The sequence below is a fragment of the Nesterenkonia sp. AN1 genome, from assembly GCF_000582475.1.
GTDB classification, from domain to species: domain Bacteria; phylum Actinomycetota; class Actinomycetes; order Actinomycetales; family Micrococcaceae; genus Nesterenkonia; species Nesterenkonia aurantiaca.
This window is the reverse complement of record NZ_JEMO01000023.1, coordinates 1-56469: the sequence shown is the minus strand read 5'-3', so window position 1 is coordinate 56469 and position 56469 is coordinate 1. Positions and strand designations below refer to the sequence as shown.

At 66.2% G+C, this 56469-nt stretch carries 51 protein-coding genes and 3 pseudogenes (1 of these 54 only partly in view); 28 read left to right on the top strand and 26 right to left on the bottom strand.

All coding sequences use genetic code 11. The features are described 5' to 3' along the window. Position 1, bottom strand: a 1-nt sliver of a protein-coding gene (gene betT / locus BG28_RS11990) for a choline BCCT transporter BetT (RefSeq protein WP_084479697.1). 2144 nt of this gene lie to the left of the window's left edge; only 1 of the gene's 2145 nt is visible here; its start codon straddles the left edge of the window (only 1 of its three bases is visible, at position 1); the stop codon falls past the left edge of the window. 254 nt (positions 2-255) lie between these two features. Between betT and ychF the strand changes: the two genes are divergently transcribed. The 4 genes from ychF (at position 256) to BG28_RS11970 (ending at position 5171) form a co-directional block, all read left to right on the top strand. Next, positions 256-1365 carry a redox-regulated ATPase YchF gene (gene ychF / locus BG28_RS11985; RefSeq protein ID WP_036477380.1) on the top strand — a complete coding sequence of 370 codons (1110 nt, stop codon included), beginning with the start codon at positions 256-258 and terminating at the stop codon, positions 1363-1365. 49 nt (positions 1366-1414) lie between these two features. Further along, entirely contained in the window at positions 1415-2323 is a 909-nt protein-coding gene (locus BG28_RS11980; protein WP_036477193.1) for a hypothetical protein, read from the top strand. Between the two features lie 234 nt (positions 2324-2557). Further along, positions 2558-4246: a DUF262 domain-containing protein gene (locus tag BG28_RS11975; RefSeq protein WP_036477189.1), complete on the top strand. Its 1689-nt coding sequence runs from the start codon at positions 2558-2560 to the stop codon at positions 4244-4246. 118 nt (positions 4247-4364) lie between these two features. Continuing rightward, positions 4365-5171: a hypothetical protein gene (locus BG28_RS11970; RefSeq protein ID WP_152539287.1), complete on the top strand. Its 807-nt coding sequence runs from the start codon at positions 4365-4367 to the stop codon at positions 5169-5171. Between the two features lie 112 nt (positions 5172-5283). Here BG28_RS11970 and BG28_RS11965 read toward each other — a convergent pair whose 3' ends face one another. The 3 genes from BG28_RS11965 to BG28_RS16340 all read right to left on the bottom strand — a co-directional run bounded on the left by BG28_RS11965 (position 5284) and on the right by BG28_RS16340 (position 8939). Further along, positions 5284-6516, bottom strand: a complete 1233-nt coding sequence (locus BG28_RS11965) for a trans-acting enoyl reductase family protein (RefSeq protein ID WP_036477184.1) — start codon at positions 6514-6516, stop codon at positions 5284-5286. Positions 6517-6672: 156 nt separating this feature from the next. Continuing rightward, positions 6673-8112 (bottom strand): NAD(P)/FAD-dependent oxidoreductase, encoded by a 1440-nt coding sequence (locus BG28_RS11960; RefSeq protein WP_036477182.1) that lies wholly within the window; start codon positions 8110-8112, stop codon positions 6673-6675. After that, positions 8109-8939, bottom strand: a complete 831-nt coding sequence (locus BG28_RS16340) for a UbiA family prenyltransferase (RefSeq protein ID WP_051501397.1) — start codon at positions 8937-8939, stop codon at positions 8109-8111. Before BG28_RS16340 ends, BG28_RS11960 begins: the two co-directional genes overlap by 4 nt. A 294-nt stretch (positions 8940-9233) precedes the next feature. Here BG28_RS16340 and BG28_RS11950 point away from each other — a divergent pair, with 294 nt between their 5' ends. Then, positions 9234-9887: an SDR family oxidoreductase gene (locus tag BG28_RS11950; RefSeq protein ID WP_036477178.1), complete on the top strand. Its 654-nt coding sequence runs from the start codon at positions 9234-9236 to the stop codon at positions 9885-9887. Between the two features lie 42 nt (positions 9888-9929). Here the strand turns inward: BG28_RS11950 and BG28_RS11945 are convergent, their stop codons facing one another. The 3 genes and pseudogenes from BG28_RS11945 to BG28_RS11935 form a co-directional block, all read right to left on the bottom strand. After that, a complete protein-coding gene (locus tag BG28_RS11945) occupies positions 9930-10697 on the bottom strand; it encodes an SCO1664 family protein (RefSeq protein WP_036477176.1) in 768 nt (255 codons plus the stop codon). Further along, a pseudogene (locus BG28_RS15080) lies at positions 10697-11250 on the bottom strand (DUF3090 domain-containing protein). The gene BG28_RS11945 and the pseudogene BG28_RS15080 overlap by 1 nt, the downstream one beginning before the upstream one ends. 24 nt (positions 11251-11274) lie before the next feature. Continuing rightward, positions 11275-11967 carry a histidine phosphatase family protein gene (locus BG28_RS11935; RefSeq protein ID WP_036477171.1) on the bottom strand — a complete coding sequence of 231 codons (693 nt, stop codon included), beginning with the start codon at positions 11965-11967 and terminating at the stop codon, positions 11275-11277. Positions 11968-12222: 255 nt separating this feature from the next. On the opposite strand from BG28_RS11935, the gene BG28_RS11930 reads away from it, so the two are divergent. Beyond that, positions 12223-12576, top strand: a complete 354-nt coding sequence (locus BG28_RS11930) for a DUF1801 domain-containing protein (protein WP_036477168.1) — start codon at positions 12223-12225, stop codon at positions 12574-12576. Between the two features lie 222 nt (positions 12577-12798). After that, complete coding sequence (locus tag BG28_RS14545; RefSeq protein WP_051501395.1) at positions 12799-13500, top strand: GNAT family N-acetyltransferase; 702 nt, start codon at positions 12799-12801, stop codon at positions 13498-13500. 330 nt (positions 13501-13830) lie between these two features. Here BG28_RS14545 and BG28_RS11920 read toward each other — a convergent pair whose 3' ends face one another. Continuing rightward, positions 13831-15009: a M14 family zinc carboxypeptidase gene (locus tag BG28_RS11920; protein WP_036477164.1), complete on the bottom strand. Its 1179-nt coding sequence runs from the start codon at positions 15007-15009 to the stop codon at positions 13831-13833. A gap of 293 nt (positions 15010-15302) precedes the next feature. Between BG28_RS11920 and BG28_RS16855 the strand changes: the two genes are divergently transcribed. After that, complete coding sequence (locus BG28_RS16855; RefSeq protein WP_084479695.1) at positions 15303-15488, top strand: monooxygenase family protein; 186 nt, start codon at positions 15303-15305, stop codon at positions 15486-15488. 212 nt (positions 15489-15700) lie between these two features. Here BG28_RS16855 and BG28_RS11915 read toward each other — a convergent pair whose 3' ends face one another. Continuing rightward, positions 15701-18121, bottom strand: coding sequence for a pyruvate dehydrogenase (locus tag BG28_RS11915; RefSeq protein WP_051501394.1), 2421 nt, complete (start codon positions 18119-18121; stop codon positions 15701-15703). Positions 18122-18134: 13 nt separating this feature from the next. Continuing rightward, positions 18135-18611, bottom strand: a pseudogene (locus tag BG28_RS11910) (pyridoxal-phosphate dependent enzyme); the annotation flags it as partial. Between the two features lie 782 nt (positions 18612-19393). Between BG28_RS11910 and BG28_RS11905 the strand changes: the two are divergent. Continuing rightward, positions 19394-20590, top strand: a complete 1197-nt coding sequence (locus tag BG28_RS11905) for a heparan-alpha-glucosaminide N-acetyltransferase domain-containing protein (RefSeq protein WP_235181095.1) — start codon at positions 19394-19396, stop codon at positions 20588-20590. A 133-nt stretch (positions 20591-20723) separates the two neighbouring features. On the opposite strand, the gene BG28_RS11900 is transcribed toward BG28_RS11905, so the two are convergent. Together BG28_RS11900 and BG28_RS11895 are read right to left on the bottom strand one after the other, a co-directional pair. After that, positions 20724-21860 (bottom strand): cell wall metabolism sensor histidine kinase WalK, encoded by a 1137-nt coding sequence (locus tag BG28_RS11900; RefSeq protein ID WP_051501392.1) that lies wholly within the window; start codon positions 21858-21860, stop codon positions 20724-20726. Beyond that, positions 21857-22579 carry a response regulator transcription factor gene (locus BG28_RS11895; protein WP_036477161.1) on the bottom strand — a complete coding sequence of 241 codons (723 nt, stop codon included), beginning with the start codon at positions 22577-22579 and terminating at the stop codon, positions 21857-21859. Before BG28_RS11895 ends, BG28_RS11900 begins: the two co-directional genes overlap by 4 nt. A 551-nt stretch (positions 22580-23130) precedes the next feature. Between BG28_RS11895 and BG28_RS15070 the strand changes: the two genes are divergently transcribed. Then, a complete protein-coding gene (locus BG28_RS15070) occupies positions 23131-23529 on the top strand; it encodes a Fur family transcriptional regulator (RefSeq protein WP_084479693.1) in 399 nt (132 codons plus the stop codon). 240 nt (positions 23530-23769) lie between these two features. On the opposite strand, the gene BG28_RS11890 is transcribed toward BG28_RS15070, so the two are convergent. Next, positions 23770-24888, bottom strand: a complete 1119-nt coding sequence (locus BG28_RS11890) for a metal ABC transporter solute-binding protein, Zn/Mn family (RefSeq protein WP_161634838.1) — start codon at positions 24886-24888, stop codon at positions 23770-23772. Positions 24889-25665: 777 nt separating this feature from the next. Between BG28_RS11890 and BG28_RS11885 the strand changes: the two genes are divergently transcribed. Next, a complete protein-coding gene (locus tag BG28_RS11885) occupies positions 25666-26481 on the top strand; it encodes a MerR family transcriptional regulator (protein WP_036477156.1) in 816 nt (271 codons plus the stop codon). A gap of 57 nt (positions 26482-26538) precedes the next feature. On the opposite strand, the gene BG28_RS11880 is transcribed toward BG28_RS11885, so the two are convergent. The 5 genes from BG28_RS11880 to BG28_RS11860 all read right to left on the bottom strand — a co-directional run bounded on the left by BG28_RS11880 (position 26539) and on the right by BG28_RS11860 (position 30990). Beyond that, a complete protein-coding gene (locus tag BG28_RS11880; protein ID WP_036477154.1) occupies positions 26539-27042 on the bottom strand; it encodes an SRPBCC family protein in 504 nt (167 codons plus the stop codon). A gap of 31 nt (positions 27043-27073) precedes the next feature. After that, a complete protein-coding gene (locus BG28_RS11875) occupies positions 27074-28282 on the bottom strand; it encodes a N(5)-(carboxyethyl)ornithine synthase (protein WP_084479691.1) in 1209 nt (402 codons plus the stop codon). 85 nt (positions 28283-28367) lie between these two features. Beyond that, positions 28368-28808: an alternative ribosome rescue aminoacyl-tRNA hydrolase ArfB gene (gene arfB, locus BG28_RS11870; RefSeq protein ID WP_036477152.1), complete on the bottom strand. Its 441-nt coding sequence runs from the start codon at positions 28806-28808 to the stop codon at positions 28368-28370. A 118-nt stretch (positions 28809-28926) separates the two neighbouring features. Further along, entirely contained in the window at positions 28927-30123 is a 1197-nt protein-coding gene (locus tag BG28_RS11865; RefSeq protein WP_051501390.1) for a glycosyltransferase, read from the bottom strand. A 93-nt stretch (positions 30124-30216) separates the two neighbouring features. Then, positions 30217-30990, bottom strand: a complete 774-nt coding sequence (locus tag BG28_RS11860) for a YqjF family protein (RefSeq protein WP_036477150.1) — start codon at positions 30988-30990, stop codon at positions 30217-30219. A 179-nt stretch (positions 30991-31169) separates the two neighbouring features. On the opposite strand from BG28_RS11860, the gene BG28_RS11855 reads away from it, so the two are divergent. Genes BG28_RS11855 through BG28_RS11835 form a run of 5 tightly spaced genes read left to right on the top strand, consistent with a single transcriptional unit; the run spans position 31170 to position 36411 of the window. Next, the gene (locus BG28_RS11855; protein ID WP_036477148.1) at positions 31170-31976 is read left to right on the top strand and encodes a glycosyltransferase family A protein; all 807 of its coding nucleotides are present in this window, start codon (positions 31170-31172) and stop codon (positions 31974-31976) included. Continuing rightward, entirely contained in the window at positions 31973-32914 is a 942-nt protein-coding gene (locus BG28_RS11850; RefSeq protein WP_235181094.1) for an endonuclease/exonuclease/phosphatase family protein, read from the top strand. Before BG28_RS11855 ends, BG28_RS11850 begins: the two co-directional genes overlap by 4 nt. Continuing rightward, complete coding sequence (locus tag BG28_RS11845) at positions 32911-33564, top strand: DUF2238 domain-containing protein (protein WP_152539286.1); 654 nt, start codon at positions 32911-32913, stop codon at positions 33562-33564. Before BG28_RS11850 ends, BG28_RS11845 begins: the two co-directional genes overlap by 4 nt. Continuing rightward, entirely contained in the window at positions 33546-34802 is a 1257-nt protein-coding gene (locus BG28_RS11840) for an NAD(P)/FAD-dependent oxidoreductase (RefSeq protein WP_036477146.1), read from the top strand. The genes BG28_RS11845 and BG28_RS11840 overlap by 19 nt, the downstream gene beginning before the upstream one ends. A gap of 4 nt (positions 34803-34806) precedes the next feature. After that, on the top strand, positions 34807-36411 hold the full coding sequence (locus tag BG28_RS11835; RefSeq protein WP_036477144.1) for a cryptochrome/photolyase family protein: 1605 nt from the start codon (positions 34807-34809) through the stop codon (positions 36409-36411). A 7-nt stretch (positions 36412-36418) separates the two neighbouring features. Here BG28_RS11835 and BG28_RS11830 read toward each other — a convergent pair whose 3' ends face one another. Next, complete coding sequence (locus tag BG28_RS11830; protein WP_036477142.1) at positions 36419-37075, bottom strand: hypothetical protein; 657 nt, start codon at positions 37073-37075, stop codon at positions 36419-36421. 92 nt (positions 37076-37167) lie between these two features. On the opposite strand from BG28_RS11830, the gene BG28_RS11825 reads away from it, so the two are divergent. The 4 genes from BG28_RS11825 to BG28_RS14540 all read left to right on the top strand — a co-directional run bounded on the left by BG28_RS11825 (position 37168) and on the right by BG28_RS14540 (position 39688). Further along, the gene (locus BG28_RS11825; protein WP_036477139.1) at positions 37168-37962 is read left to right on the top strand and encodes a sulfite exporter TauE/SafE family protein; all 795 of its coding nucleotides are present in this window, start codon (positions 37168-37170) and stop codon (positions 37960-37962) included. 80 nt (positions 37963-38042) lie between these two features. After that, positions 38043-38261, top strand: coding sequence for a hypothetical protein (locus BG28_RS11820; RefSeq protein ID WP_133726563.1), 219 nt, complete (start codon positions 38043-38045; stop codon positions 38259-38261). Between the two features lie 14 nt (positions 38262-38275). Then, complete coding sequence (locus tag BG28_RS11815) at positions 38276-39235, top strand: aldo/keto reductase (protein WP_036477134.1); 960 nt, start codon at positions 38276-38278, stop codon at positions 39233-39235. A gap of 3 nt (positions 39236-39238) precedes the next feature. Then, the gene (locus tag BG28_RS14540; RefSeq protein WP_051501389.1) at positions 39239-39688 is read left to right on the top strand and encodes an N-acetylmuramoyl-L-alanine amidase; all 450 of its coding nucleotides are present in this window, start codon (positions 39239-39241) and stop codon (positions 39686-39688) included. Between the two features lie 14 nt (positions 39689-39702). On the opposite strand, the gene BG28_RS11805 is transcribed toward BG28_RS14540, so the two are convergent. Beyond that, entirely contained in the window at positions 39703-40512 is an 810-nt protein-coding gene (locus tag BG28_RS11805; RefSeq protein ID WP_036477131.1) for an aldo/keto reductase, read from the bottom strand. Between the two features lie 117 nt (positions 40513-40629). Between BG28_RS11805 and BG28_RS11800 the strand changes: the two genes are divergently transcribed. Continuing rightward, entirely contained in the window at positions 40630-41556 is a 927-nt protein-coding gene (locus BG28_RS11800) for an NADP-dependent oxidoreductase (protein ID WP_369797234.1), read from the top strand. Positions 41557-41706: 150 nt separating this feature from the next. Further along, on the top strand, positions 41707-43914 hold the full coding sequence (locus tag BG28_RS11795) for a catalase (RefSeq protein ID WP_036477128.1): 2208 nt from the start codon (positions 41707-41709) through the stop codon (positions 43912-43914). 35 nt (positions 43915-43949) lie between these two features. On the opposite strand, the gene BG28_RS11790 is transcribed toward BG28_RS11795, so the two are convergent. Genes BG28_RS11790 through BG28_RS11780 form a run of 3 tightly spaced genes read right to left on the bottom strand, consistent with a single transcriptional unit; the run spans position 43950 to position 46772 of the window. After that, positions 43950-45179 (bottom strand): aromatic ring-hydroxylating dioxygenase subunit alpha, encoded by a 1230-nt coding sequence (locus BG28_RS11790; RefSeq protein WP_051501388.1) that lies wholly within the window; start codon positions 45177-45179, stop codon positions 43950-43952. Between the two features lie 37 nt (positions 45180-45216). Next, the gene (locus BG28_RS11785; protein WP_036477125.1) at positions 45217-46428 is read right to left on the bottom strand and encodes an NAD(P)/FAD-dependent oxidoreductase; all 1212 of its coding nucleotides are present in this window, start codon (positions 46426-46428) and stop codon (positions 45217-45219) included. Further along, complete coding sequence (locus BG28_RS11780) at positions 46425-46772, bottom strand: bifunctional 3-phenylpropionate/cinnamic acid dioxygenase ferredoxin subunit (RefSeq protein WP_036477121.1); 348 nt, start codon at positions 46770-46772, stop codon at positions 46425-46427. The genes BG28_RS11785 and BG28_RS11780 overlap by 4 nt, the downstream gene beginning before the upstream one ends. Positions 46773-46927: 155 nt before the next feature. Between BG28_RS11780 and BG28_RS11775 the strand changes: the two genes are divergently transcribed. The 4 genes and pseudogenes from BG28_RS11775 (at position 46928) to BG28_RS11760 (ending at position 52607) form a co-directional block, all read left to right on the top strand. Beyond that, complete coding sequence (locus BG28_RS11775) at positions 46928-47704, top strand: IclR family transcriptional regulator (protein WP_036477118.1); 777 nt, start codon at positions 46928-46930, stop codon at positions 47702-47704. A gap of 160 nt (positions 47705-47864) precedes the next feature. Further along, complete coding sequence (locus tag BG28_RS11770) at positions 47865-50516, top strand: FAD-dependent oxidoreductase (RefSeq protein ID WP_036477116.1); 2652 nt, start codon at positions 47865-47867, stop codon at positions 50514-50516. Beyond that, positions 50513-51682, top strand: a complete 1170-nt coding sequence (solA, locus tag BG28_RS11765; RefSeq protein WP_036477113.1) for an N-methyl-L-tryptophan oxidase — start codon at positions 50513-50515, stop codon at positions 51680-51682. The genes BG28_RS11770 and solA overlap by 4 nt, the downstream gene beginning before the upstream one ends. Next, a pseudogene (locus BG28_RS11760) lies at positions 51679-52607 on the top strand (aldo/keto reductase family oxidoreductase). The gene solA and the pseudogene BG28_RS11760 overlap by 4 nt, the downstream one beginning before the upstream one ends. 63 nt (positions 52608-52670) lie before the next feature. Here BG28_RS11760 and BG28_RS11755 read toward each other — a convergent pair. Next, on the bottom strand, positions 52671-53303 hold the full coding sequence (locus BG28_RS11755; RefSeq protein ID WP_036477110.1) for a YitT family protein: 633 nt from the start codon (positions 53301-53303) through the stop codon (positions 52671-52673). Between the two features lie 170 nt (positions 53304-53473). Between BG28_RS11755 and BG28_RS11750 the strand changes: the two genes are divergently transcribed. Both BG28_RS11750 and BG28_RS11745 read left to right on the top strand, forming a co-directional pair. Beyond that, positions 53474-53995: a polyketide cyclase gene (locus BG28_RS11750; RefSeq protein WP_235181093.1), complete on the top strand. Its 522-nt coding sequence runs from the start codon at positions 53474-53476 to the stop codon at positions 53993-53995. An 11-nt stretch (positions 53996-54006) separates the two neighbouring features. Beyond that, the gene (locus BG28_RS11745; RefSeq protein ID WP_235181092.1) at positions 54007-54486 is read left to right on the top strand and encodes a (deoxy)nucleoside triphosphate pyrophosphohydrolase; all 480 of its coding nucleotides are present in this window, start codon (positions 54007-54009) and stop codon (positions 54484-54486) included. Between the two features lie 256 nt (positions 54487-54742). Here BG28_RS11745 and BG28_RS11740 read toward each other — a convergent pair whose 3' ends face one another. Both BG28_RS11740 and BG28_RS11735 read right to left on the bottom strand, forming a co-directional pair. Continuing rightward, a complete protein-coding gene (locus tag BG28_RS11740) occupies positions 54743-55714 on the bottom strand; it encodes a lysylphosphatidylglycerol synthase transmembrane domain-containing protein (RefSeq protein WP_036477107.1) in 972 nt (323 codons plus the stop codon). Between the two features lie 13 nt (positions 55715-55727). Beyond that, positions 55728-56469: class I SAM-dependent methyltransferase (locus tag BG28_RS11735; RefSeq protein ID WP_036477105.1), on the bottom strand; the 742-nt coding region annotated here is incomplete at its 5' end.

The window sequence follows — 56469 nt, the reverse complement described above, 5'->3', positions numbered from 1 at the left end:
TGAAATTGTGTTCCTTCCGGTGCTGTGCGAGTGCGCTTGTGTATCGATAGGTTCGAGTGATTGAGCCTCAGGCATCTTAGACACGGGTTGGCCGGGTCCGGGGCACGAGAGGGTGGTAGATGTGATCCGAATCTCCAGAAACTCCGGGGACTCGGTCCAGATGCTGAACGGAGTCTCATTCTAAGGTGCGCTCCTCAGAGCCCGGAAGGTCCTGGAAGTCGCCGCAGCGGCCTCGGGACGGTAGGTTAGGTGACCGTGGCTTTGACTATCGGAATCGTAGGACTACCCAATGTGGGCAAGTCGACCCTGTTCAACGCGCTGACTCGTCAGTCGATCTTGGCGGCGAACTACCCGTTCGCGACCATCGAGCCCAATGTGGGCATCGTGAATCTGCCCGATTCACGGCTCGATGAGCTGGCGAAGATCTTCGGTTCGCAGAAGATCCTTCCCGCCACGGTGTCCTTCGTCGACATCGCCGGGATCGTCAAGGGCGCCTCCGAGGGGGAGGGGCTGGGCAACCAGTTCCTGGCCACGATCCGCGAGGCCCATGCGATCGCCCAGGTGGTCCGGGTCTTCGAGGACGAGAACGTCATCCACGTGGACGGCAAGGTGGATCCCACCTCGGACATGGAGACCATCAACACCGAGCTGATCCTCGCTGATCTCCAGACCATGGAGAACGCGATCCCGAAGCTGGAGAAGCAGGTCAAGGGGCGCAAGGCCGAGCAGGCCACCCTGGACGCCTACCTGGTGGCGCAGAAGACCCTGGAGCGCGGTGACACGATCTTCAGCTCCATCACCAAGGACAAGCTGGAGATGGAGCACCTCGGGCAGCTGAACCTGCTCACCGCCAAGCCCTTCATCTACGTGTTCAACGCCGATGAGTCCGGGCTGAACTCCGCCGAGAAGCAGGCCGAGCTCGCTGCGCTGGTGGCACCGGCCGACGCCGTGTTCCTCGACGCCAAGCTCGAAGCCGACCTCGTGGAGCTCTCCGAGGAGGAAGCCCGCGAGATGCTGGAGCTCAACGGCCAGGAAGAGTCCGGCATGGACCAGCTGGCCCGCGTCGGCTTCGCCACGCTCGGGCTGCAGACCTACCTGACCGCCGGGCCCAAAGAGACCCGCGCCTGGACGGTCAACAAGGGTGCGACGGCGCCCGAGGCGGCCGGTGTCATCCACACCGACTTCCAGCGCGGCTTCATCAAGGCCGAGATCGTCAACTTCGGGGACCTGGTGGCCGCGGGGTCGATGGCGGACGCGAAGTCTGCCGGCAAGGTGCGGATTGAAGGGAAGGAATACATCATGAAGGACGGCGACGTGGTCGACTTCCGTCATGGAATAACCTCTGCTGCGCAGGGCAAGAAGTGATCCACGGGCCGATCGAAACGGTGGTTATTGTTCGGATGAGGAGAGCCACATGGCCTACGACGTGACGTTTCATCGCACCGAGAGACTACGCGCCTTGGCGCGATGGTCAGAAGTAGGCGTCTTGGAGCAACGTGAAAAGTTGCCTATCGAACAGGCATTCGCAGATCGCGTTGCCCGTTCATCGAGGGCCTTCTTCAGGCCAGTTCCACTCCGTGATTCCGACTCCGTGAAATTCCATCGCCAGTTAAGCTACCTCATTGATGCATTTGACGCCTTGCCCGAGCGGGTGGACATCGCGTTCGACTCGACCTGGAAAGCATTTGAGCTGGCTTCCACCGAAATGGCTAACGGAAATATTACTGATCGACTCAAGTTGTTGGCAGAAGCGATTGATGTAAGCGTCACGAATCAACTCTGTGCAAGTTTCCCAGTGCAATCATGTGAGTATCTCTTCAAACGGCTCGTTTCCGATGCTGCTAAGCCTGAGGCTGACGTCCGAGTCGCCAACCGTGTCAAAGGCTTGGATGATGCCAGAATTAATCAGTTGCTGGAGCACTTGCGTGCCACCTATGGTGACGATTCTGCGGATTCGCGACGAAAGGGTGCGCTACTGCTGAGGAAGGCGCTTCGGGGAGACGTCCTCGATCTCGGTCCGGTCTCTGGTTTTAGTCTGGGAGCATTGTCGCGTTCGAGAGTCCTCATCTCCCTGCTTTTGTACACCGCTCGCAATGACAGGTTTCATGGAGAGTCGTTCTCGCCGTTTTTAAGCAGCGCAGCGAGCTTGCGCACGTACACCCATCCGTACTTTTTGTTCCTGGCCTCCTACTATCTGCTCTTGTGTGTGTGGAAAGTCAGCTGCTCAGAAGTCCTTTCCTGCGACGCCGCTGGCATGAGTGCCTCACTCGAAGAGAATATCAACACAGCGACGGGACTGTTCGGACGACATTGGGAGAAGTAGCGATGGAATGTAGGAAATACCAAACAGATGCACCGGACATGGACGGCGACGTGGGCGATTTCCGTCACGGAATATCCTCTGCGTCGCAGGGCAAGAAGTGAGCTGTTACTGAGAATGCTGGGACTTGCCGCTTGACGGGCTCAAATCGGTGGCTATGAGTGCAGGTGTGAACTCGGCCGCCATGAAAGTAAGCGCCAGGATCGCTCATGTTGATTGCTGGGAGATAGGACCACAATGACTACGCACGTTCAGCCTCTGAAGGCTGCAGAGATCAACCTTGGAAAGCTCTTTACCGACGACTTTGACTTTGTGGTCCCGGAGTACCAACGCCCCTACGCGTGGGGTGCAGAGGAGACTATGCAGCTCCTCTCCGACCTGCGTGGGGCGTTGGAACGCGACACCCGAGAGCCGTACTTCCTGGGGACCGTTGTCCTCGTCAAGGATGCAACCGCGCCTCGATCTGAGGTCATCGATGGCCAGCAGCGGCTCACAACACTTACCTTGCTGATCGCTGTCTTGCGCGACCTCGTTACGAATCCTGGGCTCCGGTCGGACATCCATAAGTTCATCGAGGAGCCCGCCATCGCATGGGACGACAAGCTCGCACGTCCGCGACTTAAGTTGCGTCCACGTGACGCGCTGTTCTTCCGCGAGTATGTCCAGACCGATAGTATGACGGCGGCGTTGGCCGGGATAAGCGACAACCTCACAGCGACCGACTCGCAACGTTTGCTTCGCGATAATGCAGGCGTCCTGCTCGCGGAGCTTTCGACCTGGAGCCAGGAGTATCTTCAGCGTCTGTTCAAGATGATGGCGAAGCGCACCTTCGTGGTTACTGTCAGCACCCCCGATCTCAACAGCGCCTACCGCATCTTCAGTGTGATGAATGCCCGGGGCCTACCGTTGTCTCCGCCCGACATCTTCAAATCTCAGATCATTGGTGCCATGCGCGAGGGTGAACGTTCTCAGTTCGCGGACGTCTGGGAAAAGTTGGAAGAGGACCTAGGGCGTGATGAGTTCGGGGACCTATTCCTCTACATCCGCGCCATAACCACTCAGGCCCGTGCTGTGCGTGGTCTTCTCCAAGAGTTCCCGGAACAGGTTCTGAACGCGTATCTTCCCGACGATGGCAAGGGGTTCATCAATGAGGTCTTGCAGCCGTACGCGTTGGCGGACAACCGTCTGGTCGCCCAGGACTTCGAGGGCGGCGCGGATTGGCAGAACGTTAACGCGTGGATGAAGCGTCTGAGTCAGCTGGATAATGATGACTGGCGACCCGTGGCGTTGTGGGCGCTCAAGGAGCATGGAGATGATGCCGTCTTCCTGAACGCGTTTTTTGAGAAGTTGGAGCGACTGGCGGCGAGCATGTTGGTTCGGCGCGTCTATGCCACTCCCCGCGTGCAGCGCTATATGGATCTTCTCAAGCAGCTTATGGCTGGAGACGGACTTGAGAGTGCTGCTTTTGACCTCACGGTCGAGGAGAAACGGGAGACCCTTGACCGTCTCGATGCGGAGATTTATCTGACCCAACCAGTCCGTAAGTATGTATTGCTGCGACTGGACTCCATCCTGGCCGATGACCCGGGGGCTTCCTACGATCATAAGACGATCACCGTCGAGCATGTCCTGCCTCAGCACCCCAGTGAAGGTAGTCAATGGTCAGAGGATTTCGACGAAGAGCAGACCGCCTACTGGACGCATCGGCTTGGTAACCTGCTATTGCTTAACCGCCGTAAGAACGGCCAGGCACAAAACTACGACTTCGATAAAAAGAAGGATCGGTATTTCACCTCAGGCAAGGGTGTTGCCGTCTTCGCGCTCACCACACAGGTGCTCAACGAGACTACTTGGACGCCCGAGACGGTACAGCCACGTCATGAGAACCTGATCGGCGTCCTGCGAACAGCGTGGTCTCTCGAATGAATCAACTCTTCAATGGACCCGCCGCGTCATTGCGGTCGATCGGAGATGTGTTCGACTTTCGTCAAGGAATAACCTCCGCCGTTCAGGTCAAGTAGTGACACAAACGTCTGTTAGGTCGATGGATGTCCTGTCGGCGGTCGCTGGATCCATCGCGGCTTTGCTCGCGGTGGTTGCCGTAGTGGTGACGGTCTACATTGCGCGTCAGTCCTACAAGCAGACGCAGGCAATCGCGGTAGAGCAGGAGCGACGGGAGCTTCAGGGATTCCACTCCGAGCGAAAGTCCGAGTTTCGCGCTCACGTTAGGCAGGTTCTTTCTGCGGCGCACGCCATAGGCGGAATGCTGAACCCGCGGATGTCAGATCTTCTTTCTGTTAATGAGCAACAAGGTATTGATAAGACACAGCTACGCAGGCTCCTGGCACAACTAGAAACTGAAGTTAGTCTGCTCACCGTGTTCGCGTATTCCTCCGAGGTTATACCTGCCGAGTTGAAACCGTTGATTGCGAAGCTATTTGAAGAGGCCGCGTGGGTCTACTCGGACGCACTTCACCTGGCAATTCTCGAAGTCGAGCCGGAGGAAACTCGTCAGGTCGTGGACGTCCGTAACTCTCGGAAGGTTGTGGATTTGCTCCTCAACGGTTCAGCAGTCAATCTTGCGCCGCGGCTCCTACCCGGCTACGTTCCCGAAGACGTTTCTGGTAGTTGGCCTGCGGCGCACGTTGCATGGCAGGAAGCATACGATCGTCGTGAGAAACTGCTCCTTGCCAGCCGGATCGTATCCGGTCAGCCGCTGCCAGACACCCTTGCAGGCATTGCGGCAAGGTCGCTTCAGTGGGTTACTCTCCGCCGCTTCGAAGACTTGGTGATCGAGATCCTTGCCACTTGGGATACTGGTGACGCAGTGGAGTTCCGCTTCAACGTTTAGTACCAGCCCCTAACCACAGACCTCATCTCTTTCGATCGTTCTCGTCGTCCTGCTGAGTGGGCCTCCAGCTTCTCTCCGGACGTCAAGCAGGACCAATGCCTCACCTCCGGCGTCAGTTGAGGGACGTGATGTCGTAGGTATGGCCTGCCTCGCGCAGCCGCTCAACCAGAACGTCACCGAGGGCGGTCGCCGGGGTCAGCGATCCGGTGGCGGGCGGCAGACGGTCGCCGTCGAGGGCAAGTGAGAGGGCTGTCTCCCCGGCCATCACGGCGGTGGCGGCGTATCCCGGGTCGCCGGGCCCGGCTGCGATGGCACGATAGCGCCGGCCGCTCTCCGTGGAAGCAGTCACCTGGGAATGGAACCAGCCTGAGCGCCGCGCGGCCTCGCTCGGGCCCGCACCCGGCGACGGAAGGACACGGTCCAGTAATCTCCTCGTGAAGGGTAGAGCCAGTGCGGCTCCGAACAGCCGCAGGCCAAGCGCCGTCGCCCCGGCGGTGACGGCCCCGAGAGGCCCTCGCCCCGTACCCATCACTTCGCCGTACCGCAGGGACCTACCGTAGGCCCAACCCTGCAGGGCATTGCTGCGGCGTACGATCCGCGTATTCGCCGACGCCATGATGAAGGGCGCGGCCCACGGGCCGTCATCCGAACGGCCGACCCACCCCAGATCCGGAGGCTGCCGGGTCGCGGGCTCCGCCGTCCGGTCTGGACTGAGGGAGTAGGGATCGCCCGCAAGCGATCGCAGCACAGGGTCCGTCCGGATACCGTCGAGCTGACCTCGCATGGACTCGATGGTGCCGCCGCTGACACCGCCCTTCGCCCTGGCAACGAGCTGCACCTCGGTCAGTCCGCCCGCGCCATCAGCCCGCGCGGCCTGGTGCAGGAGGAGCACCGCGAGGTCCGACGGGACGGAGTCGTAGCCGCACGCATGGACGATCCGTGCACCTGTAGTCCTCGCAAGGGCATCCCAACGGTCGATAGCTTCACGGACGAAGGACACCTCTCCCGTCAGGTCCCCGTAGTGGGTGCCGGCGCGGGCACACGCCTCGACAACCGACAGCCCATATTTAGCGTAGGGACCCACCGTGGTGAAGAGAACTCTGGTGCCCGTGGCCATTGCCGCGAGCGAGTCAGGGCGCTCCGTATCGGCCTCAATGATGGCCCAGTCATGAGCCGCGACGGGCAGTCTGGACCGCACGGCTTCGAGCTTTGCCCTCGACCTGCCCGCGAGTCCCACGCGCAGGTCCGGTGGAGCGTGGTGCGCAAGGTGTCCAGCGATGAGTTCCCCGACGAAGCCGGTCGCACCAAAGAGGACGAGGTCGTGGTCGCGCGTGGGGGACTCCATGGCGGCAGTCTTCCACAGCAGAGGCCGGACCGGCACCGGAAACTGCGTCCCTGTCCTATCGCTGAAGTGCCCCGTCGCCCCAAAACCAGATCACAGACCATCACTAGTTAGCGAGGCCAGGTGCCCTGACAGCTAATTGGAATCTTGGCTTCGGTGTCAGCCACGCCCGCTTGGGCCGGGCTCCAGCGTGCGAAGCAACTTGTCCATCGCGATCATGGCGCCGCCCATCACGGCCGGCAATCCGCCGCCCGGATGGACCGAGGCGCCTACCCGCCACAGCCATGGCCGCTTCAGGCTGTGGTGGGCTGGACGGTGCAGGGGCCCGCTCATGACCAGGGGGCGAACCGGTCCATACAGGGCACCCCCGGAAGAGCCTGCGAGACTGAAATAGTTCGGATCCAGGATGGTGCTTTCCTCGACATACGCATCGAAACTTTCGGGCAGTCCGGCTGCGTTCCACACACGGCGAAGTTCCCGGTCCACAAAGGCGTTATCGAGGCCATAGCGCTGTCCGTTTGAGGGCGCCGTCAGCAGCACTGCAAGGGTATCGGCGGTGTTGGTGCCTGAGTCCGTCGCTGGATAGTAGTTGAGGAACGCCATCGTCTGGTCCGGCTCGCGTTGAGCCTCCAGACTCGCGTAGAGCGCCTGCGGATCCTCGGGCAGAACTACGCTGTGCCGCGACATGTCTGCGGGAAGGGGACGCTTGAGCGCAGCGTAGATGGCGACCGCTGAACAGGAGAGCTTCCGTGGTGGTCGGGGTGTGCGCCCAGGCAGCAGTCCCTCGAGGCGGTCAGCGTCCAGGCCGCTGACCACGGCGTCCGCCGGATGTACCCTTTTAGCGGTCCTGACCTGTCCCCGCTCCAGGGCAAGGACGGGCTCATCGGTGCGAACATCGACCCCTGCAGCTCTTGCCAGGCGCTCGAGGGCCCGCACCAGTTCGTGGACACCACCCCGTGGCACCCACACCCCGTCTTGGGCCATCACCGCAGGCATGCTGGCATACAGTGCCGGGGTGCGGGAGGGACCCACCCCTGCGTTGAGTGTGTGGATGGCGATCACTTCGCGCAGCCCGTCGGGCAGCCAGGTGAGACTGTCGAGATAACTGCGGGTAGTGAGCCGATGGCCGTAGAGCTTCCCCAGACGAGCCAGCGAGGGGCGCGCATCGCGTGCCATCACGGCCGTCGTCAGAAGCTGGGTCACGTCTGGGCCGATGGGTGCGTGCAGCGCTGCGAAACGCTCCCACGCCGGGTGCCACGGGTGTCCCGGAGGAACCGGCAGCGAACAGACTTCCCCGCGGAAGTAGTACCGGCCCACTTCCGGAAGCCGTTCCAGGTTCAACCCCGCCGTCTCTTCGGCGGCCAAGGATGGATCCTGACTGGAAGCATCCAGTCGGCGCAGCAGCTCCTGCCACACGGTCGGAAAGGTGAACAGCGAAGGGCCGGTGTCGATGGTCTGACCGCAGACTTCGATGCGGCTGCTCTTGCCGCCCAGTGTCGAGTCAGCTTCTAGAAGCGTGACAGTGTGTCCTGCCCATGCTGAGAGCACTGCCGCCGTCAAGCCTGCCACTCCACCACCGATCACCACGACACTGCTCATGGGTACCACCCCAGCAGCAGCGCCGCGGCCAGTTGAACGCCGGCCACAGTTCCGGCGACGTAGGGAAAGGCGATGGAGTAGCGGTACAAACCATGGGCGGTGGAGACGAGGGGGGAGCGGAACAGCATGTAGAGCAGACCTCCGCTGATCAGCGCGTTGACCAGCGCAACCGGCACATTGACCATGGCAAAGCCGATCGTGGCTGCGGCCCACCAGAGCCCACTCCAGAGCACCACCCCGCGAACACCGAGGCGCACCGCTGTGGTGGTGATGCCGGCGGCCTCGTCTTCCTCGATGTCCTGTACTGCGTCGAAGGTGTGCTTGGCCGCGCTCCATGCCATCAGCGCCACTGCAGCAGCCCAGACCGGACCGGTTCCCAGGGCGAGCGGAACAAAGACCATCGGCAGGGCATAGGCGGCGTTGCTGAGCGAATCAACAAACGGGCGGGCTTTGAACCGTAACGGTGGCGCCGAATAGAAGATGAACACGAATAGATAGAGCGCTATCCATAGGAGTGCATCCCCGGGAAGCGCCCATACGAAGTACGCCAGGAACGGAAGATTGGTCACAAGAACCGCGACCCATATCGAGATAACCTCAGCCGCGCGAATCCGTGCGCCCTCGAGAGACCCCTTACGCGGATTGAGCGCGTCGGTTTCTTGGTCGAAGATGTCATTGACGCCGTAGATGAGCAGGTTGAATGGCAGCGTCAGCCACAGCAGCAGCGCCAATGCATCCCAATGCCACAAGTGACCGGCCAGCCACATTCCCAGGACGGCAGGACCAACAGTATTGATCCACAGCACCGGCCGCGAAATATGAACCATTCGTTGGAAGACAGATTCAGCTCCGGAATGAGTTTTGACGGTGGAGCCCCTTCTGCCTGGGAACGTAGTGGTGCCTGAATGAACTACAGGCCTGTTTTCGCCGGTGGCCTGGCTCTGTGAAGTCCAGTCGCCGACGGCGGCTGAGCCTATGGTCAAGATGCTACGTCAGGTATCGACCGCGACCTGGACTGTTAACTCAGAGCAGGGGCCATTCCGACCAGCGCGTGCCGCTCTGCGAGCTCAGCGAACCGACTTGTGCTGCGCCGCCTGCCGCGCTTGACCTAAGGTCTACCCATGACGAATCTTCAGGGTGCGGTTGTTCTGGTAGTCGGCGCCACCGGCGGGCTCGGCGCGCGGATCGCCGATCAGTTGGAGAGTCACGGGGCCGTTGTTGCCCGGTCCTCGAAGTCTGCTGGGCAGGATCTCCGTGAACCCTCCGTGATTCGAGAGGTGCTCGATGCCACGAAGGCGCAGCACGGACGCCTCGACGGGCTGGTGGTTGCGTCCGGGGTCGTCGCCTTCGGCGCCGCTTCCGAGATTGAACCCGCCACGGTGGAGGAACTGTTCGCTGTGAACACGACCAGTGCGATCCAGCTCATCACCCAGAGCCAGTCCGACCTCGTGGCCTCGGCACAGGACGGCCGGGAGCCCTTCGTGGTGACACTGAGCGGCGTCGTCGCAGAGACCCCGGTCGCCGGACTGGCAGCATATTCGGCGTCGAAGGCCGGGCTCGCGGCCTTCGTTCTCGCGGCGGCGCGCGAGTACCGGCGCGCGGGCATCCGCCTCGTGGATGCCCGCCCAGGCCACACGGGCACCTCGCTGTCCGAGCACCCGATTGCCGGGTCAGCGCCGCGATTCGGAGCGGCGCTGGATCCAGACCAAGTTGCCGCGCGGATCATCACGGCGATCATTGATGGCGAGAAGGACCTGCCCAGCACCGCCTTCTAGTCGCGGCCGAGACGATGAGACTGGGCGTGTGTGCGAACGTCTCTAGAACAGCGGCCAGGGAACCGGTGACATCTCACCGGCCGGAGCCGGAAACACCCCCGCCGAACGCAACCTGGTGCAGCGACCGGCAAGTGCTGCGATCTCCTCGGCGCTGAGCAGCTCGGCCAAATCTTGACCCAGATCACCGCCAAGCCCACTACAGACCCGGTCGATGCCCTCGCGTTCCTCGTCGGTCAGGGGGTCTCCCACCCAACCCCAGAGGACCGTGCGCAGCTTGTGGTCACGGTGGAAGGTGAGCCCATGGTCCACGCCGTGCCGGTGGCCATCGGTCATGGCCAGGATGTGGTCACCCTTGCGGTCGGCGTTGTTGACGACGGCGTCGAACAGGGCCATTCGTCGCAGCGCTGAAGAGTCTTCGTGAATCAGGGTGACCATCCGGCCCTTCTGGTCCTGTCCCTCCAGCACATGCTTCCAGCCGGACTCCGGCACGTCGTCCGTGGCGACCAGATCGACGGCGCTCTGGTCCGGGTCCTGCTCCTGCCAGAGCTGGACCATTCCGTCACCCAGGGGACCATCGCGCAGCCAGGTCTGCGGGACCACGCCCCAGCCGAGGGCCTCCGAGACCAGGTAGGCGGCCACCTCCCGGTGCGCCAGAGTGCCGTCGGGGAAGTCCCACAGCGGACTTTCCCCGGCCATCGGCTTGTAGACGACGTTCACCTCGCCGATGCTGCCGAGGAACGTGGCGTTCGAGGCCGTCCTGATGCGTCCGGTGAGCGTCAGTTCCGCGGTCACCAGGTCCGTCGCTGACATCAGCCCTCGGCAGCGGTGCAGGTATGCCCGTCGGCGTCGATGGGGTAGCCGCAGAGCGGGCACGCGGCGCCGGCACCGACGATCTCACGGGTGCGCTTGGCGAACGCGCGGGCGGAGCTACCGGCATCCGCACCAGCAGCATCTCAGTGTCCTGAGCCTCGTCTTCGGGGGGCGATGCGGCGTCGTCGTCGTCCTCTTCGAGGTCAGTGATCGGGTAGGCCTCGATGATGACCTGGGCCGTGGCGGGATCCCAGCCCAGACTCATCGCGCCGGTGCGGAAGTGCTCCTGGACGGTCTCGAGCTGGTCGTTGTCGACAAGTTCAGGGGGAGTGCTCGTGGGAACGCTGAAGGGGTTGCCCTCCACGGTGATGAGCTGGTCGAGGATCTCGTCGATCTTCTCCGCGAGGAGGGCCGACTGCTGCTTTTCGAGGGCGACGCTCACCAGCTGCGTCCCCGAGCGCACCTGCAGGTAGAACGTGCGCGCCCCGGGGAGGCCGATGGTGCCGACGACGGCCCGATCGGGCCAGTCAAACTCGTGAACACGTGTAGGCATATCAGTATTCTAGGCGCATGTGGTTCAGGGCGTCTGATGCCCTGCGCCGCCGCCCACCGGCGCGTCACCTGCGTGAATGCCCTTCGAGAGCCATGAGAGGTCGCCCGCGTCGGTGTTGGTCGCGTGGACGCTGGGCCTACTGGCGCCGTAGCGCACGATCGACACGGAGGCGGGGCCCACGTTGATCCGCTGAAACAAATCGAGGTGCATACCGAGCGCGTCGGCGAGTATCGACTTGATGATGTCGCCATGGCTGACCGCAACCCACACGGCCTCGGGCCCATGCTCGGCCTCTATGACTGCATCATGGCGGCGGATCGCCGCCACCGATCGAGCTTGCATCGCGGCCATCGCTTCGCCCTCGGGAAAGACGACGGCGGAGGGTTGCGACTGCACCAGCGGCCACAGCTCCTCGGTGGCGAGTTCGGTGAGCAGTCGGCCCTGCCACGTGCCGTAGTCGGCTTCGATGAGACCGTGTTCCAGCGGCGCGGCAGGCGTGCCCGCTTGTCGGTTGAGGATGTGCTCAGCGGTCTGCTGACAACGCTCGAGCGGGCTCGACACCACTGCGGCCAGGTCAATGGCCGCGAGTCGGTCTCCGGTGAGAGCCGCCTGGTCGCGCCCGATCTGGTCCAGGCTCACGCCCTCGGCTCTGCCGGCCAGCAGCCCGGTCGCGTTTGCTGTGGTGCGGCCGTGCCGCACGAGAAGAACTGTCGCCATTCGTTCAGCCTATCCACCCGGGCTATGGTGCGGGGGGAGTCGAGTGTGCCTCCCCCTCCCACGGCATGTCTGTCTAGCAGGTTGGGTACGCTGGGAGTGGTGGCTCGCGCCACCGATAGCGCTTCCACGTGACGACCACGTGAATCATCGCGGAGAGGCCTGAGCGTTTCAGGACATGTCCAGATGGGGTGCGGCGCATCGATGCGCCAACTTCATTCCGCCGATGCCCGGCATCGGCTGGCGAAAGGACATGACATGTCTTCGAAAGACGAGAAGAATCTCTCTCAGGTGATCGAGAAGATCTCGAAGATGGATGAGCCGCGACGGTCGGTGATGCAGCAGGTGCATGACATCATCATGACCGCGGAACCTACCCTGAAGCCTCGGATCTGGTACGGGATGCCCGCCTATGCGAAGGCGGCCAGCTCCCCGGCGTTGGTGACGCTGCGCAACGATGAGCGCTTGAACCTTGCCATCACCGAGAAGCCGGCCTTTCGACCGGCGGGTGGGGTGGACGGTGCCCTGATGCCGGCCGCGTGGTATTTCGAGTCCGTGGACGAGTTCACCGCGAGACGGATCGCCGAGATCGTTCATTCGGTGGTCGACTGAGCCAAGGGGTCCTAGGTGGGGTGCGGGCCGGGTTCCGGAGACGCTGGAGCCCGGCCCACCACCGGATACTCGCTCAGCGGAGTCGAGGCGTTGCCGTGTCCGGGTTCGACGGGTGCACCTTTGAAGGCTCGACCGGGAATGCGCTCGGGGCATGCTCATCGCCACTGTCGCCGAGCGATTCTGCGGTTATCTCTGCGACAGGGCACGCCCTAGAGTCGGGAGATGAAGTCCATATCCAAGCCTCTTACTGACGTCACGCGGGGACGAATCGTCACGGCCTGGGCGAATGCGCTCGGGGTGCCTCCCGACGGCATCCGTCAAGACGAGTGGGTCTTCGTCGAACGGGCGGACCTGAGCGCCGTCGTGGTCGTGCGGGTCGACGGTGTCGGTCTTGTGGCTGCGCCCGCGAAGATTCTTGACCAGCTGCGTGACGTCTCCCGAGAGGTGCTCCTCGATGCGGACGCACTCGCCAGCATGCTTCCTGACGCTGACCCCATCGGCAGCGCCGATCTGCTCTTCGCCGAGCGCAGTCCTCGATCCAGCCCATCTAGCGTCATCGCCGCACGGCCGTTGGACCTGGCCACCATGCGGGCTGGCGTCAGTGCAGCGGAGTGGGATGAGAGTGGCATCGAGGAGACTGAACGCCAATGGGTCGCGCTGGATCCGGCGGGAGATCCTGCTGCGATCGCGGGATTCTCTCGTTGGCGTTCCGAGCTTGCCCAGATGGGGGTCCTGGCTGCTCCGCAGTACCGAGGCGCAGGCCTCGGCCACGCCGCTGCAGCGGCTGCGACAGATGCGGCTCTCGGGGCGGGGCTGATCGCGCAGTGGCGAAGCCGTCAGGGAAACCAGGCGTCCCGCGGGCTGGCGCAACGCTTGGGATACACCCAGCTCGGTGTCCAAGCGGCCGTCGCACTCAACGGCTAGCGGCCGTTGATCACCGTGCACGGTGAGCCTGCGACGTTCCCTTCTTGTACGACCTCCTGGACTCAGCTTCAGAGCGGTCTACTCCTCTTCATCAGGGAACACCATGGGCTCACCTCAGACGTTGCGCGAGGCGATTGAAGTGTTGCCACCACCGAAGTGTGCAGTGATAGTCGTCTGCGTAGCCTGGTCGTTCCAGCGGGTCCTTGGCCGGAGGTAGTTCAGGATGTGACGTCGACATCTTCATGACCCGCGGCGAGACGATATACCGCCTCACACATAGGGGGTCCACTCCCCGCGCGGTAAGAGGACCCCCTACGTGTTGAGTTCTTCCTACTGAACCGGAATAATCCCGGCGTAGTCCGTCTGATACCCAGTTGTTGGCTGGTGCGGGATCTCATCCCACCGCTCCGGATCCTCCTGCTGGATCTCACCCGTCGCCATTCCGATCAGAAGCTCCTCCAGTGCGAGCACATTCTGCCGGACCGACTTGCCACGTGCTTTCTGGCCCAGGCTGCCGTCGGAGGTGTTTCCGCTCGTCTCAAGGAAGACGACCGGGTTGCTGTGACCTTCAGGATTCAATCCCTGGTAGTCCAGGCCCAGCATCATCGCTGAGACGACGCCGCCCTTGATATCGATCTCCAGGCCGTTGCCCACCTGGTAGCGATCGATATTGATAGAGCCGTACTTCGAGAGTTCGTCGAAGACATGGACCATCATCTGCCGGGTCAACACGTCGTAGGTGCCATCTGCAAGCCCAGGCAGAGTGGGCCCACCCGGGGCCAGAGAAATGCCGAGGGACAATGTCACGTCATCGCCGGTGTCCCATTGCTGTTTCAAGCCCTGGTGGTGGATGTCCACGCCGAAGTCAGGCTTCACCATGGTCCAGTATTCGTAGAACGCCAAGGACTCTTTGGCCGCGAACCCTGCTTCAGTCCAATCACGGTTGAGGTCGATGCGTAATTCCCGCCCGTTCTCACCGAGCTCTGGGGAACCGGTCAGGTCATCCCAGAGGATCGTCTGGCGGATGTTCGCCTCGGACCCGTCCGGGTTGTACATCGGGATGATGTGGAAGGTGTACTTTTCGCGCAGCAGGTTGTAATCCGGTGAGCCGTTGCTGCCCAAGTCCTTGAGCAGAGTCAGGAGTGACTCCGTGCCGTAGGGCTCGTTGCCGTGGATGCGTCCTTGAAGCCAAACGTCCTCCGGACCCGTCCCCACGGTGGCGACGTACAGATCGCGGCCCTGTTCGGAGGTGTTCACAGACGTGCCGGCCTCGGCGAGCGTGAACGCGTCGACGTTGAAGCGGGATGTGCGCTCAAGCTTCTGCAGCTCTTTCTGCACATCTGCGTAGGTCAAGATGCTGGAGATGTTGGTCTGCCCGTTGGGCGAGGGGAAGTTTGCGCTTGCCATGGCGGGTGCGACGCCGGCTGGTGCAGCGAGCATGAGTGACGCGGCGGTCACGACGGCCGCGAGGCGGCGACGGTGACGACGTACCGGTTTAGTGGACTGCATGTATCTCCTAGGGGTGTTCCCGTGGTGCCACCGCCCGCTGCGGGCTGGTCGCAGCCCCGACCGTCGTTGCTCGGGGCAACCATTACTCTATATGTGATTCACGCCACTATGGAAGAGGGGTTCCGATGTCTGGGGTAGGCGGCATGGCGGCCCTGCCTCCAGGCTTTTCCGGTCAGTTTCAATCGCTCCGGGCGGAGATCGGGTGAGAGGCTCCGGCTGGGGTGGCTCGGACGACGCCGAATGTGCTGCGAGGTAAATGTGTGGGTCTATTCGCGCTGGGTCCTTGGCAGTGAGTGGGACTTCCTGGACAGCTAAAGCGGAAACGCGGTGGGCCGCTGGTGATCCAATACTGGTCGTCGATCGAAGCCCTGTATCGGCATGCCGCTGATCCGGAGTCTTCTCACCGACCGGCCCGGGCCGCGTCTAACCGCCGCGCACAGCAAGCCCCCGGGGCGGTAGGAATCTGGCACGAGATTTAGGCAGTCGACAAGGCGGAGTCGATTTACCCCGATACGCGAGCAGCGGGGCTGAGTCTGCCGACCTCATCGGTTCCCGCCACGACAGCTGCCAAAGCCTGATCGAAGGGAAAATCTTGCTGGAGTTCATCCGATCAGATGGGGGGGGAGTGTCTTCCACCTCCACGCTCTCGGAGGTGAAATTCCGGGGGAGTGCCGCCTCGCCCTGACCGAGCTCAGCGCCCCAGTGAGCTCAGCGCGGCTGAGGTAATCGTCCCGGCGTCGATGCCGTGAAGGGCATGGGCCTCCGGCAGGGAGGAGGACTGCCCATACTCGGTCACACCAAGCGTCCTGGTGCGGTCTCCGCGCACGCCGGCGAGGAAGGACAGCGCATGCGGGTGACCGTCTAGCACTGTGATCAGTGGAGCGGGGTGTGCTGTGGGAAAGAGCTGTTCCAGGATCGCAGTCCCTGGACCCGGTTCCAGGGAGTCCCGGGAACGCATCGCCTGAAAGAGCCGGGACGGGCTGGTGACGTTCACGATTCCGGCCTTCACTCCGTGGGTGTCCAGGGTCTTTGCGGCCTCGCAGAGGTTGGGAATCACCGCCCCCGCGCCGACGAGCACCACATCATCCTTCTCGGCTGGATGGGTGCTGATCCGGTAGCCTCCGGCCAGGGCTTGGCGTCGCCGTCGTTCCCAGAGGGCCGGATCTTCGGGGAGCGCAGCGAGGGACTGTTCTACCGGACGGGTGGAGAGTCGGAAGTAGGCTGACCGCCCACCGGGCCGTCCCAGGTGGGAGATGGCCTCGAGCAGGCTCCACTCGAGGTCCTGGGCGAAAGCCGGCTCCCAATAGTCCAACCCAGGCGTGGAGATTCCGATGGAGGGCGTGTTCATCGACTGGTGGGCGCCGCCCTCTGGGGCCAGACTGACCCCAGACGGGGTTCCCACGAGGATCGACTGGCCACCGGCGTAGGTGCCGAACATCCATGGTTCCAGGGCCCGTGGGACGAAGGGGTCATAGAGGACCCCGATGGGGGCGAGTGGTTCGCCCCATCGGGACCACGTGGCGCCCAGCTCGCCGATGAGGCTGACCAAGTTGACCTCGGAGATCCCCAGCTCGATGTGCTGACCGTGAGGGTTCTCCTGCCAGTGGAGCACGGTCTCGTCGTCGTCGGAGAACCAGTCTCGCCGTTCGCTGAGTGACCACACCCCGGTTTTGTTGATCCAACCGCCCAGGTTGGTGGAGGAGGCGACATCCGGGCTGACGGTGACGATGCGGCGGGCGTTCGCGGGGTCGGCTCGCTTCAGGTCGGAGAGCAGCCGGCCCAGCGTGGCCTGGGTGGAGGTCTGTTGTTTGTGCTTCCACTTCAGCTCCTGAGGCACCGGAATGCCGCTGGTCTGCGGCACCGGAGGGCGGCTCAGTCGTTGAGCGGTCTCTGAGCAGAGCGCAGCCTCATCCGTCCCCTCGGGGAATCGCCCCCAGGGGGAGTCGAGGTTCGTCCCGGAGAGCGCGGCAAGCTCACGCATCTGTTCCTCGGTCAGCTGGGCGGCGTGGTTGCTGGGGTGGCCTTCGGTGGCCAGGCCGCGCCCCTTGATCGTGTAGGCGAAGATGACGGTGGGCCGGGTATCGTCGATCTTCTGGTATGTGGCCAGAAGCTCCTGGATGTCGTGACCTCCGAGGTCCCGCAGGGCCTCTGCCAGGTCACGGGGCTCCAGGCTTGAGACCAGCTCGGCCAGCTGTGGGTCCGGTCCGTCTCCGAGCAGCCTGGCCGCGGCCTCGTCCGGGTGGGAGCGCAACAGGCGCTGGTACTCCTGGTTGGGCATCTCTTCGAGCCGGCGCCGCAGCAGCTCCCCGCCGGGCTGGCTGAAGAGCTGTTGGAGGCGCCTGCCCCAGGTGCAGGTCAACACCTGCCAGTCGGCGGCTGCGAACATCCCCTGAAGGCGTTGGATCTGCACGTCTGGGATCACCCGGTCCAGTGACTGCCGGTTCAGATCGACGATCCAGACCACGTCTCCGAGCTGGCGGACCTCGGGATCGATGATGGCCTCCCACACGGCCCCCTCGTCCATCTCGGCGTCGCCCAACAGGCTGTAGAACCGGCCGCCCTCCGGGAGCTCAAAATGGTCCTGCAGATAGCGCCGCGAGAGTGCCGCCCACACCGGTGCCGTGGCGCCGATGCCGACGGATCCGGTGGAGAAGTCCACTGTGTCCGGGTCCTTGGAGCGGCTCGGATAGGACTGCAACCCGCCCTTGGAACGCAGGGTGGGCAGATACTTCTCGTCCAGGTCTCCCAGCAGATAGTTGATCGCATGCAGCACCGGGGAGGCATGAGGCTTCACCGAAACTCGGTCCTTCGAACCCAGCTCGGCGAACCATAGGGCCGTCATGATGCCCACCATTGACGCTGAGGAGGACTGGTGGCCCCCGACCTTGATGCCACCGGGAGTCTCGCGGCCCCGGTTCGCGGCGTCGATGATCGCGGTGGAGAGCCACAGCACCCGCTGGGCCACGGCGTCGAGGGTCGACCCGCTGAAGGAAGAAGCCGCAGAGAGCGGACGCTCATTGACGCCCGGCGCGGGATGGCGCTGAACGCTGGTCTCGAACTGGCGGTCTTCCTCGTCGAAGTCGCCAGGGCCCTGCCTGTCGGGATTCTGCATGGTGGGTCACTCCTCAGATGATTCCGGAATAGGCGTTCAGGGCAGGCTGTCCGCCCAGGTGGGCGTAGAGCACGTTGGAGGCTGGGCCGATCTCGCCCTCGCGCACCAGGTCGATCAACCCCGCCATGGACTTGCCTTCGTAGACAGGGTCGATGATCCTCCCTTCCAGCTGGGCGGTGGTCCGCATGGCCTCCAGCGTGGACTTCACCGGAATCCCATAGAGGTCTCCGGCCCAGCCCTCGAGCACAGTGATCTCATCATCGGCCAGATCCCGGCCCAGCCCGATGAGCTCCGCGGTATGTCGCGCGATCTGCGCCACCTGGCCCCTTGTCATATCGATGGTGGCTGAGGCGTCGATCCCGAGCACCCGACGAGGCCGCTGCTGTCCAGCGAACCCGGCGATCATCCCCGCGTGGGTGGAACCGGTCACCGTGCAGACCACAATAGTGTCGAAGAAGACACCCAGCTCTTGTTCCTGTTGTTCGACCTCTGGTGACCGGGAGCTCGCCAGGGCGAGGGTTCCGGCGGCGATAGAGGCGGTCAGGAAAGTGGCGCGGCGGGTTATAGGGCGCACCTCCAAAGTAAGCCGGGTGTGGTGGGTGCTACTCCACCCTAGGCACCGCTGGCTGGGATTGGGCAACTTTTGGAAGAGAGCGTTAGCCGCTTGTGACGAGGGGTATTGGCGGACGCGCGAGTGAAACGGCCTGAAAAGTGTTGTCTAACCAAGGGTTGCGAAACGATACAAATCGGGTGGGCATCTTTGCATCTGGGATCGGGAGGGCGACGACGGGAACTGCGTGCCGAGTTCCATCATCGGCAAGGTCATCAGGGGCGGTGGACGAGGGGACCTGGTTCTCAGTGCACGTATGCCCGGCCCCAAAAAAAGGCTCGGTGAAGGGTCGACTTACGGGCATTGTTCGGCAAGTCTCGCTCGCGCCTCAGACCCTCTCCCGCCCAGGACGTTTAGAGGTGACGACGTCAGCGGACGTTCCGTGGCGCCGACTGACCAGTCTGGACCGTGCGCGCAGTTCCAAGCCTTCACCGATGGTTTGGCCGCGGCTCTTCGGTGACTTCGGGGTTCTCTTTACCGAATCTTGAGGTTCCTGCGACCTGGGCTCTAAGTCCAACGGGCACTCTGGAATCAATACTCCCGAGGGATCCCGGGACAGACAGATGTTGCAAGCTTCACCGTCCCTGTCAGGGGCGGACCGGAAAGGGATAGATATGATTGAGACCTCAAAGACTGGGACGGCAGGTGTGAAGGAGACTTCGATGCGGTCCCGGGGCCGGCTGGTGGGCATCGACGCGGCACGAGGGCTCGCCCTGCTGGGCCTGATGGCGATTCATCTGCTGCCAGCGTGGAACGAAGAGACCGGGGGAGTCAGCTGGTCCTGGCGATTGTTCTCCGGGGACTCCGCCGCGTTGTTCGCGCTGCTCGCCGGGGTGGGTCTTGCGCTGACCTCCGGGGGACGTAACCCGCATCAGGGCAGAGCGATGACTGCTGACCGGGTCGGACTGCTGGTCCGGGCGCTGCTGATCGCAGTGGTGGGCCTCTGGATCGGCACGGTGATGCCGCAGGATCCTCCGGCATACGGCATCTTGCTCTATTACGGTGTGTTCTTCCTGCTGGCGATCCCGTTCCTCCACATGGGTCCTAAAGGACTGTTCGCCTCTGCGGCGGTGTTCGGGATCCTGTCCCCGATGCTCATGCAGAATCTTGCCGGCGAACTGCCTGCATGGAGTTCGTATAACCCCACGTTCATCGACGTGTTGACCGAGCCCGGAGCCGTCGCTTCTCAGCTGCTGCTCACCGGTACCTATCCGGCGCTGCCGTACATGGCGTATCTGCTGGTGGGCCTGGGATTGGGGCGACTGGACCTGCGTGAGACCGCGGTGCAGGTCCGTGTGTTGGTCGTGGGAGTAGGGGTGACGATCTTCGCCTACTCCACCTCCTCCGTCATGCTTTACGCCTTAGGTGGATACCAGCGGCTGTTGAGTACTTCCGGGATGAGTGAGTACGAGCTGGATCAGGTCCTGATCTGGGGTCCGGACTCGTTGCCGGCCTCGACCGGGTGGTGGCTGACGATCACGACCCCACACACCAACACTCCGCTGGCGATCATGGCCAGCCTCGGCGTGAGCCTGATGGTGCTGGGAGTGTTCCTGTTGATTGCTCCGAAGGTCGGGAAGTGGTTGTTGCCTCTCTCCGCGATGGGCGCGATGACCTTCACCTTGTACACCGCCCACCTGGTGGCCCTCTCGATCGAGGTCCACTACGGCCAGCCCTACCTGTGGTTCGTGATCCACCTGGTCGCGGCAGCCGTGTTCGCGATGATCTGGCAGCGGGCACTGGGGCAGGGCCCGCTGGAGAAGGTGGTCAGCGCCAGTGTGAAATGCACCCGACGGTTGGTCTCCGGAGCTGAAGGTCAGTCTCGAGCTTCGGCTGATGGTCGGGGCAGCCGGCCCTGAGCCGCCGTGCCTGCAGCACGAAGGACACCCTCCTCAGGCACACGCTCGCGCACCTGCTCCCGGCGATTGGGCCCGGACCGCCCGTGCCAGATGGTGGCGGCGTGGCCCGTAAGACGTATGCGGGGCAACCGGGTTAGTGCAGGGCTCGGGTGCGAGGCAGTCGGATGTGGAAACTGGCTCCGTGACCGAGCCCGTCGCTGCTCGCCTCCAGGGTCCCGCCCTGGGCTTCGACCAGGGACTTGCTGATCGCTAACCCCAACCCAGAGCCTGCCCGGTGGGCTTCACGACCGGTATGGACCCGGTAAAAGCGGGCGAAGACATCGTGGAGGTGCTCGGGTCTGATGCCCTCCCCAGTGTCGGTCACAGTGATCGTGACCGCCTCCGGAGCGTTATCGGTATGCACGGTGACGGAACCCCCGGGCGGTGTGTGGCCCAAAGCGTTCTCCAAGAGATTCCCCAACACCTGACCCATACGTTCGGGATCAAGCGGGATTGGTGTTGAAAGCGGTCCGGCGCTGTTGGTTGTCACTGTGATGTTCTTGGCTGCGGCGGCGGGCTCGATGGCCGCGACCGCCTGGGCGGTCAACGCACCCGGATCTTGAAGGGTGAGCTGCAACTTCGCCGTGGCTTCCTCCGTGGCGGTGAGTTGCCGGATGTCATGCGCGAGCCGTTCCATCCGGGTGATCTGCGCGTTGAAGATCCCGATCGTCCGGGCATCCCATTCCACGACCCCGTCTTCGATCCCCTCCAGGTGGCCCTTGAGGCTGGCGAGGGGGGTGCGCATCTCGTGGGCGAGATCAGCCAAGAGTTGGCGTCGGGTGGTGTCTACGGCGGCGAGCCTGGCAGCCATGTCATTGAAGGAAGTCGCTAGAGAGTCGAACTCGGGGCCCAGTTTCGTGGAGGTGACGTCCACATCGTAATTACCAGCAGCGACTTCCCTGGCGGCGGTGCTGAACGAGGACAGGGAGCGGCCGATGGTTCGGTAGAGGTAGAAGCTGAGCAGCCCGGCGATGAACAAGGCCGGTAACCCGCCGATGACCAGAGCGGTCAGAATCACGGAGCGGAAGGCGTCTTCCAAGTGGATCAGCCCGGTGGCTGCATAGGCGTGCCCTGCCTCGACAAGCTCGCGGTAGAACATGGAAGGCCCCACCAGCACAGCGGTGGCCACCACGATGATCAGCCCGACCGCCAGCACTGCGGTCTGGGCCAGCATCAACCGCACCGTCAGCGGGCCCCATGACCACACGCGGTCGTTCTCGGTGGAGGTCATCGGCCGGTTCCCATCCGGTACCCGACCCCGCGAATGGTGTGGATGAACCTCGGGTCAGAGGCATCATCGTTGAGCTTCTTCCGGATGCGTCCGATGTGGACATCCACCAGATGGTCCTCCCCGGTCCAAGCGGTGTCCCAGACCAGTTCCACCAGCTGAGCCCGGGACAACACCTGGTGCGGGTGTGTAGCCAGAGAGACCAGCAGATCAAACTCGATCCGGGTCAACGCCACCGATTCGCCTCCCAGCTGCACCCGCCGGGCGGCCTCATCCACCACCAGGTCCTCGATCACGAGCTTCTGACCGGGTGACTCTGGCGTGGTCGGGACCTCCGCGTTGCTGGTGCGGGCTCGGCGCAACATGGCCTGGACTCGGGCGACAAGTTCGCGAGGGCTGAAGGGCTTTGTCACATAGTCGTCAGCGCCTACCGAGAGCCCGATAATCTTGTCGATCTCATCATCCCGGGCAGTGAGCATCAAGACGTGGCAGTCCGAGAGGGTTCTCACCTGTCGACACACCTCGATCCCGTCGATGCCGGGCAGTCCTAGATCCAGCACCACCACGTCCGGGTCGAAGCTGCGCACCGCGGCGACCGCTTCGGTGCCATCATGGCGCACGGCGACGTCCAGCCCGGCTTTGCGCAGATACCCTTCGATGAGACGGGCCAGATCTGCCTCGTCGTCGACCACGAGGATCCTGCCGATTCGTGCTGTGTGCATCGGTGCTCCTTGATCGAAGGGCCACGCATTCGGCGGGGACTCGGGGCGGCACTGAGGAGGGGTTCACGAACGAGGAGAAGGGGAGAGGGTCTCCGGAATTCTTGAGAGTGAGGGTTCTCCGGGCGATAGGTGAGGGGAACTGAGGAAGGACCTCAGCCATGGCGATCATTTCTCAGCGGTCAGTCGTCTACTCCTCACAGGTTGCTGGGTGCAGCACAGCCTCTGGAATTGGACCTGATCCTATCCCGGGATGGAAGGCGCAACTCGGAGGCGAGACTATTTACGGGGGTTGAGGGGTAAGAGCCATCTGGGTGTCCTGGGCCTGAGCCGAGATGCCCGCAGGAGACTGCGAGGCTTCAGTTGACATGCCACTGTTCTGTTTTGAGAATGAGGCGCATGATAAGTCGCCCTTCGTCTCCTGAGATCTTCATGCGAAGCTGCCCGGGCGCTGATCGTAGAGGGCGCCACAGGACGGCCGAACTCGTCATGGCAGTCCGCGCAGAACGATCCAGCGCGAGATCACCGACGGGTCACAAGATGGAACTATTGAGATGACGATGCGCAGAACTCCGCAACGGATAGCGCTGGCAGCAGTCTTGGAACAGACTTCCCAGTTTCGTTCTGCCCAGCAGCTTCACGCTCACCTCCTGGACGAGGGCAGCGATGTTTCCCTGGCCACGGTCTATCGGTACCTCAATGCCCTAGCAGCCGCTGGTTCCCTTGAGACGCATAGCGTCCCAGGCGGTGAAACTCGCTACCGACAGTGCCGCCGAAGCGGGTTTCATCATCATCTGGTCTGTCGGGAGTGTGGGGAGACCACCGAGGTTACCGACGCCAAGGTGGAACAATGGGCACAGCGCACTGGGAATCGGCACCACTTCACTGAAATCACCTATGCCCTCGAGCTCTCAGGGCTCTGCACCGGGTGTCAACACGTTCCCGCAGGCTAAGGCCTCACTTGCGGCGTCGGCGGCGTCGATCGTTCCGCACCGACCCTGATCTGAGCTCTATCGTTCCTATGCTCGGTCAGGGGAGAGGTGGGCCTCTTGCCGAAGAAGCCCGAATTCAGTCCTCGCGCAGGAGGGGTTCCGACGGGGGTCCAGCCTGCCGGTGGCCGGCGACACTCATCAGAATTCCTTCATGATTGCCCTAGCTGCCCGGACTCTCGGGTTGCGCAGCCGGGCAATTAATCATCGAGTGTTCAGCAGTTCCTCGAGCTGATCGATGTTGGTGTCCATCCAGTCCAAATAGTCCTCAGCGTCTTCTGGCAGTGTCTCGCTGAACTCGACGACAGGAACTCCGGCGTCCTCAGCGGCCTGACGGATCTGTTGGGACTGATTGGTCTCGGTCTGTTCGTTATAGACCATCACATCGACATCTTCGGCGCTTTCCAGGGCATCTTGGAGCAGGCGAGGGGCGACATCGTCGCCGTGTTCGATCGCGGCCAGGAAGTCCGCGTCGGTCTCGTCCTTGAAGCCAGCATCGCTGAGCAGGTATGCAGAGACGGGTTCGGTGGTCATGAAGGTCATCCCAGATGCGTCGAGACCACGGTTGCGCTCGTTGAGCGCGTCGATCTCCTCGGCGAGGCTCTCTGCGTTCTCGCTGTAGAGCTCAGCATTCTCGGGGGACAGGTCGCCAAGGTGATCTGCAAGGTCCGTAACGAACTCGCTCATCAGCGCCAAGTCGTACCAGACGTGCTCGTTCTCGCCCTCTTCTCCGTGACCATGGCCCGCGTGGTCATCCTCGCCTTCCTGGTTCTCGACGTCTTCGTCGTGGTTCTCCTCAGCACCGTGCTCGGAGTGGTCCTCCTCGGCGCTGCCCGCGCTGTCGTGATCATCAGCCTCATCATCATGGCTGTCGCCTTCTCCCGCGTGTTCCTCGGCGTCCTGATCCTCTGTCGTTTCGGAGTCGTCACCGTCTTCTTCGTCGTGCTCTTCTTCATCCTCAGATTCGCTCAGCACCTGGATCAGGGCCTCATCTTTGTCTGCTGAATCAGCCAGGGTGCTCAGGAAGGGGTCGTAACCGCCGCCATTGGCGATGAGCGCATCGGCCTGCTCGATGCTCAGACGATCCTGCGGGGAGGCCTCATAGGAATGCGGGTCAACAGCCGGGTTATCAACGATCGCCTTCACCTCGGCAGTGTCTCCGGTGATCCGGGCTGCGAGATCGGCATAGACATCGATGGAGGCGACCACGCTGAGCTGCGCGTCGGCATCTGCCGTATCTGACGCGGCGGAGGTCTCCTCGGTCTGGTTGCCGCAGGAGGTCAACACCAGTGTGGCCGCAGCCCCGAGAGCAGCCAACGGCAACAGACCCCGGTGCTTGCGAGGTGAGCCCTGCCTGATCTGTCCAGTCGGGGAGGTGTGCGAAGACGGTGTAGACATTGGGAGGCCTTTCGGGAACGGTGCGGGTCTGCTCCACAGCGTAGGACGCTCCGTTGATGAGAACAAATCTCAACAGTAGTGTGAAGTGCCTCTGTGAGACTCAGCTAGCCCATCTCCTTGTCTCAGTACCTGCGTATGGACGCAGATAAGAAAGTGTGTGGAGTAGACCCTGAATCGGCCTAGGTAGATCTCGCCGCCGAGGTGCTCAAGATTCTGGCCCAACCGACGCGGTCAGAATCATTCTGGCCTTACGGCGGAGCTCAGAGCTCTCGGTGAACTCGTCGGCCCAGGTTGTTGGTAAGTCCGGGCCAGGTGTGTCCCAGCATCGGGCGAAGCTGCGAATGGCACGGATGGTGACCACGGGCCAGGACGGGACCACATCACCATCACCCCGGCCCTACGGCGAACTCAGCCCGGCGACTCCAAACCACGTCGGCTCACTGATGCTGGCTGTTCTGCGCAATCGCACGGGGCTGACGCAGGAAGAGGTGACGAGGTCAACTGAATCGTCAACAGACCAAACCAGGCCGGGGAGTGCCCCACATCAAGGAGTGCCAGTCGTGAAGCCCTGGCGGTCTGGCCAAATCACTACGATCCTCGCGTGCACACGGCGTGTGATGAGCCGCCCAACCAGAGCCCGGCCATCGGCCCGGAACGTGGCAGTCTTGACCCTGACACAGTGTCAGACCGTGAGGTGGAGACGTGCTATCCATTGGAGGCTTCGCGCAGATCGGCCAGGTGACCCACCGCATGCTGCGGCACTGGGACCGGACCGGTCTTCTGGTGCCCGCACACACCGACCCCTTCAACGGCTACAGGTTCTATGATCCTGAGCAGCTCGAACGGCTGCATCGGATCGTGGCCCTGCGGCAGCTGGGTTTCAGCATTGAGGAGACCTCCTCGCTGCTGGACGACGGCATCGACGCGCAGCAGCTGAAGGTCCTGCTGCGGCGACGTCGTGCCGAGGTGGAGGAGGAACGACGGACCGCAGCCGCCCGGCTTGCCGACGTCGAGCGGAGGCTCCAGCTCATCGAAGGGAAGAACACCGTGTCTACGGTCGAGATCGTCCAGAAACCCCTTCCTGCAGTCCAGCTCGCAGCGATCAGGGTGCGAGTGGAGGAGCAGCCAGAACTCGCCGGCCTCGTCGGCCCCAGCTTTGACGCCGTCGCTGAGATCATCGGGGGAGTCAGCGGCGCCCTGGAGACCCCGATCGCGGTCTACGCCGCCGAGCACGACCGGATCGAGGCCACCATCGGCTACGTCTACGGCGGAGATCCGCGGGAGGGCATCGAACTGGTGAGCCTGCCCGCCGCGGGACAGGCCTTCGCCACCGTCCATCTCGGCGAGATCAACGGTATTCGTGCCAGCTGGCAGGTTCTCCACGAGGAGATCATCGCCCGCGGCTATGAGCCGACCGGTCCCTGCCGGGAGCTCTACCTCCGAGCGGACGAATCCGGTCGGAGGGATGAGTTCGTCGTCGAGCTGCAGCAGCCTGTCCGGCAGTCCGAGAGGAGCTGAGCGACGCATCCACAGATGTGCCGCGGATGGTGCGACGGCGCCCCTGCCGACCGCGGCTCAGCCACCCAGCTGCTCGTAGTGTTCCGACAGCGCGGCATAGTAGTCGTCCCAGTCCACCTGCGCCGGGTCCTCACCCGCAAGCATGGCGCCGAGCCGGTCGAGGTAGTACTCCCAGCCGGGTCCGATGCTGCCCAGCGGGTCATCGCCGATCCGCTGGGCGAAGAGCAGGGTGGTGAGGCCGTCCTCGTGGCCCAGCTGGAAGCGCAGGTGCCAGAGCGCCGGTCCGACACCGGTCTGCACAGTGAGGCTGTGCGGCGGGCTGCACTGAAGGATCTCGCACTCCTCCGGCGGAGCGTCCTGGCCCTCGGCGGTCATCGAGAAGGTGACCTTCCCGCTGGCGGGGTCTCCCTCCCAGCGCCCGATCCACTTCACCAGCTGCGCGGAGTCCGTCATCGCCGCCCAGACGGTCTCCAGCGGCTCCGCGAAACGACGCTGAAACGCCAGTTCCCTTCCGTGAGGCCCGACGCCGAGCGTCCCCGTGGCTGCTGGTCCTGTGCTCATCGGTGGGTCACCTTCTCCAGACGGTCCGGCCCTACGCGGTCCGGGTGTGTGGGTATGCCGGCTCCCGGTGTTGGAAGCTCAGGATGTTCGGGTTCTGGATCTCGCCCTGGCTGATCTCGATGGCGCGGGAGATGATCGGACTCTTCGCCCAGGTGGCCGGGCCCTCCATCACGGTGCGCAGGAACGGCAGGAGCGCTGCGCTGACCTCCCAGGTCGCGGAGTTCCAGAGGTAGGAAGGGCTGTGGTCCACGGCGTAGTAGTTGATGCCCCGGCCTACGGTGAACATCGGCTCGTCGAACGTGGTGGTCTGTGCCCATTCGAAGCCCATCCCCGGGTCGCAGGAGACGTCGATGATCAGGCTGCCCCCGGAGAAGCGCTCAAGATCCTTGGTCCGCAGGTAGGTCAGCGGCGCGGTGACGTCTTGGAGCGTGCAGTTGACGACGATGTCGTGGGATGCCAGGAACTCCGGCAGCGGTACATCCCCGGCTGAGGTGAGGACCTCGCTCTCGGGCGTGGTGCCGGATTCGGTCTTGAGCTGGGTGATGTGGGCGGTATGGATCGGGGAACCCACCGCCGTCGCGCCGCGCTGGGTCAGGACCTGGATGTCATGGATTCCCTGTGCCTTGAGTGCGGTCACCGCACCTCGAGCGGTGGCACCGAAGCCGATCACCACCGCGCTGCGCCGGGGCCCGTAGTCCCCGGTCGAGCCGATCAGGCTCAGCGCATGCAGCACGGAGCAGTAGCCGGCCAGCTCGTTGTTCTTGTGGAACACATGCAGGTTGAAGTCACCCCGTGGGGTCCAGTGGTTCATCGCCTCGAAGGCGATCAGCGTCAGCCGATGATCGATCGCGGTCTGCGTCAGCCCGGCGTCCTGGACGCAGTGCGGCCAGCCCCACAGGATGCCGCCAGCAGGAAGCGCCGTCACATCCGCCGCCTGCGGCTTGGGCAGGAGCAGGACGTCGGCCGATTCCATGACCGCGGCGCGTTCAGCGACCCGACCCACGCGGGATTCGACGTAGTCCGGTGCCAGCTGGAAGTCCGAGCCGTAGCCGCGCTCGACCACCATCCGGGCGCGCAGATCCGGGTCGATCTGGTCCAGGTGGTGCGGGTGGATCGGCAAGCGGCGCTCGTTCTCCATCGAAGAGTTCGCAAGCACCCCGAGAGTGAGCAGTCCGCTGCTCGAAGACGGGGTCTCCGGAGTCTCGGCGGAGGCGGCGGAAGCAGAAGTGGTGCTGGACATCGATATTCCCGTCGTGAGGGAACCAAGGGCGGCTCCTGTCCCGACTGTACGCCGATCCTTACATGGCGATCACGAGTTGCTGAGCTCAGTCGCGACCGGGTCGCCGCCGATTCGCCTTGATCTCCGAGCGTTCCCGCTTGCCCGCGAGACGACGCCGGTGCGAACCGCGGGTGCGCCGCGTGGGACGCCGAATGACCGGGGGAGCGATCGCCTCGCGGAGCAGCTCGGAGAGCCGCTCACGTGCCGCGGTGCGATTCCTCCGCTGCGAGCGGTGCTCGGCTGCGCTGATCGTGAGCACCGTGCCGGACAACCGGGAAGCCAGTCGGTCCAGCGCCAGCCGACGCTGGACCTCGGTGAGCGCCGTCGTCGTCCCCAGGTCCAGGCTCAGCTGGACCCGAGAGTCGGTCGTGTTGACTCCCTGGCCGCCGGGCCCCGAAGCATGTGAGAACTGCTCCTGCAGCTCACCGGCCGGGATGATCAGGCCATGAGGTGCCCCGGGTCCCGGGGGTACGCGCAGGTTCTCCACGCCTTCCAGTCTGCCGCACACAGCGGCGGGGCATGCGCACCGGCCGGTCCTGGTCCGCTCAGCCCGGTCCTGTTCCGCCCAGCCTCGTGTGAGTCCGCTCCTCCCGGTCCCGGCCCGCTCAGCGCAGCCCTTCGAGCACCCGCAGCGCGCTGCCGGTCCCGTCCTCCTCCGCCATCCTGTGGGCGGCCGCGCGGACCGCCGGGCGGAAGCGCTCGACCCCGGAGAGCGCGGCACTCAGCCGATCCGCGGTCAGGCGCCGCTGCGGGATCGGATCCGGAGCAAGGCCCTTCTCGCGCAGCCGGGCGCCCCAGAACGGCTGATCGGCGATGAAGGGAGCCAGCACCGACACGGCCCCGGCTGCCGTCGCCGCATGGACGGTGCCGATCCCACCGTGGTGCACCGCTGCCGTGGCCGCTGCGAACACCGGGGCGTGAGCCACGGAGTCGGTCACGTGGACGTCAGATCCGTGCAGCTGCGGTGGCACCGCGAGCCCGCCGAGCCCGGTCACCAGCAGCGCGCGGAATCCGGCCTCGCGAATCCCGCCGAGGACTTCTCGGGCCCGCGCTGCAGGGTCCCCGGAGGACATCGATCCGAACCCGGCATAGATGAAGTCGCCGCCGGCGATGAAGTCGGCCGTCTCGGCAGAAAGCGCACCTGCCCGGTCCAGGGTCCAGGAGCCGGTGAGATGCACGGTCTCGGGCCAGTCGGTGGGTCTCTCCAACAGCGCCGCACTGATCGGCAGAAGCGTAGCGGAAGGCGGGGCAGCCGGACCTGGAGTCCGCCCGAGAAGCCGGGAGACATCGCGCAGATCGCGACGGAACATCGCGCGACCGGCGCCGGCGGCGCGGTAGGTGTGCCGATTGAAGCGACCCAGGTCCCTGCTGCTGGTGCCCACGGCTGGAAACGCGGTCGTCGGGGTCATCGCCGGCACGATCTCGACCAGCGCGTGAGGAATCCCAAGGGCGTCGGCCACCAGCCCGGCGGAGAGGATCTTCGGATGAGCCACCAGCACCTCGGGCTCGAAGTCCCATGCCGCCCGCGCGGACTCGATGATCACCGCCCGCATCAGCGGCTGCACCGTGGAGCGGTAGGAGCGGATCGCGGCGGCCACCGAGACCCCCTGCTGCTCGATCATGGCGGTGTAGTCCACGCCCATGCTGACCACGTCCAACCCGGAGAGATCCGCACCCGAACGGTCTGGAACCACCAGGCGCACCTGATGCCCGGCACGCACGGCGCGCCTGGCCAGGGCGGCGAACGGTTCGACGTCGCCGCGTGATCCAGCCGTGGCGAGCAGCATCCGCATCTCACTCACCTGCTTTCATCGACGTCCTCATCCACACCGATCTCCCGATTCAGCCCCGCCGCTCGGTTCAGCCCCGCCGCTCGGTTCAGCTCCGCCGCTCGGTCAGCCCCGCGGCTCAGGCGGGCCCGGCCGTGGCGCGCGCTGCGGGGCGGCGAAGACCGTGGTGACCTCGGGGGCGTAGAGCACCGAATCTGGGGCGCGTGTGCTGAGGCCGTCGAAGCCCGCGGCGGCCAGCAGCCCGTCCTCGAGGTGGGTCAGCTCGGCGGGCTGCAGCGGCCAGGGTTCGTGGCTGTTGCGGCAGTAGAGGGTGCGCCCCAGGTGTCGCTCGTGGAAGCCCCAGCGGGAGGTCAGGAAGCTGGCCACCGGGTCCTGCGCCAGGTCCGTGTCGGCTTTGGACTGGGGCCCTGGGCGCACGCGCAGTGTGGAGGCGGCCGCGCGCTGGCCGTGTCGGCGAGTGGTGTACTCCACCTCACCCTGGTGCTGCCGGATCTTCATCGACGCCCACTGATACCGCAGCCCGAACGCGGCCCGCGCGACCAGCACCGGGATCAGGTGGGAGGCCTCCAGGCTGCGGAAGACCACCCCGCGGCGACCATGCTCGTCGATGGAGTAGAGCCGGACGTTGACCTCCGGAAAGTCACCAAGCCACGGAATGGCGGGTCCGCCCAGGAAGGAGCTCTTGGACATCTGAAACCCGATCAGCCCCACCCAGGAGCTGCCATCTAACACGTCTGGGGAACAGCCAGGGGGCATATAGGGTTCGACGACGCCGGGGTCGACCCGCCAATGCACGAAGGACACCTCACTCCACCGTTGCCGCAGGATGGCGGCGCCGCCCAGCGGCGGGGCCTCGGGGGAGAGTGCGTTGAAAGCCATCAGGGAACCTCGTCATCAGCGCAGGGAGGTCGATGCTCCTGGGAGCACCGGCGGTTCAAGAGCATCTTATCCAGCGCAGATCACCGCCGGGCCCGACGTCGCACACGCTGGACTTTGACGGCGTAGATTTGCTCATCAGTGCAAGAGTGCAATCCTCCGACTTCATGAGACAGGTGGCGATGGCTGCAGAACATGACGGGCCGGTGACCGTCTCGGTGGTCATCCCGGTCAAGGACGACAGCGCGGAACTCACCGTCTGCCTCGCGGCACTTGCGGCGCAGACCCGGACCGCCGAAGAGATCATCGTGGTCGACAACGCCTCCACCGATGACTCCGCCGCCGCCGCGAGAGCTGCCGCCGCCGCCGCGAGAGCTGCCGGCGCCACCGTGGTGAGCTGCCTGCAGCCCGGTATCCCTGCGGCGAGCGCCACCGGCTACGACGCCGCCACCGGGGACCTGATCCTGCGGCTCGACGCGGACTGCGTGCCGGGACCTCGATGGATCCAGGACGTGATCACAGCCTTCGAGGAGCAGCCCGAGGTTGCGGCGCTGACCGGACCGGCCGTGTTCATCGACGGGCCGGTGCCGCTGCGACGTCCCCTGGTGCGCGCCTACCTCTTCGCCTATATGAACTTCTCCATCCCTGCGCTGGGACACCGTCCGCTCTTCGGGTCCAACCTGGCCATGCGCCGCGAAGCCTGGGAACAGGTGCGACTCGAGGTGCACCGCGAGGACCCCGAGATCCACGATGATCTGGACCTGTCCTTCCACCTCGGGGAGCATCACCGGCTCGGTCAGATGGGCGGCGAGCCGATGGGCATCTCGATGCGCCCGTTCAATGACGCCAAAGCCTTCCGACGCCGGATCAAGCGCGGATTCCGCTCCGTGACGGTGCACTGGCCCCAGGAGTTCCCACCCTTGCGGTGGCGCCGAGCCTCGCTGCGCCGCCGCGGTCAGTTCACCGAACCGGGAGGTGAGCGCCCATGATGACCCCAGACCGGCCTGCGGAGACCCGCTCCGTGGGGCGCGATCCTTCCACCGCTGATCCCGCCGCCCCCGATCCTTCCACCGCCGATCCCTCCACCGCTGCGGGCGCCGCGCTGATCGGTCCTGTCCCAGCCCCCGGGCTCCACGTGATGAGCTGGAACATCCGGCGTCGGACCTTCGCGCTGACTCCGCGCCGGGCAGATCGCTGGCAGCGCCGCGCCCCCGGGCTGCGCAGCCTCTTGCAGGCCGAACGCCCGACGCTCCTCGGCGTCCAGGAGGCCCTGCCGGATCAGGCCAGATTCGTCGCGGAGGCACTGGGTGGCGCCTATGAGCATGTTGGGCACGGACGCGGCCGGCATGCCACGGGTGAGGCCTCGCCGATCTACTACGACTCAGACCGCCTCGAACTGATCGACTGGGAACAGCGCGCGCTCTCGGACACCCCGCACCACCTCGGCTCCCGATCCTGGGGCAACCTCATCCCGCGAAGCCTGGTCGCAGCGACCTTCCGCGACCGGATGACCACCAGGACCTTCCGGACGCTGAACACCCACCTGGACCACCTCTCCCACCGCTCTCGGCTGCGTGCCGCCCAGAGCATCCGAGACCTGGTGACCGCCAGCCGGCTGCCGGCGGTCTTCCTGGCCGACCTGAACGCTCGGCCAGGCAGCGCCCCCGTGAAGCGGCTGCTGCAGGACGGCGGCCTTGCTGACACCTGGGCGGCCGCCGCGCAGAGGGACAGCCAGGAATGGGGGACCTTCGCCGACTACCGGACCCCGCGCGTGGGCCGGCCCCGGATCGACTGGATCATGGCCTCACCCGAGGTGGACGTGGCCCGCGCCGCGATCAATCCCGCGCGGCACCGCGGCGGATGGCCCTCGGATCACCTGCCTGTCCAGGCCGTGCTGCACCTTCCGCAGGAGGGCGAGGCCGGGTGATCGAAAACTTCCTGCGTCCTCCGCGGAGCCCCACCGAGTTCGCCGCAGATAGTCTCCGCGGCCTCGGCGTCCTGGGCGTGGTGCTGGCCGCGATGTTCTTCGAGCCCACCGACGTCGGCATCCTCGCCTTCGCCCTGCCAGGACTCTTCGCGCCACGTTTCCTGGCCTTCCCGGCGGCAGCAGACCTCGTCGTCTCGGCGACCCTTCTGGTCGCGGCCTGGAGCAACGTCTTCGATCTCTACACGCTGATCCCGAACTGGGACCTGATGGTGCACTTCTTCTGCACCGCGGTGCTGGCCGCCGGGCTCTATATCGTGCTGCTGCGCTCGCAGATGGTGGCTGACCCGCGCGCGAGCCCGCTCGCCGCCAGGGTCGGTGTCCTGCTCACCACCACGCTCGGCCTGGCGCTGAGTGCGGTGTGGGAGATGGTGGAGTGGCTCGGCTTCACCTTCATCACCCCAGACATCTCCGTGACCTACACCGACACCATCGGGGATATGGCCGCCGGTGGGATCGGATCGGTGGTGGCCTGCGTCGTCGTGGTGCTGCACCTGCTCTCCGACCAGACCCGCCGCCGGTCCGTGTCAGACGCTCCGCCTAGACTGACCTCCAGGCCACAGGATGGAGACTCATGGACACCGACGTCATAGTCATCGGCGCAGGACTCGCCGGACTGCAGTGCGCTCGTCGGCTGCAGCGCAACGGACAGAGAGTGACCGTGCTCGAAGCCTCAGACGCCGTGGGCGGACGAGTGCGCACCGACCTGATCGACGGCTTCCGCTGCGACCGCGGATTCCAGGTGCTGAACCCGGCGTACCCGGCGGTGCAGGACTGGATCGACGTCGACGCGCTCGGCCTGCAGCAGTTCGGCGTCGGGGCGGTGATCCGGACCGCCACGAAGACCACCACGTTGGCGCACCCGCTGCGGCACCCGCAGCACGCCGTGGCCACCCTGGGCAGCAGGCACACCCCGGTCTCGGATCTGCTGGCCTTCGCCCGCTGGCTCGCCCCGACCCTGCGACAGCCTGCCACCGGTCCGCGTCCGGCGCAGGACGCCACCCTGCACGAGTCTTTTGAGGCCGCCGGGCTCACCGGACCGCTGCGCCGGGACGTGCTCGACACGTTCTTGGCCGGGGTCCTGGCCGACAGCACCGGGCAGAGCTCGGCGAACTACGTCCGCCTGCTGGTCCGCTGGTTTGCCCTCGGCGCCCCCGGTCTGCCGCGCGAGGGCATGCAGGCGCTTCCCGAACAGCTGGCCAGCTGGCTGCTGGAGCCGGTGCGGCTGAACACGCCGGCCCGGGACCTGCGGCACACCGCCGACGGGGTCCAGGTCAGCACCGAGGCCGGGACGCTGCGGGCACGCGCCGCCGTCCTCGCCGTCGGACCCCAGGACCTCTCCGAGCTCACCGATCAGCCGGCCCTGCCCACCCACGGCCTGACCACCTGGTGGTTCCGCGCCCCGGAGCTTCCCCAGGCCGGACCGTTCCTGATGCTCGACGCCACGCGGCGCGGCGGAGGCCCTGCCGGCCCGATCTGGAACACCGCGGTGATCTCCCAGGCCGCCCCCTCCTACGCTCCGGAGGGTCAGCACCTGATACAGGCCACGACCTTGCTCGACCGGCCCGACGGGCTCGCCGAGGAGGCCACAGTGCGCCGGGACCTGGAACGGCTGTACCAGAGCTCCACCGCGGACTGGGAGCTGTTGACCCATCACATCGTGGAGCACACGCTCCCGGTGCAACACCCGCCGCTTCGCGAGGCCAGCCCGCAGCGCGTGGGCGAGCGGGTGCTCATCGCCGGGGACCACCGAGACCACGGCTCGATCCAGGGCGCGCTGACCTCCGGGGACCAGGCCGGGCAGTCGGTGACCCGCCTGCTCGCCGGCTGAGCCCATGACGAGCTCCCCGGCCCTGCGACTGGTGCTGCCGCATCAGCTCTTCGAGGAACACCTCGACGCCGACCCTGACACGGTGTTCGTGCTGATCGAACATGACCTGATGTTCCGGCAGTACTCCTTCCACGCGCAGAAGCTGGTGCTGCACTGCGCCTCGATGGACCGTTTCGCGCGGCGGCTGCGAGCCCGCGGCCATCAGGTGAAGGTGCTGCGCAGCCATGCCGAGCGCAGCTCCCACACGCAGCTGGTGGAACTGATCCAGGAGCTGGCCCCGGAACAGATGAGCGTCTATGACCTGGTCGATGACTGGCTGGAACAGGATCTGCGCGCCGCCCTGGAAGAGGGCGGCTGCTGGCTGCGCAGCCAGGACGTGCTGGAGACCCCGAACTTCCTGACCAGCCGCACGCAGGTCGATGACTGGTTCGCAGCACACCCCGCTCGGATGCATGACTTCTACGTCTGGCAGCGCCGCCGGTTCAAGCTGCTGCTCGACTCCGAGGGAGAACCGGTCGGTGGGAAGTGGTCCTTCGACGCGGAGAACCGCAAGAAGCTCCCGCGCGGGTACACCCCACCCCGCGTGGGGCGTTTCGCGGACCACCCGATCCTGCAGCGTGAGTCGATGTTCGATCTGGACGCGCTGACCGGTGAGGACGGTGCACCCCAGGACAGCCCGGTCGAGGAGGGCGGAAGTGACGTCGAGCGCGCCATCGCCTGGGTGCGTGAGGAGTTTCCCGATGCCCCGGGAGATCCGGGACTGTTCGCCTGGCCCACCAGCGCGCAGGAGGCACGAGAGCACCTGCGCGAGTTCGTCCAGCAGCGGCTGAACGATTTCGGCCCCTACGAGGATGCGATCTCCGCCGAGCACCCGTTCATCGCCCACGGACTGCTGACTCCGGCGCTGAACATCGGACTGCTGGATCCCCGCGAGGTGGTGGATGCGGTGTTGGAGGCCGCCGATGAGTCCACGCCGCTGGCCTCTGTGGAGGGATTCATCCGGCAGGTCATCGGCTGGCGGGAATACATGCGCGCGACCTACCGCACCCGGGGCCGGCAGCTGCGCAGCGCCAATCGGCTCGAGCACCGCAACGCGCTGGGGGCGGGCTGGTGGGACGCGTCCACCGGCCTGGCCCCGGTGGACCTGGTGATCTCCCGCGTGCTTGCCACCGGATATGCCCATCACATTGAACGCCTGATGGTGCTGGGCAACGCGATGTCGCTGCTGAGGATCCACCCGGACGCGGTCTACGAGTGGTTCATGGAGCTCTTCATCGACGCCTACGACTGGGTGATGGTCCCCAATGTCTACGCGATGAGTCAGTTCGCGGCCGGGGAGGCGATCACCACCAAGCCCTACGTCTCGGGCAGCAACTACCTGCGCAAGATGTCCGATCTCCCGCCGGGGGACTGGGCCGATGCCTGGGACGGTCTCTATTGGACGTTCATCCGGGATCATCGCGAGGTCTTCGAGGCCAACCCGCGCGCCCGGATGGTGGTCTCGCTGTTGGAGAAGATGGACCAGGAGAAGCGACGGGCGCATCACGATCAGGCTCAGCGACTGCTGGCACCCGGGAAGGCCAGCCGGCTGCTGCGCTCACCGGGGTGACCCCGGGTCAGCTGCGGTTCGGGGAGGCCTCAGCGGGCGGTGTTGTGTCTTCCTGCTCCAGGGCGGCGCTCCAGCTGCCGTAGGTGTTGCGGATGCTGGCGCCCGAGGGCAGGTCGGTGCGTCCTTGCTGCTGCTGGAGCTTCCGCCAGTCCACGTAGCTCTGGTAGCTGGTGGTGAAACCCGCACCGGCGCCCTGAGCCGTGAAGTCGCGCAGCGCCGTCCGGAACTGCTCGTGGGAGAACCTCGCCGTCCCGAACCCGGAGGGTCTGGCTCGGCTCGAGGCCGCCAGGCCCACGTTCTGCAGTGCGGCACTCCAGGAGCCGGACGCGCGCTTGAGGATGGTGCTGGTGCCGACGGGCCAGACATTTCTTCCCCGGCCCGGTGCCGCTGTCTGGGCGGTGAGGAACTGGCTGCGCAGCTCTTGGTACCTCTGTGCAGACAGGCTCAGCGACGGGTCGCGGGTCACCGCATCGCGACCGGCGCGCACAGCTTCGAGCGCCTCCGGTGCGCCGCCTGCTGCACCTTGGTCCTGCAACATCTTGGTGACCGTCTCCCGGAGCTCCTCGGTGAGCTCGGGGGACTCGGAGTCAGGGGTCCGCCCGACCCCGATGGCGAAGAACAGGCTGGCGATGATGGCGTTCTCGCTCACCGGTGGTGCAGCCATGCGGGTCACCCTCCCTTCTTTGCAGTTCTGCCGAGGCCGTCAGCAGCGGGCTTCGGCGTTTCGGCCCTGCGCGGAGTCTATAGGCTGTCCCGATGGTCGAATTGGACGCGCTGAGCTGGGTGCTGCTCGGGGCTGGGGCGCTGGTGGTGGGGCTCTCCAAGACGGCGCTGCCCGGCGGTGGCACGCTCGCCGTCGTCCTGTTCGCCATGGCCCTGCCGGCGCGCGAGTCCACCGCGGCGCTGCTGGTGCTGCTGATCGTCGGGGACCTCTTCGCGATCTCGATGTACCGCAAGACCGTGGACTGGGTGCTCCTGCGCAGGCTGATCTCACCGGTGCTGCTCGGCGTGGCCGTGGGCACGGTGTTCCTCGGTGTCGCCTCCGACGCCGCGGTGCGTCGAGTGATCGGCGCGATCCTGCTGGGACTGCTGGTCTTCACGCTGCTCCGACGACGCCGGGATAAGCCGAAACAGGGTGGGCGCGGGGAACAGTGGAGGCAGCAGGGGCAGCGGGAACAGGCGAGGAGCCACCGCGGCGGGTCCCGCGCGGCGGCCTTCGGCTACGGCTGGCTCGGCGGCTTCACCACCATGGTGGCCAACGCCGGGGGACCGGTGATGAGCATGTATCTGCTGGCGAAGCGTCTGGAGGTCAAGACCTTCCTGGGCACCGCGGCCTTCTTCTTCTTCGCGGTGAACCTGGTGAAGGTCCCGTTCCAGATCGGGCTCGGGCTGTTGAACACCCAGATCCTCAGCGTGGTCCTGGTGCTGGTGCCCCTGGTCGTGGTCGCCGCGTTCCTCGGCCGCTGGATCGCGGGACGGATCTCCCAGACGGTGTTCGAACGTCTGGTCCTGGGGCTCACCGCCGTCGGCGCTGTGAACCTGCTGCTCTGACCTGGGGCGATTCTGTGGGGCTGAACAGGCCCTGGAAGGTTGTGTTTGTCGACGATCTGGGCTCCCGGTAGGTTGCGGGAATGCATCTTTCCCGTCGCACTATGATCACCGCCGCCGCCACCGGCGCTGCGGCCGCAGGTGTCACCCTCGTCTCCGCGCTGCCCGCCTCGGCGTCTCCGCGTCGGTTCCGCACCCGACCAAGTCCGCGCATGCGGCGTCGGCCCACCGAGTATGACCGGACGCGCAAGCAGCAGAATCCCGCGAACAACCTCGGCTGCCCGCTGGGGAGGGGATTCTGATCGCCGTCCCCCCGATGATCGGAGCCCGGAAGGTTCTGGGCCACTCCGACCTCGCCGTCTCGGGTCTGTGCCTGGGCACCAACACGTTCGGCTGGACCAGCGATCGGGAGACCTCGTTCGCGGTGCTCGACGCCTACGTCGCCGCCGGCGGCAATTTCCTCGACACCGCGGACAGCTACTCGGCCTGGGTCGAGGGCAATCGCGGCGGCGAATCCGAGACGATCCTGGGTGAATGGCTGGCCACGCGCGGCCAACGGGACGACGTCGTCCTCGCGACCAAGGTCAGCCAGCACCCGGAGTTCAAGGGGCTGGCCCCGAAGACCGTGGCCGCCGCCGCCGAGGCCTCGCTGCGACGCCTTGGGACCGATCACATAGACCTCTACTACGCGCACTTCGACGACGAGCAGACTCCGCTGGAGGAGACCGTCGGCGCCTTCGAGGAGCTGCGCGCCACAGGCAAGATCCGCGCCGTGGGGCTCTCGAACTACACGCCTGAGCGGATCGGTGCCTGGTTCGAGATCGCTCGGCGCACCGGGGCGAGCCTGCCGGTGGCGCTGCAGCCGCACTATAACCTTGTGCACCGCCGTGATTTCGAGGCCGGCAGGCGCGCCGTGGCGCAGCAGGAAGGCCTTGCCGTGATGCCGTACTTCGCCCTGGCTTCAGGCTTCCTGGCGGGGAAGTATCGCCGCCGGGAGGATCTCGACGGGGCGGCTCGAGCCGGAATGGCCGGGAAGTACCTCTCGGAGTCCGGCGTACGGGTCCTGGACACCCTGGATGAGATCGCCCAGCGGCTCGAGGTCGAGATGTCCACCGTGGCGCTGGCCTGGCTGCGGACCCGCCCGCAGGTCCTGGCCCCGATCGCGAGTGCCCGCACCCCGGGACAGCTGCCGGCTCTGCTCGCCGGAGCTCAGCTTGAACTGTCCGCGCAGGACGCGGACGCGCTCACCGCCGTTTCACACGATATGGAGAACTGACCCGTGACGCAGAACGTGATCTGGAAGACCTCCCCGAACCGCACCGTGGGCCGGGGCGGCGTGGCGGTGGACCGCATCGTCATCCACTACATCGTGGGCAACCTGGCAGCCTGCGACGCGACCTTCCTGAACCCAGACTCCCAGGTCAGCGCGCACTACGGGATCGGTGAAGGGCGGATCCATCAGTATGTGAGCGTGCACAACACCGCCTGGCACTCCGGGAACTTCGGCTTCAACCAGCGCAGCATCGGCATCGAGCACTCCGCGACCCCCGAGCGGCCGCCGACGACGCAGACGCTGAACATGTCCATCGCCCGCTGCCTGACGCTGTGCCGCCAGTTCAACCTGAACCCGCTCACCGCCATCGTCCCGCACGATTCAGTGGTCCCCACCGCCTGCCCGGGCGCCGTGGACTGGGAGTACATCCGGGACCGCACCGCCGCCCAGATGTGACCGACGCCGGGCGTTCAGCCGGTGAAGGTGTCCGGGTGACCGCCTCGGCGGCCGTCCTCGCCCTGGTCCAAGGTGGCGATGGCGGCCATATCCTGCTCGCTGAGGACGAAGCCGTAGATATCCCGGTTCGACGCGATCCGCTCCGGGCTGCTGCTCTTCGGGATCGCGACCACGCCGCGCTGCAGGTGCCAGCGCAGCATCACCTGCGCCGGGGTGACCCCGAGTCGCTGCGCGATCTCGGTGAGCACCGGATCGGCGAACTGATCCGTGCGGGCCAGCGGGCTCCAAGCCTGCACCACGATCCCGCGCTCCTGGCAGAACCGACGGATCTCCTCGTTGGGGAAGTAGGGGTGCATCTCGATCTGGTTCACCGCCGGTGTGACACCGGTGGCCTCGATCAGACGCTCAAGCTGAGCCGGCTGGAAGTTCGAGACCCCGACGGCGCGGGCCCGTCCGTCCTCGAGAAGCTCCAGCATGGCCGACCAGGTGTCCGCATAGTCGATGTCCAGCATCGGCATAGGCCAGTGCATCAGGAACAGGTCCACATACTCGAAGCCCAGGGTCTCCAATGACTCGGCAAAGGTCTCGCGGACGGCCTCGGGGTCATGGTTGCCGTTGTTCAGCTTCGTGGTGACGAAGACCTCCGCGCGCTCGACCCCGGAGCGCCTGACCGCCTCGCCGACCTCGGCCTCATTGCCGTACATCTGCGCGGTGTCGAGCAGCCGGTAACCAGCATGCAGCGCGGCCACCATCGCGTCCGGGGTGGCCTTGCCGGTGCCGAAACCGATCTCCGGCATCTGGATTCCTGAGTTGAGCGTGATCATGCCCAGAGCCTACGCGTGCCGACGAGGCTGCTCACCTCTTGCGCTGTGATCGCTCGGATCCTGATCGGTTCTGGACAGAGCCGGCGAGGAATAGAAACCGTTCACCAGGCGGTTGCCATGATCATGCGTGCAATGAGCTATGCCGAATACGGCGACCCCCAGACCCTCGAACTGACCGACCTCCCGCTGCCGAAGGTGGCACCAGGAGCTGTCCTGATCAAGATTGAACGCGCCTCGGTGAACCCGGTGGACTGGAAGCTGATGTCCGGCGGGCTTGATCAGCTTATGGACGTGGTCTTCCCGGTGATCCCGGGATGGGACGTCTCCGGCGTCGTTGAGGCCATCGGGCCCGACGTGCCGGAGTTCTCCGTCGGTGACCGGGTCGCTTCCTACGCCCGCAAGGACTTCATCCACGGCGGCACCTACGCCGAGTACGTCTCGGTGCCTGCGGCCTCCGTGGCCCGCATTCCGGAGGGTGTCGACTTCGACTCCGCCGCCGGACTGCCGCTGGCCGGACTGACCGCGCTGCGCTCGCTGGAGACCCTGGAGCTCACCGCCGAGGACACGCTGCTGATCCACGCCGCCTCCGGCGGGGTGGGCCACCTGGCCGCGCAGCTCGCCGTGGAGCGTGGGGCGACCGTGCTGGGCACCGCCTCCGAGCGCAACCACGCGAAGCTGCGCGAGATCGGGGTGACCCCGCTGACCTACGGCGAAGGCCTGACCGATCGGGTCCGCGAGGCCGCGCCCCAGGGCGTGACCGCCGTGGCGGACTTCGTCGGCGAGGTGCTTCAGGACACGCTGGCAGTGCTCACCGAGGGCGGCCGGCACATCTCCGTGGCGGATCCCTCCGTCGAAGACCACGGCGGGCACTGGATCTGGGTCCGCCCCGACGGAGATCGGCTGAGCACACTGCTGGAGAAGGTCGCCGCAGACACCTTGCGCGTGGCCGTGGACCGGGTCTTCCCGCTGGCAGAGTCGGCCGCCGCCATGAAGGCCAACCAGTCAGGGGCCAACGGCAAGATCCTCATCGATACCACCCGCTGAACAGCCGCGGGTCGGCGCGGGCCTCGAGCTGCGCGCCGACCTGCAGCCTGCGCGATAACCTGATCACGTGAGGTCTCATCCCAGGGGGAGAGGACCAACCGGTTCTTCTGTGAGACCAGCTCTGGTCTACCACCACAGAGAAGAGTTCCGATGAACGACATCCACATCCCAGGCGCACCACAGGCCGAACCCCCGACGGACGGCCAGCCAGTTCAGCCGCGCAAGCCGCTGCCGCCCAAGCAGGACCAGCGCGCCGCCGCGCCGGTCAGCCCGACCGGCGCCGAGGTGCCCGGCAGCGACACCGGACGCGTCCAGCAGGGCAAGCACCTGACCACCGCGCAGGGCGCCCGCGTCCGCGACACCGACCACTCGCTGAAGGCCGGCAGCCGGGGGCCCACCCTGCTGCAGGACCACCATCTGCGCGAGAAGATCATGCACTTCGATCACGAGCGGATCCCGGAGCGCGTGGTCCACGCCCGCGGCGCCGCCGCCCACGGCGTCTTCGAGTCCTACGGCACCGCCGGTCACCTGACTCAGGCGAAGTTCCTCGCCGAGAAGTCGACCACCCCGGTGTTCACCCGCTTCTCCACCGTGCTGGGCAGCCGCGGCTCCGCCGACACGGTGCGTGACACCCGTGGCTTCTCCACGAAGTTCTACACCGAGGAGGGCAACTACGACCTCGTCGGCAACAACATCCCGGTGTTCTTCATCCAGGACGGGATCAAGTTCCCAGACGTCATCCACGCCGGCAAGCCCCACCCGGACCGGGAGATCCCGCAGGCGCAGAGCGCCCACGACACCTTCTGGGACTTCGTCTCGCTGCACACCGAGGCCCAGCACCACACCATCTGGAACATGTCCGACCGCGGCATCCCGCGTTCGCTGCGCATGATGGAAGGCTTCGGGGTGCACACCTTCCGGCTGATCAATGCCGAAGGTGAATCCTCGCTGGTGAAGTTCCACTGGAAGCCCAAGCTCGGCGTGCACTCGATCACCTGGGAAGAGGCGCTGATGACCAACGGCGTGGACCCGGACTTCCACCGCCGGGACCTCGCTGACGCCATCGAGGCCGGCGCCTTCCCCGAATGGGAGCTCGGTGTGCAGGTCTTTCCGGACACCGAGGACCAGATGTTCGAAGGCATCGACCTGCTGGATCCCACCAAGTTCATCCCCGAGGAGCTCGCCGAGGTGCAGATGCTCGGGAAGATGACGCTCAACGCGAACCCGCAGAACTACTTCGCCGAGACCGAGCAGGTGGCCTTCCACCCGGGACACCTGGTCCCCGGCATCGAGGTCACCAACGACCCGCTGCTGCAGGCCCGGCTGTTCTCCTACCTGGACACCCAGATCACCCGCCTGGGCGGCCCGAACTTCGCGCAGATCCCGATCAACCGACCCCGCGCGGCGGTCAACGACATGCTCCGCGACGGCTACCACCAGACCGCGGATCACGCCGGAATCGCTCCGTACCACCCGAACTCCTTCGACGGCGGCAACCCGTACCCGGTCAAGGACAGCTCCTCCGAGTCAGAGGCGCCCAGTGCGCTGATCGACTTCCCGGAGCCCGTGGCGCAGAGCGTGAAGCTGCGCGCGAACCCGCAGAGCTTCGATGACCACTACACCCAGGTCACGATGTTCTTCCGCAGCCTCACCCGCACCGAGCAGCTGCACGTGATCCAGGCCTACACCTTCGAGCTGGCCAAGTGCTACGAGCCCACCATCAAGGCGCGCCAGCTGCAGCAGCTGACCCACATCGACGCGGACCTCGCGGCCGGTGTCGCCGAGGGCCTCGGCCTACCGGTGCCCGAGCCGCTGCAGGCCCCGGTGGAGCCAGAGGTGCTCAGCCCCACGCTGTCCCAGATCGGCGGAACCTGGCCGATCGAGGGCCGGCTGGTAGGCGTCGTGGTCGATGAGACCAGTGACATCGACGCGATCCAGAAGATCCGCAAGGCCATCGACGCCCAAGACATGGTGCCGCTGGTGGTCGCGCCCACCGGTGCGCCGCTCTCCGACGGCACCCCGGTCCAGCGGACCTACCTGACCGCACGATCCATCGAGTTCGACGCGATCATCTTCCTCACCGCGACCGCTGCCGGCGCGGCCGGGGCCAGCCCGGAGACTGATCACAAGCTCGGTGACCCCACGGGAGACCCGAAGGTCGATCCGCGGCTGACGCTGATGGCCGCCGAGGCCTACCGCCACGGCAAATCGGTGGTGTTCCCCGAGGGCACACCGCTGCTGAGCGCCAGCGGCGTCTCCGCCACGGCGCCCGGCGTCCTGGTGGGCGCCCCAGAGAAGCTCACGGACGAGCTGTTCACGCTCATGGGTGCCCACCGCGCCTGGGAGCGCTTCGCCTGATCCCAGCAGCACCCGTTCGGCCCCTTCGCGAGACCTCACCGAGGCTTGGCGGAGGGGCCGAGCTGTGCGCCGATCCGGTCCGCCCACCACTGATGGAACTCCGCGATGTGATGCTCGCTGGGGACCAGCGCCCCGCCGTCGTGGTAAGCCCGAGAAGACATCGAGGGCTGAGTCTGCTCGCAGGCCTCGAAGTCCTGCAGGTTGACCCGGTGGAAGAGCTCCACCGACCGTGAGACGTCCATATTCTGCTCCACCACCTCGGGCAGGAACAGCCAGTCGCATTCCACGATCGTCTTAGACGCCGAGACCGGGTACATCCGGTGGAAGATCACGTGATCCGGCACCGTGTTGATGAACACCTGCGGGCGCACCGTGATGGCGTAGTACTTGCGGTCCTGCTCCGGCGCGATGGCCGGCAGCGCCGCGACGCCGGCCGAGCCGTCCACCGTGAAGCCCTGCACCTGCGCGCCGAAGGAGGCGCCGTGGATCTCGTCCTTGGCCTGGGAGGCCCACCCTTCGGCGAACTCCGGGATCACCTCGGTGAGCTCGGGGTGGATGGTCGCGCAGTGATAGCACTCCATGAAGTTCTCGATGATCAGCTTCCAGTTCGCCGCCACCTCGTAGCGCCGGGTCTCACCGACCCGCAACCCCTCGATGTCATAGTTCTCCAGGCTCTGGACCTCACCGAAGCGGGTGGAGACCTCCGCCATCACGGTCTCCTCGAACGACGGCGGGGCGGAGGGGTCCGAGGCCGCGGCACCCGGGGCCGAGCCGCCGGCGCCTGCGGCGGAGTCGCCGGGGGTAGGGGTGACACAGACCCAGATGTAGCCCAGCCATTCGCGCACGTGCACGGTCTTGAGCCCGTATTCGCCGCGATCCACGTCCGGCATCGAGGTCAGGTTCGGGGCGGCGACCAGCTCGCCCTCCAGCGCGTAGGTCCAGGCGTGGTACCCGCACTGCAGGGTCTTGGACCTGCCCTCGGCAGTGGTGCAGACCCGCATGCCGCGGTGCCGGCAGACGTTGAGATACGCCTTGATCCCGGCCTTGCGGGTGCGCACCACGATGATCTCCTCGCGGCCCACGGTGATCGTGCGCCACTGTCCCGGGCTCACCAGGCTCTCCACGCGCAGCACGGCGTTCCACATCTTCTCGAAGATCTCCGCCTGCTCGCTGCTGAAGATGCCTGCGTCGGTATAGGCCGCACCGGCGGGGGTCGGCCTCAGCGAGCTGCCGGTCAGCGGGGTGTCGAGCTGGTCGATGATCATCGGTGCGTCCTTCTTCTGGGGCTCGGGGCTGTGGTGTTCAGGCGGCCAGCGCTGCGGGGCGGATCCGGCGTGCCCGACGCCAGCGCACCACCTCGCGGAGCCGATTCATGCCCAGGATGCCGATCTCGGTGCCCTCGCGCAGGTAGCTCACCAGCAGATCGCCGGCCTCGATGCTTCCCGCCAGCACCTGGACCTCATCGGCGAGGGCGAGCATCCCGGCTGCCTGGATGGTCACATGATGCTGGTCTGACCACAGGTAGGGCTCCTGCATGGGGGAGGGGACACCGCCGAGCATCGCCGAGGTCAGCGCCTGGGCCTGGTCCACGGTCTCCTGCCAGTGCCCCACCGGGCGCAGCCCGGTCCGCTGAGCCGCCCACAGCGCGCAGTCTCCTGCCGCCCAGATCCCAGGAATCCCGGTGAAGCCGGTGTCATCGGTGAGCACCGCCTGAGTCTCGGGGTCCAGGGCGAGCGCGCTGCGGGTCAGCCACGCCGTGGCCGGGACTGCGCCGACGGCGCTGATCACGACATCGGCCTCGATCCTGCGGCCGTCGCTGAGCGTGATGACGTGCTCCGGCGACCCTGGGTGCTCTGCGTGCTCCGGGTGCTCTGCGTGCCCCGCCGGGGTCACGCTCAGCGCGCGGGCGGCACCGAGGAAGCGCACGCCGTGCTGCTCATGCAGCCGGTGCAGCGCCTGAGCCACCGGCTGGCCCAGCCGACGCAGACCCGGCAGCTCCTCCCCGGCGATGACCGTGACGCTGCCCGCCCCGCGGGTGGTGCAGGTCGCGGCGGTCTCCAGGGCCAGGAACGCCCGCCCCCGATCACCGCCAGCCCGGGCGCCCGCCAGCGGGGCGGCTCGCAGCGCGGCGGCATCCTCCACACAGCGGATCGCATGCCCGCCCAGGCGTCGGGCCTCGGCGCCGGTGGCGATGACCACCGCATCGCCCAGGTAGAAGGTGCCCGAGGCGGTCCGGACCCCCAGCGGCTCGGTGGAGAGCCCGACGACCGCATCGGATCTGACCCAGCGCACATCCAGCGGGTCGGCGGGGTCATCGAGGTAGAGGTCGCAGAGATCCGTGGTGCCGCACAGATAGGCCTTGCTCAGGGCCGGGCGGTCATAGGCAGGATGCGCCTCCGCACCGAGGACCGTGATCGGACCGGTATGACCCTGGGTCCGCATCTGACGCGCGGTGTAGTAGCCGGCGAGACCGGCGCCGATGATGAGCAGGTGAGCGTCCGGGGCGAGGCTCATGCGACCTCCACCCCCGGAGGCAGCTGCGGGACTGCCGTGGAGAGCTCCACCAGGACCTCTCCGTCCTGGACGGTGACCTGATGCGCCCGCACGCCCCGCTTGGCCGGGGGCTGATCCACCTCCCCGGTCCTCAGCGAGAAGGTGCTCTCATGCAGCGGGCATTCCACGCGGCAGTTCTCCACCCAGCCCGCCGCGAGGGAGGCGTCTTGATGGGTGCAGGTGTCATCCAGGGCGTGGACGGTGCCCTCCTCGGTGAGGAACACGGCGATCGGTGGACTCACGCTGGTGACCCGCAGCCCTTCACCGGGAACCAGGTCGTTGATGGAACAGGCTCGGAAACTCAATTGCCTTCACCGCCACTCAGGGATACTGTTGCATATAGTGCAACAGCGTTCGTGTTGCACAACAAAAGTATGCAAGAGGTCCCCGAGGGGGCGTCAAGGGGTTTGCCGAAATTGAAGACGAATTCATCCGCACGAAACGAACCGGGGGTTCCGACATGAGCGAAGTCCAATCGGTGGATCGCGCCGCGCAGATCCTGCAGCTGCTCAGCGCAGAATCGCCGCTGAGTGTCAGCGAGATCTCACGCCGGCTGCAGGTTCACCGCTCCACAGCCTCGAGGCTGATGGCCACCCTGGAGACCCATGACCTGGTCGAACAGGAGGGTCAGCGGGGTGCGTACCGGCTCGGGTTCGGGCTGCTGCGTCTGGCCAGTGCGGTGACCGCTCGGGTGGATCTCTCCCGTGATGCCCAGGCATGCTGTGACGCCGCCGCAGCCTCGCTGAACGAGACGGTCAACGTCGCGATCCTGGATGCCGGATATGCGGTGACCATCACGCAGACGGTGGGCCAGCGGATGGTCGGCGTCGCCCGGCAATACGTCGGTCAGCGCGCGCCGCTGCATGCCACCTCCACCGGCAAGGTGCTGCTCGCCTGCTCTCCCGCAGCCGAGCAGGAGCAGGTGCTGGCCGCACCCCTGGAGGCCTTCACAGCCTCCACCATCACCTCACCCGAGGTGCTCGCCGCCGAGCTCGCGGCGGTGCGTGCGCGCGGCTGGGCCTCCGCGGTGGCCGAGTGGGAGGAGGGCATCAATGCCCTGGCGGTGCCGGTGCGCGGACCGCAGGGTGCCGTGGTGGCGGCCTTCTCCACCACTGCGCCGGCCTTCCGACTCCCGGAGTCCGCCTTCGCCGAGCATGTCCAGATGCTGCGCGAGGCCGCCGGGCAGCTGGAGTCCCGCCTGGGATACCTGCCCGGACCGCGAGAGTCTGGCGGCTGACCGGGTCCACGGGACTCGTGTCCAACGGGTCAATTTCGACCAGGCTCTTGTCCCGTTCCCCAAGTCAACCTAGGCTGGTGCGTAATACACAGTAGTAGTGCGTATTAAGCAACACTTGCCAGATGTCGGCAGAACCGTTGGGCGGACGAGGGAGCACAGGATGGCGCAGCACTCCAAGGGTCCGCGGGTGGTGATCGTGGGCCTCGGGGTGGTCGGGGCCGCGGTGGCCGATGAGCTGGTGCTGCGCGGCTGGACCGATGTCAGCGTCGTGGAACAGGGCCCGCTGTTCGAGACCGGCGGCTCCAGCTCGCACGCGCCGGGATTCGTCTTCCAGACCTCCCCGAACCGGGCGATGACGCAGCTGGCGCAGCGCACCCTGGACAAGCTCGACGGCCTGGACGTGAACGGGGAGTGGGTCTCCAAGCGGGTCGGCGGCATCGAGCTGGCCAGCACCGAGGCGCGACTGCACGAGCTGCGCCGTCGACTGGGCCTCGCGCAGGCCTGGGGAGTGCCGGCCGAGCTGATCTCCCCGGAGCAGATCGCTGCGCTGTGGCCCGGGCTGGACACCAGCTCTCTGCTCGGCGGGCTGCACACCCCGACCGATGCGGTGGTCAAGGGTGTCCGGGCGGTGGAGTTCCAGGCCCGCAGAGCCCAGGCCGGGGGAGCCAGGCTGCTGCCCTGGACTCGGGTGAGCGCGGTGCACACGACCGGCTCCAAGGTGACCGGCGTCGAGATCCGCCCCGTCGAGGCGCATGGCACCGGACCGGGCGCGACCCAGATCCTGCCCGCAGACATCGTCCTGCTCTGCACCGGGCTCTGGGGACCGGGGATGGCGCGCGACCAGCTGGGGATCGCGCTGCCGATGCTGCCAGTGGAGCACGGATTCGGGTTCAGCCTGCCGAGCTCCACCGGGGTCGATGCGGCCACCGAGGTGGTGAAGCCGATGCTGCGGCACCAGGACTTCGCGATGTATCTGCGCGAGTGGGGGGATCGGATCGCCGTGGGCGCCTACGAACATCGTCCGCTCCCGGTGGCCCCGGAACAGATCGCCGGCGCAGAGGATTTCGCCCGCACCGGGATCCATCCGGCCGTGCACCCCTTCACCGCCGAGGACTTCGCCCCCACCTGGGCCGAGGCGCAGCGGCTGCTGCCCGGCCTGGTCGGCAGCGGGGAGGGCCTGGCGGGGCTGGACACCGCGCGCAGCTTCAACGGGATCTTCTCCTTCACCCCCGACGGCGGGCCGCTGCTGGGCCCCGTGCCGGGCACCGCAGGACTGTGGATGGCCCAATCGGTCTGGGTCACCCAGTCCGCTGGAGTGGCGCAGGTGATGGCGGACTGGATGACCACCGGAGACCCCGGCATCGACACCCACTCTCTGGACCTGAGCCGCTTCGACCCCGCGGTGGTCTCGTCCAGGTGGGCCCGCGAGCAGGGCGAGGAGTCCTACGACGAGGTCTACGACGTGATCCATCCCAAGGCCAGCACGCTGAAGATGAGGGGATTGCGCAGCTCCGCGTTCCACTCCCGGCATCGGGACCTCGGCGCGGTCTTCGAGTCCGCCGCAGGCTGGGAGCGGCCGCTCTGGTTCGAGTCCAACCAGTCCCTGGGCGAGGCGCACCTGGGTGACCAGCCGCTGTCTGACCGGGACGCCTGGAGCGCGAGGCACTGGAGCCCGATCGTCGCCCGAGAGGCGCGGCACCTGCGCGAGCACGTCGGGCTGGTGGACATGTCCTCGCTGCCGCGGCTGCAGCTGCACAGCGCAGGGCCCAGCACCGACGACGACGCCGCAGCTCATTCCGCGGCGCATCCCGATACGCACGGCGCCACCGGTTTCCTGCTGGACCTGCATGCCCGCGGTCTGCTCAGCCGGAGACCGAGCAAGGCCGTCGGCGGCATCGTCTACGCGCTGCTGCTCGATGAGGGCGGCGGGGTGCTCTCCGACATCACCCTGGCGCGCACCGGGCCGCAGAGCTACCACCTGGGCATCAACGGTCCGCTGGACACCGCCTGGCTGCAGGCCCGGATCGCCGAACACCACTCGGCCACCGAGGATGGCGTGCAGCTGACCGACGCGACCACCGGCGCCTGCGGGCTGGGCCTGTGGGGACCGCAGGCCCGCACCGTGCTGCAGAGCCTCGTCGAGGAGGACCTCGCCGATGAAGACTTCAAGTTCTACCGCGCCCGGCAGCTGCGAGTGGCCGGCGTCCCGGTGCTCGCGCTGCGGCTGAGCTACGTCGGGGAGCTCGGCTGGGAGCTCTACGCCCCGGCGGAGTTCGGCGGATTCCTCTGGGACGCGCTGAACCAGGCTGGTCAGGCCCAGCAGATCCGACCGGTGGGACGCCGGGCCTTCGAGAGTCTGCGGCTGGAGAAGGGCTTCCGGCTCTGGGGGGTCGACATGACCCGCGAGCACACGCCGCTCGAGGCCGGGGTGGCCTTCGCCGTCGCAGGGGAGGCCGCCGAGAAGCTCGCCGCGCTGGGCAGGACCGAGTCCGGGGCCCCCGAACCCGGGGCAACCGCGTCCGGCACGGTGGTGCCGCGGCGTCGTCTGCAGTGCCTGGTGCTCCAGGACCCGGCACGCGTAGTCCTCGGGCACGAGCCGGTCTTCGCCCCCGACGGCGCCGAGCCGCTGGGCTACGTCACCAGCGCGGACCAGGGATATACGGTGGGGGAGTCCATCGCCTACGCCTGGTTGGAGGGCGGGGCGCACAGCATCGGGGATCCGGTGGAGATCGAGTACTTCGGTGAACGGCTGGCCGCCGTCCTCGCCGCGGAACCGCGCTTCGACCCCCGCGGCACCAGAATGAGGGGATGAGCATGTCGGGATCGCACTCCTATGACGTGATCGTGATCGGACTCGGATCCATGGGTGGTGCGGCGGCGAACGCGCTCGCCGAACGCGGAGCCAACGTCTTGGGACTGGAGACCTATCGACCGGGACATGACCAGGGCTCCGCTCACGGCGGGAGCAGGATCATCCGGCAGTCCTATTTCGAGGACTCCGCCTATGTGCCGCTGCTCTTCAGCTCCTACGCCGGGTTCCGCAAGCTCGAGGAGGAGTCCGGCCGTGACCTGATGCGGCTCTGCGGCGGCATCTACATCGGGCACCCGGAGTCCAAGACCTTTGCCGGCTCCCATGCGGCGGCCCTGGAGCACGGACTCGAACACGAGGTGCTCACCGCCGCGCAGATCCGGAAACGCTTCCCCACCATGGACCCGCAGGATGAGGCCATGGGCCTCTATGAGGCCAACGCCGGCTATGTGCGTCCGGAGGAGACGGTGCGCGCCAACGCCGAGGTCGCCGCGCGCAAGGGCGCCGAGCTGCACTTCGAGGAGCAGGTGCGCTGGTGGTCTGCCAACGGCGACGGGGTGACCGTGCGCACCGACGCGGGGAACTACCGGGCAGCCCGGCTGGTGATCACCCCCGGTGCCTGGGCACCGGAGCTGCTCGCGGGGATGCGGCTTCCGCTCAGCGTGGAGCGGATGGTCTTCCACTGGTTCGCCCCGGACTTCGACGCGGTCCCCTACCCGGCCTGGAACCAGGAGCATCACCCGGTCTACGTGGAGCAGACCTGCGAGAATCTTCAGATCTACGGGTTCCCGATGACCGACGGGCCGCAGGGAGGCTTCAAGCTCGGCTTCTTCCGCGAAGGCATCCCGACCACTGCGAACACCATCGATCGCAGCATCCAGCCGGCGGAGAATGCGCGCATGCAGGCCCGCGCGCGGGAGCTCTTCCCGCACCTCAGTGGCGAGCTGGTCCAGGCCAAGACCTGTCTGTACACGGTGACACCGGATGAACACTTCGTCATCGGGCTGCACCCGGAGCACCCGCAGGTCTCGGTGGCCTGCGGCTTCTCCGGCCACGGCTTCAAGTTCGTGCCGGTGGTCGGGGAGATCCTGGCCGATCTGGCGCTGAAAGGGGACACCGCGCACCCCATCGAGCTCTTCGACCCGCAGCGCAGTAGTCTGCAGGGATGAGGACCATCGACCTGCCTGCCGCCGAACTCTCCGCCTCTCAACTGGTGCTGGGACTGATGCGGATCGCAGACAAGACCGACCAGCAGATCCGGGAGCTCTACGACCGTGCCCGAGCGGCAGGGGTGGACTTCCTCGACCACGCCGACATCTACGGCGGCGCCCCGCACACCTGCGAACGGCGCTTCGCCGAGGCTGTGAAGCTCACCGGCGCCGAGCGCGAGGAGGTGCTGATCCAGTCCAAGGTCGGCATCGTGACGGACGGGCCCTTCTACGACTTCTCCTATGAGCACATCGTCACCGAGGTGGAGGAATCGCTGCGGGCGCTGCAGACCGACCACCTCGACATCCTGCTCCTGCACCGTCCCGACCCGCTGGTGGAGCCCGCGGAGGTCGCCCGCGCCTTCGATGAGCTCCAGGCCGCCGGGAAGGTCCGCCACTTCGGGGTCTCCAACCACACCGTGGGCCAGATCGAGCTGCTGCGCACCGCGGTGACCCAGCCGCTGGTGGTGAACCAGATGCAGCTCTCCCTGGTCCATGCGCCGATCCTCACCGAGGGCGCGCAGGCCAATACCCTCGGTGGCACCGGGACGGTCACACCCGCCGGCGCCGACATCGTCGAGTACTGCCGCCGGCACGCGATCACGCTTCAGGCCTGGTCGCCGTATCAGTCACCCAGCGGCGTCTTCCTGGATAACCCGGACTACCCCGAGCTCAATGCGGTGCTGGCCCGACTGGCGCAGCGCCACGGGGTCACCCCCACCGGCATCGCCACCGCCTGGCTGACCCGGCACCCCGCCGATATCCAGGTGGTGCTGGGCACCACCCAGGCGCCCGGGTGGAAGAGGCCGCAGCGGGATCTGAGGTCAGGCTCTCGCGTCGTGAATGGTACGAGCTGCTGGTCGCCGCCGGGCACAGGCTTCCCTGACCCACCTGCGACAAGGAGTCCGCCGCCCTGAGCCCAGCCTTCCGGAATAGGGCGGGTGGCAGCTCAGGCGCGGTAGCGTCCGGGGCGGTGGTTCAGCGCCAGGACCAGGTTCAGCAGCACCGCGCCGAGCGCGGAGTAGAGCACGTTGAGCGGGGCGACGACGGTGAGCGCCAGCAGGATCACCACCACGTCCAGGCTCATCTGTACATACCCGGCGCGCAGCCCCAGCCGCTCCTGGGCGATGAGTGCCACGATGTTGAACCCGCCCAGGCTCGCGCCATGGCGGAAGATCGCGAGCAGGCCCAAGCCGATCAAGATGTTGCCCGCCGGCACCCCGTAGAGCGGGTTGAGCTCGTCCAGGCCCAGCATCGGTTCATGCAGCAGCGCATAGCCCGAGACGATCGCGACTGCGGCGACGGTCTTCAGGGTGAAGCCCCACCCCTTCTTCCAGATGGCCAGTGCGAAGAAGGGTACGTTCACCAGCAGGAACAGCCAGGAGAAGTTCAACGGCGTGGCGTAGGTCAACAGCAGCGCCAATCCGGCGGTGCCTCCGGTCACGGCCTCAGACTGCTGGAGCACGTAGAGGCCCAGCGAGGCGAGGAAGGTGCCGATCAGGACGCCGAAGACATCCTCGGCCGGGGAATGTGGGATGGTGCTGTCCTCTGGCCAAGGAGGAACGTTCTGGGATCCGGACATGAGCGTCAGCCTATAGCCGCTCCCATGCGGTCCTGCGCGCAAGAGCGCGGGAAGTGAGCACCATCACGGCGGCTCAGGGGCATCGGATGGGATTCATCTGTAGACGCCGTCCAGCTGCGGCGGCGTAAGCTGAGGATTCCAGACTTCAACGGCGAATCGAGGACATCCCCATGGATGCTGTGACACCTGCCCATGCGGCTCAGTACGGCGAGAATGGCGCAGAGGATCTCTCCTATGACCCCGAGTTCTGCGGACGTGTGGTCTGCGCGCGCGAGGTCATCGCCGCGCTGCCCGCGGTGGTCTTCGAGTTCCTCGCCGACCCGGCCCTGCAGGTCGAGTTCGACGGAAACGACAATCTCGCCCAGGCCGAGGCCGGTCAGCGGGTGCACGACGTCGGCGACGTCTTCCGCATGGAGCTCACCAACGGCAAGGTGCGCGAGAACCATGTGGTGGAGTTCTCAGAGGGCCAGCTCATCGCCTGGAAGCCCTCCACCATCGGAGAGGCGCCGGCCGGTCACCTGTGGCGCTGGTCCCTGGCGTCCACCGAGGACGGAGGCACCGAGGTCACGCACACCTACGACTGGTCCCAGCTCCATGACGAGTCGCGCCTCGCGCGGGCGAAGTCCACCAGCTCCGCAATGCTGGCCCGCTCCATTGCGCGCCTGAAGGCAGTGGTGGAGACCTCCGCCTAAGCTTGGGCTCCATGGAGAGCCAGACCGTCCCGCAGTTCACCGCCGCCGCGCAGTTCACCAAGACCGTGGTCGCCGCCGCGCTCATGCGCCGGCGCCCCGGGCACGAGGTCGAGCTCTTCATCGCCCGCAGAACCTCCCCGGAATCGGTTGCCGGCATGTGGGAGTTTCCGGGCGGCAAGCTTGAGTCCGGGGAGACTCTGCACCAGGGTCTGCACCGGGAGCTCAGGGAGGAGCTCGGCGTCGAGGTGATCCTGCAGGCCGAGGTCATCGGGCGGGGTCATGGAAGCTACGTGGCCGAGGCTGGTTGGTGGCTGAAGGAGACGACCGCGATGCGGCTCTTCCGCGGAGAGGTCCTCGCCGGCGAGCCGTTCCCCCTCCAGGACCACGACCGGGTGGACTGGGTGCCGGTCACCTCCCGGCTGCTGGACTACCCGTGGATCCCGGCGGATCGCCCGATCGTGGAACAGCTGCTGCGGGATCGCGATTCATAGGCGGCGAGTCCTCAGCCGCGTTTGCTGAACCGGGTCCCCTGGACTGGGTCTACTGAGTCGGGTTCACTGAGTCGGGTTTGCGGAGCCGGGCGCTCATCGTATGGGGGAGATGCGCGCAGAAGCAGTGAGGAGGGCTTCTGCGCGCATCGCGCTTCCCATCGCGCAAAGCCATTAGAACACCTATTCTACGACCCGGCAAGCGTCCAGGTTCAGCTATCGAAGACAGATCCTATTGAGGCTTCCTGTGAGGAAACTGTCAGAACGCAGGTTCGATGGGATCGCGCCGCCTCGGGTCCGCTCCGGGGTCCCCGCCGTCGCGCTGATGCCTGACCATTCGGGCGCGCTCCAGTCGCGGCATCACCCGCAGCGCCAGGATGATCGCCCCGGGAAGCGTGGAGGCCAGGGCGAGCAGGCCATAGCTGATCGAGGCGGTCACGCCCAGATGCGGGGCGACACCGGCCAGTGAGAACACCCAGGCGGCGGCCGCCTCTCGAGGTCCCCAGCCGCCGAATCCCAGCGGCACGGACATTCCGGCGATCGCGACCGCGGCCAATCCCGGCGCCCAGGCCAGCGGGATGCTGGGGGTCACGGCGAGAATCGTGAGAGCGAAAAGCGTGGCGAAGGCCGCCCACCCGGCGGCGGAGAGCAGGACCACCTGGAGGAGGTCTCCGCGGGAGAGCGGCTTGAGCCACCTCCAGGCCACGACGACGGCGACGGTCGCCACGCCCAGGGCGGCGAGCCCGACGAACGGGGCGAGCACCAGCAGGGCCAGGCCTGCGGCGATGAACGCCACCGCGGTGCCCATCAGGCGTTCCGCAGCCATGGCGGCGAAGGCCCGACGCAAGGCGCTGCCACCGGCCTGGACCTCGGCGTCGCTGCTGTCATCGGCGGCGCGCAGCGCGTCACCGGCCAGACCTCCGGGGAGCACCCCGTTGAGGAACGCCGCCTGCCAGCAGCGGGCGACCGCGGGGCCTACGCCGACGCTGATCTGATGATGCCTCGCGATCACGCGCCAGCGCAGTGCCTGTGTGAGCACACCGACGCCTCCGAGCAGCATCGCAGCCGGAAAGATCCACAGCGGAAGCAGCCGGAATGCGTCCATGAACGGATTCATGCCCCACTGGGCGACGAGGAAGCTGAAGATCCCCACCGTGATCGCGACCTGTAGGACGGCGAACACCGCGGTGTGTCCGCGGCGGGTGATCTGGCTGCGCTGGTCCAGGCTCATCGGGTCACCGGGTTCAGGTGCCTGGCAGGCTCAGCAGGTCGAGGTGCCCCACGTGGACCCGCAGCTCGCCCGCCGAGAGCTCAGCCTCGCGCGCGGAGACCCACTCCTGCGCCAGGCCCGCCAGCGAGGGATCGTGCTCCACGGCCACCGCGGCGCGGTCCCCGAGATACCGCTGGATCAGCGCCGCCTCGGTGGAGTCCAGCGCCCAGTCGGTGGCACTCAGCGTCACCTCGGCGCCGCGATCGCGCAGCAGCTGCGCCACGGTCTGCGCGGCGTCGGGCCCGAGCAGGCCGTCGCGGCGCTGGTGGGCATCGAAGGCCTCGGTGATCACGGCGTCGCTGGGGTGGCCCGGCGCGATCTCCACCTGCCCGGTCACCGTCAGGCTGAGCAGCGCCGTGACATGAGCTCCGGCTTCGGGGCCGGCGATCGCATCGGCGAGCACCTCGGCCTCGCTGGGGCGCAGCAGGTCCAGCAGGGCCGAACAGGTCACCAGCTGGATCTCTGCACCATGGGTCAGGCTCGGGAGATCCTCAATGGTGCCCAGCACCCGAGTGGTCTCGCCCGGACCAGCGGCGGAGGGATCCTCCGCGGCGACCTCGAGCAAATCCGCGTCATGGTCCAGCAGCGTCCAGCGCTGCGCCACCGCCAGCCGCGGGGCCAGCCAGGCCTGGTTGGAGCCGGTGCCGGCCCCGACGTCGATGACATGCACCGCGGCGGCTGCCGCGGCGGGGCCCGAGTCGGATGCCGAGGCGGAC

Coding starts and splice junctions, on each gene's coding strand:
- BG28_RS11895 (WP_036477161.1), bottom strand. CDS start 22,579: ATGCACACAGCACGAATCGGCAGGATCCTCGTGGTCGACGACGAGGCA.
- BG28_RS11850 (WP_235181094.1), top strand. CDS start 31,973: ATGATGACCCCAGACCGGCCTGCGGAGACCCGCTCCGTGGGGCGCGAT.
- BG28_RS11825 (WP_036477139.1), top strand. CDS start 37,168: ATGGTCGAATTGGACGCGCTGAGCTGGGTGCTGCTCGGGGCTGGGGCG.
- BG28_RS11975 (WP_036477189.1), top strand. CDS start 2,558: ATGACTACGCACGTTCAGCCTCTGAAGGCTGCAGAGATCAACCTTGGA.
- BG28_RS11965 (WP_036477184.1), bottom strand. CDS start 6,516: ATGGAGTCCCCCACGCGCGACCACGACCTCGTCCTCTTTGGTGCGACC.
- BG28_RS11740 (WP_036477107.1), bottom strand. CDS start 55,714: ATGAGCCTGGACCAGCGCAGCCAGATCACCCGCCGCGGACACACCGCG.
- BG28_RS11835 (WP_036477144.1), top strand. CDS start 34,807: ATGACGAGCTCCCCGGCCCTGCGACTGGTGCTGCCGCATCAGCTCTTC.
- BG28_RS11875 (WP_084479691.1), bottom strand. CDS start 28,282: ATGTCCAGCACCACTTCTGCTTCCGCCGCCTCCGCCGAGACTCCGGAG.
- BG28_RS11830 (WP_036477142.1), bottom strand. CDS start 37,075: ATGGCTGCACCACCGGTGAGCGAGAACGCCATCATCGCCAGCCTGTTC.
- BG28_RS11745 (WP_235181092.1), top strand. CDS start 54,007: ATGGAGAGCCAGACCGTCCCGCAGTTCACCGCCGCCGCGCAGTTCACC.
- BG28_RS11950 (WP_036477178.1), top strand. CDS start 9,234: ATGACGAATCTTCAGGGTGCGGTTGTTCTGGTAGTCGGCGCCACCGGC.
- BG28_RS11840 (WP_036477146.1), top strand. CDS start 33,546: ATGGACACCGACGTCATAGTCATCGGCGCAGGACTCGCCGGACTGCAG.
- BG28_RS11930 (WP_036477168.1), top strand. CDS start 12,223: ATGTCTTCGAAAGACGAGAAGAATCTCTCTCAGGTGATCGAGAAGATC.
- BG28_RS11855 (WP_036477148.1), top strand. CDS start 31,170: ATGGCTGCAGAACATGACGGGCCGGTGACCGTCTCGGTGGTCATCCCG.
- BG28_RS11800 (WP_369797234.1), top strand. CDS start 40,630: ATGATCATGCGTGCAATGAGCTATGCCGAATACGGCGACCCCCAGACC.
- BG28_RS11815 (WP_036477134.1), top strand. CDS start 38,276: ATGATCGGAGCCCGGAAGGTTCTGGGCCACTCCGACCTCGCCGTCTCG.
- BG28_RS11915 (WP_051501394.1), bottom strand. CDS start 18,121: ATGCAGAATCCCGACAGGCAGGGCCCTGGCGACTTCGACGAGGAAGAC.
- BG28_RS11790 (WP_051501388.1), bottom strand. CDS start 45,179: ATGATCATCGACCAGCTCGACACCCCGCTGACCGGCAGCTCGCTGAGG.
- BG28_RS11900 (WP_051501392.1), bottom strand. CDS start 21,860: ATGACCTCCACCGAGAACGACCGCGTGTGGTCATGGGGCCCGCTGACG.
- BG28_RS11750 (WP_235181093.1), top strand. CDS start 53,474: ATGGATGCTGTGACACCTGCCCATGCGGCTCAGTACGGCGAGAATGGC.
- BG28_RS11860 (WP_036477150.1), bottom strand. CDS start 30,990: ATGGCTTTCAACGCACTCTCCCCCGAGGCCCCGCCGCTGGGCGGCGCC.
- BG28_RS11960 (WP_036477182.1), bottom strand. CDS start 8,112: ATGAGCAGTGTCGTGGTGATCGGTGGTGGAGTGGCAGGCTTGACGGCG.
- BG28_RS15070 (WP_084479693.1), top strand. CDS start 23,131: ATGACGATGCGCAGAACTCCGCAACGGATAGCGCTGGCAGCAGTCTTG.
- solA (WP_036477113.1), top strand. CDS start 50,513: ATGAGCATGTCGGGATCGCACTCCTATGACGTGATCGTGATCGGACTC.
- BG28_RS11770 (WP_036477116.1), top strand. CDS start 47,865: ATGGCGCAGCACTCCAAGGGTCCGCGGGTGGTGATCGTGGGCCTCGGG.
- BG28_RS11880 (WP_036477154.1), bottom strand. CDS start 27,042: ATGAGCACAGGACCAGCAGCCACGGGGACGCTCGGCGTCGGGCCTCAC.
- BG28_RS11970 (WP_152539287.1), top strand. CDS start 4,365: ATGGATGTCCTGTCGGCGGTCGCTGGATCCATCGCGGCTTTGCTCGCG.
- BG28_RS16340 (WP_051501397.1), bottom strand. CDS start 8,939: ATGGTTCATATTTCGCGGCCGGTGCTGTGGATCAATACTGTTGGTCCT.
- BG28_RS11755 (WP_036477110.1), bottom strand. CDS start 53,303: ATGTCCGGATCCCAGAACGTTCCTCCTTGGCCAGAGGACAGCACCATC.
- BG28_RS11980 (WP_036477193.1), top strand. CDS start 1,415: ATGGCCTACGACGTGACGTTTCATCGCACCGAGAGACTACGCGCCTTG.
- BG28_RS11920 (WP_036477164.1), bottom strand. CDS start 15,009: ATGCAGTCCACTAAACCGGTACGTCGTCACCGTCGCCGCCTCGCGGCC.
- BG28_RS11935 (WP_036477171.1), bottom strand. CDS start 11,967: ATGGCGACAGTTCTTCTCGTGCGGCACGGCCGCACCACAGCAAACGCG.
- BG28_RS11775 (WP_036477118.1), top strand. CDS start 46,928: ATGAGCGAAGTCCAATCGGTGGATCGCGCCGCGCAGATCCTGCAGCTG.
- BG28_RS11905 (WP_235181095.1), top strand. CDS start 19,394: ATGCGGTCCCGGGGCCGGCTGGTGGGCATCGACGCGGCACGAGGGCTC.
- BG28_RS11945 (WP_036477176.1), bottom strand. CDS start 10,697: ATGTCAGCGACGGACCTGGTGACCGCGGAACTGACGCTCACCGGACGC.
- BG28_RS11805 (WP_036477131.1), bottom strand. CDS start 40,512: ATGATCACGCTCAACTCAGGAATCCAGATGCCGGAGATCGGTTTCGGC.
- BG28_RS11820 (WP_133726563.1), top strand. CDS start 38,043: ATGCATCTTTCCCGTCGCACTATGATCACCGCCGCCGCCACCGGCGCT.
- BG28_RS14545 (WP_051501395.1), top strand. CDS start 12,799: ATGAAGTCCATATCCAAGCCTCTTACTGACGTCACGCGGGGACGAATC.
- BG28_RS11785 (WP_036477125.1), bottom strand. CDS start 46,428: ATGAGCCTCGCCCCGGACGCTCACCTGCTCATCATCGGCGCCGGTCTC.
- BG28_RS11795 (WP_036477128.1), top strand. CDS start 41,707: ATGAACGACATCCACATCCCAGGCGCACCACAGGCCGAACCCCCGACG.